This window comes from Burkholderia sp. BKH01, assembly GCF_025685725.1.
Taxonomy (GTDB): Bacteria; Pseudomonadota; Gammaproteobacteria; order Burkholderiales; family Burkholderiaceae; genus Burkholderia; species Burkholderia pyrrocinia_C.
Genome location: NZ_JAOTQT010000022.1, coordinates 1 through 55,976 on the forward strand (window position 1 = coordinate 1; position 55,976 = coordinate 55,976).

Genomic DNA, 55,976 nt, shown 5'->3' on the forward strand with positions numbered 1-55,976 from the left:
GCCGCAAACAGCTCGACGTGCGCGCGCGGCCGGGCGGCGCGCTCGGCCTCGCGCGCGAGCGCGGCTTCGCGCTCGGTGACGCCCGGCACCTGCAGCCGCAGCTTCTTCACCATCGCGCGCCCCGTGTGCGGCATGAACGCGACCTTGCGCGGGTGCACGCCCTGCAGGTCTTCCGCCGTGATGCGGATGCGTTCGAGCGCGAGGTAGCGGCGCACGAAATCCGCGTTGCGATCGCCGATGTTGATGGTCGTCATCCCGGCCAGCACGGCCGCGCCGCCGAACACCTTCGCCTCGATGCGCTCGCGGCGCCCGCCGGCCTTGATCAACTCGTTGATCAGCACTTCCATCGCGTACGCGCCGTAGCGCATCGATTCGGACGCGGCCGCGCCCGGATCGGTGCCGTCGTCGGGCAGCATGAAGTGGTTCATCCCGCCGATGCCCGCGTACGGGTCGTGCAGGCACGCGGCGACGCACGAGCCGAGCACGGTCATCAGCACCATGTCCTCGGACGTCGTGTAGAACTCGTTCGGCAACAGCTTCACGCCGGGACGGCCGAAGTGGTTGTCGAAATAGCGATTGGTCGCGATCGGCAGTGCGCTCATCCGCGATCTCCATAGGCGTCCGCGGCACGCGCGGGCACGCGCGGCGGCATGGCAGCCGCCGCGGGCACCTGCGCGCCACGCGGCCGCGCACCCTGCGCGGCGTCGCGAGTCAGTTCGTACACCGTCTGCCCGCGCAGCCGGAACGCCTGCGTGACGTACGTGAAGTTTTCCGAATGGCCGGCAAACAGCAGCCCGCCCGGCTTCACGAGCGGCTCGAAGCGCGACAGCACCTGCCCCTGCGTCGGCTTGTCGAAATAGATCATCACGTTGCGGCAGAAGATCGCATCGAACGGCTTCGCGATCCCGTAGTCCGCATCGGTCAAATTCAACTGCTCGAAGCGGATCATCGCGCGCAACTCGGGGCGCACCTTCACGCGGCCGGCCTGCGCGCCCGTACCCTTCAGGAAAAAGCGCTTCAGCCGCTCGGGCGACAGGTGCTTGACCTGGTCGTACGTATAGATGCCGGCTTCCGCCTTCGCGAGCACCTGCGTGTCGAGATCGGTCGCGAGGATCGACGCGCCGCGCGCTGCCGATTCGCCGAGCGCCTCGATCAGCGTGATCGCGATCGAGTACGGCTCCTCGCCGGTCGATGCCGCCGAGCACCACACCGACACGGGCGCCGGCCGCCCCTTCACGAACGTCGACAGGATCGGGAAGTGGTGCGACTCGCGGAAGAACGCGGTCAGGTTCGTGGTCAGCGAATTGGTGAACGCTTCCCACTCGAGCGGATCGTCCTCCTGCTCGAGCAGGTCGAGGTAGTCGCGGAACGTGTCGAGGCCGCGCGCGCGCAGCCGCCGCGCGAGACGGCTGTACGCCATGTCGCGCTTGTGCTCGGACAGCGAGATCCCCGCGCGTTGGTGGATCAGCGCGCGGATGCGTGCGAAATCCGCGCCCGTGAACGCGAAGTCGCGCCCCGGCTCGCCCGCGCGAGGCGAGGCATCCGGTGCATCGGGTCGAAACGGCGCGCGCGCGTTCGGCATGGCTTAGAAGGTCTCCCAGTCGTCGTCGGACGTGCCGGCCGCGGCCAGCGCCGGCTTCTCGCCGTTCAGCGCGGGGCGCACGAGCGCGGGCTTCGCGGCCGGCTTGTCCGCCGGGGCGGCCGCCGACTTCGCGAGACGCGGCCCGTAGCCGCCTGCAGCGGCGCCGCGGGACGCGGGTGCTTCCTTCTGCGCGCGCGCACCGGCGTCGGCCGCGCGCTTCGATTGGCTCGCGCCCGCCGCGGCCGGCGTGGCCGCATGCGACGCCGGCGCGGCGCGCCGTGCCGGTTGTGCGGCAGCCTGCGGTGCCGGCAGCGCGGCGACCGGCGCGGCGTCGTGACGCGGCTCCGACGGCAGTGCCGCCGGCTCGTGCGCGACCGGCCGCGCGACGCCGCGCGCCGGCGCGAGCACGATGCCGCCCGCCACGCGCCAGGCCGACACGATCGTCTTCATCTGACGCGTCTGCTCCTCGAGCGACGCGGCCGCGGCGGCGGCCTGCTCGACGAGCGCCGCGTTCTGCTGCGTGACCGAATCCATCTGGCCGACCGCACGGTTGACCTGCTCGATGCCGGTCGACTGCTCTTCCGACGCGGCGCTGATCTCGCCCATGATGTCGGTCACGCGGCGCACGGCCTGCACGATCTCGTCCATCGTCGTGCCCGCACGCGCGACGAGCGCCGACCCGCTGTCGACCTTCCCGACCGAATCGCCGATCAGCTGCTTGATTTCCTTCGCGGCGCTCGCGCTGCGCTGCGCGAGCGAGCGCACCTCGCCCGCGACCACCGCGAAGCCGCGGCCCTGTTCGCCGGCCCGCGCGGCCTCGACCGCCGCGTTCAGCGCGAGGATGTTGGTCTGGAACGCGATGCCCTCGATCGTGCCGATGATGTCGACGACCTTGCCCGAGCTTGCCGCGATGTCCTGCATCGTCGACACGACCTGGCCGACCACCTCGCCGCCCTGCGTCGCGATGTCCGACGCGTTCACCGCGAGCTGGCTCGCCTGCCGCGCGTTCTCCGCGTTCTGCCGCACGGTGCCCGTCAGCTGCTCCATGCTCGATGCGGTTTCCTGCAGCGACGCGGCCTGCTCCTCGGTGCGCTGCGACAGGTCGATGTTGCCGGTCGCGATCTCGCGCGCGCCGACGTCGATCGATTCGGTGCCCCGATGCACGGACTGCACCATCGTCGTGACGGCGTCCTGCATCCGCTTGATGCCGCCGAACAGGCGCCCCATCTCGTTCGTGCTGGACACGTTCACCGGCTGCGTGAGGTCGCCGCCGGCGATCCGCTCGAAGTGCGCGATCGCGTCCTCGAGCGGCTTCACGATCAGCCCGCGCATCGCGAAGCGGATCGCGATCACGACGACGAACGCGATCGCGATGCCGGCCGCGATCAGCGCGACCATCAGCGAGATCTGCGTCTGCGTCGTGGCCTGGCGCTCTTCCGCGCGCTTCTGCAGCGACGCGACCACGGCCGACGCAGCCTGGTCGTATGCGACGAACATCGGGCTGATCTTGGTGTCGGCGACCGCGTGGTACGCGGCCATGTCGCCCGCGCGCGCGGCCGCGAATTCGGGCTCGACGCCTTCCTTCACGATCGTCGTATAGCGTGCGGTGAGCTCGTCGACGAGCGCCTGCTCGACACCGAGCTTCGGCGTCGACTGGAACGCCTGCCAGTTCTGGTTCGACTTCGCGTACAGCTCCTGTGCGCGATCGAGCACCTTGCCCGCCTCGGCCGTGTTGCCGGCCTCGGTCAGCGAACGGAAGCGGTCGAGCGATACGCGCGTGCGCAGCAGGTACGACGACGTGTCGTCGAGCGCATGGATCGCCGGCAGGTCGACGTGCGCGATCTCGTCGAGCGAGCGGCTCGCGTGATCGAGCGCGTAGAGGCCGAGCCCGCCGACCGCGGCGGCCAGGCACACGAGGATGAGTCCGACCGCCGTGAGCGTCGTGCGGATCGACCAGTTATGCAACATTGCAGATTCTCCCGAAATTCCTGCGCGCGCGGCGCATTTAACCGCCGAGCGCCTCGATCAGCGCCATTTCACGGCTCGACATCAGCTTCTCGATGTCCATCAGGATCAGCATCCGGCCGTCGACCGTGCCGAGGCCCGTCAGGTACTCGGTCGTCAGCGTCGCGCCGAACTCCGGCGCCGGCATGATCTGGTCGGTCTGCAGCGTCAGCACGTCCGACACGCCGTCGACCACCATCCCGACCACGCGATGCGCGACGTTCAGGATGATCACGACGGTCTGGTGGTCGTACTCGACGCGGCCGAGATGGAACTTGATCCGCATGTCGACGATCGGCACGATGATCCCGCGCAGGTTGATCACGCCCTTGATGAAATCCGGCGCGTTCGCGATGCGCGTGACGCTGTCGTAGCCGCGGATTTCCTGCACTTTCAGGATATCGATCCCGTATTCCTCGTCGCCGAGCGTGAACACGAGGAATTCCTGGCCCGTCGCGTCGCCGTGTTCCGCGTCGCGGCGGCTGGTTGCCGCGTTCGCCGCGGCCGGATTGATCATTTGGACTTCAGCAGACACTTTTGCCCCCAATCGGTTGTATGGCGAGAGTTAGACCATCGCGAGCTCGGCGCCGGCACGGGCGCCGTGCATCGCACGGGTTTCGCGGTTCAGCGCCGCGACGTCGACGATCAGCGCGACGCTGCCGTCGCCGAGGATGGTCGCCGCCGAGATGCCGTGCACCTTGCGGTAGTTGGTTTCGAGGTTCTTCACGACCACCTGCTGCTGGCCGACCAACTCGTCGATCAGCATCGCGAAGCGGCGCCCCTCGGTTTCCATGATCGTGACGATCCCCTGCGTCGGGTCGGTGCGCGCGTCCTCGACCGAGAACACCTCGTGCAGCGCGACCAGCGGCAGGTATTCGCCGCGCACGCGCACCACGCGCTCGCCGTTGCCGACCGTGTAGATGTCGTCGTTCGACGGCTGCAGCGACTCCATCACGAAGTTCAGCGGCAGGATGAAGATCTCGCTGCCGACCTTCACGGACATCCCGTCGAGGATCGCGAGCGTCAGCGGCAGCACGATCCGCGTGGTCGTGCCGCGGCCGGCCTGCGACGTGATCTCGACGTGGCCGCCCATCGACTGGATGTTGCGCTTCACGACGTCCATCCCGACGCCGCGGCCCGACACGTCGGTCACTGTCTCGGCGGTCGAGAAGCCGGGCGCGAAGATCAGGTTCCACACCTCTTCGTCGCTGATGTTGTCGGACACCTGCATGCCCTGCTTCGCGGCCTTCGCGAGGATCCGTTCGCGGTTCAGGCCCGCGCCGTCGTCGCTGACCTCGATCACGATGTTGCCGCCGTGATGCGCGGCCGACAGCACGAGCTGGCCGACCGCGTCCTTGCCGGCGGCGACGCGCTTGTCGACCGTTTCGATCCCGTGGTCGAGGCTGTTGCGCACGAGGTGCGTGAGCGGGTCGATGATCCGTTCGATCAGGCTCTTGTCGAGTTCGGTCGCCTGGCCGAACGTGACGAGCTCGACCTGCTTGCCGAGCTTGCCGGCGAGGTCGCGCACGAGCCGCGGGAAGCGGCTGAACACGTAGTCCATCGGCATCATGCGGATCGACATCACGGCTTCCTGCAGGTCGCGCGCGTTGCGCTCGAGCTGCGCCATCCCGTTGAACAGGCGGTCATGCAGCGCCGGATCGAACGCGCTCGCCGTCTCCGCGAGCATCGCCTGCGTGATCACGAGTTCGCCGACGAGGTTGATCAGCTGGTCGACCTTCTCGACGCCGACGCGGATCGAGCTGCCTTCGGCGCCCGATGCGGCCGCGGCGGCCGGACGCGGGCGCTTGTCGTCGTGATGCGCGGCGGCCGGCGCCGCGTGTTCGGCCTGCGGCTGCTGGGGTTGCTGCTGCGGTTGTGCCGTTGCGGCAGCCGCGGCCGGCTCGACCGTTGCGGGAGCCTGCGCCGGTGCGGCCGGTTGCGGCGCGGCGGCCTGCGGCACGAATACCTCGACCCGCGCGGGCTGCGCGGCGGCGGCCGGTGCCGCGGCGTCCTGCGCGGCAGCCGGTGCCGCCGGCGCGGCCGGCGCCGTGCCACGCGCGATGCGGATCTGGCTTTCGTCGATCACGAAGCAGCACACGGCGACGATGTCGTCGGACGGCACGTCCGATTCGAGCCACAGCGTCAGGTCGGCGCCCGCTTCCTCGCGGCTGACGATCCGGCCGAGGTTGCCGAGCTCTTCGCTGAGCAGCTCCCGGTCCTTCGCGTCGACACCCACCAATGTGATCTTCAGGTGCGGGCCGTCTTCGCCCGCGTCGGCCGCCGGATGCGCAGCCGCGACGGCCTGCTCGACCACATGATCGGGCGCACGATCGCCGCCGGCGGCGGGCTCCGCGGCCGGGGCAACCGGTGCAGCCGGTGCGGCCGCAGCAGCGACCGGCGCGGCAGGCGCCGCCGCAGCGGCCGCCGGCGCGCCCGCGCCGCTCTCGGCCTTCAGCCGTTCGAGCTTCGCGCAGATCGTCGCGGCGGCTGCCGCGTCCGGTTCGGCGCTCGCGCGGTAGTCCACGAGCTGGTCGGACAGCACGTCCTTGGTCTCGAGGAACGCGTCGATCATCTCCTTGGTCAGCGTCAGCTCATGGTTGCGCGCGCGGTCGAGCAGCGATTCGAGGATGTGCGTCGTATCGGTCAGCGCGGAAAAGCCGAACGTCGCCGCGCCGCCCTTGATCGAATGCGCGGCGCGGAAGATCGCGGCCAGGTCCTCGGGGTCGGGCGAGTCGACGTCGAGGTTCAGCAGAAGCTGCTCCATCTGCGCGAGCAGCTCGTCCGCTTCGTCGAAAAAGGTCTGGTAGAACTGCGTGATATCGAGAGTCATGCCCGGTCACCGGTTGGATTCGTCGCGTTCATTTCAGGAAGCAGCCGGCTCGGACAGCGTCGCGACCAGGTCGACCAGCACGACCGGATCGATCGGCTTCTCGATCCAGCCGGTCGCGCCCGCGTCGCGCGCGGCGTCCTTGAAGGCATCGCTGCCCTCGGTCGTCAGCACGAGGATCGGCGTGTTCGCATACGCGGTCAGCTTGCGCAGCGCGGCGATCACCTCGAGCCCGTTCTTGCGCGGCATGTTCTGGTCGGTCAGCACCAGGTCGTACGGCGCGGTCGCGGCCATGTCGAAGCCGGCTTCGCCGTCCGGCGCCACCGTCACGTCGTAGCCGGCCTGCGCAAGCGTTGCCTGCAGCAGCGCACGCATGGTCGCGGAGTCGTCGATGGCGAGAATGGTTCGGATCATGTCTGTCTCGGAATCGTGGAAACGTCAGGGTTTCGGCGCCACGGCGGCGGCGCTCGCAACGACCGGACGCGCGGCCGGCGACGGGCCGGCGAGCTGCTGCGCGAGCAGCTTCGAGCCCGCCGCATCGGCCGACAGCGTCGTGGTCGTCGCGTCGTCGCGCATCAGCGCTTCTTCGGATTTGCGGTTCAGCACGATCACGCTGATCCGGCGGTTTTCCGGATCGAGCGGGTCGGCCTTGTTCAGGTTCTGCGTCGACGCGAGGCCGAGCACGCGCAGCACTTTCGCCTCGTCCATGCCGCCGGAAATCAACTCGCGGCGCGACGCGTTCGCGCGGTCGGCCGACAGCTCCCAGTTGCTGTAGCCGCCCTCGCCGCCCGCGTACGGCACGGCGTCGGTGTGGCCCTGGACGATGATCCGGTTCGGCACGTCGTTCAGCGTCTTGCCGATTTCGCGCAGGATGTCGCGCATGTACGGCTCGACGTGATCGCTCGACATCGCGAACATCGGCCGCTTCTGCGTATCGACGATCTCGATGCGCAGCCCCATCAGCGTCGAGTCGATGCGGATCTGCTGCTTGAACTGGCGCAGCGTCGGGTTGGCTTCGATCGCTGCCATCAGCTTGATCTGCAGGTCGTGCAGGCGCGCCTGCTCGAGCCGCTCGATCGAACCCTGCGCCTGCGCTTGCGCATGCTCGTCGACCGGCTTCGCGACGCGCTCGGCGAGCGACGTCGTGCCGTCGGTGCGGCGCAGCGTGCCGGCGTCGGTGCTCGACAGGTCGCGGCCGCCGCCGTTGATGATGCTGGAGTCCTGCGAGTTGCGATCGCCGCTGCCGAACAGCGCGGCCTTCAGCGGCGTGTTGAAGTATTCGGCGATCCCCTTCAACTGCACCGGCGTGACCGAGCTCAGCAGCCACATCAGCAGGAAGAACGCCATCATCGCGGTCATGAAATCCGCGTACGCGAGCTTCCATGCGCCGCCGTGGTGGCCCTTCTTCGCCGGGGCCACCCGCTTGACGACGATCGCGCGATCCTTGCTTTTGCTCATCGGTCGCTCCGCGTCACTTCGCCTTCACGCGGCGCACGTGCTCTTCGAGCTCGGAAAACGACGGCCGCTCGGTCGAGAACAGCACCTTGCGGCCGAACTCGACCGCGATCGCCGGCGCATAACCGTTCAGCGTCGCGAGGATCGTCACCTTGATGCACTGGAACATCTTGGTCGACTCGGCGACGCGCTGCTCCGCGAGGCTCGCGAGCGGCCCGATCAGCCCGTACGACAGCAGGATCCCGAGGAACGTGCCGACCAGCGCCTGCGCGATCATCGCGCCGAGCACCGCGGGCGGCTTGTCCGCGGACGCCATCGTGTGCACGACGCCCATCACGGCCGCGACGATGCCGAACGCCGGCATCGCGTCGCCGACGCGCATCAGCGCGTGCGCCGGGCCTTCGCCTTCCGCGTGGTGCGTCTCGATCTCCTCGTCCATCAGGCTCTCGATCTCGAATGCGTTCATGTTGCCGCCCACCATCAGGCGCAGGTAGTCGGTCAGGAATTCGACGATGTGGTGATCGGCGAGGATCTTCGGGTATTGCGTGAAGATCGGGCTCTTTTCCGGATCGTCGATATCGGCCTCGAGCGTCAGCGTGCCTTCCTTGCGCGCCTTCGCGAGCAGCACGTACAGGAGCGCCATCAGCTCCATATAGACGTCCTTCGTGTATTTCGAGCCCTTGAAGAGCGTCGGCAGCACGCGCAGCGTGGCCTTGATGGTCTTGCCACCGTTGCCGAGGATGAATGCGCCGACGCCGGCGCCCACGATCATCAGGATCTCGACGGGCTGGATCAAGGCGCCCAGATGCCCGCCTGCCAGCGCATAACCGCCGAAGACGGACAACAGCGTCACGAGTGTTCCCACGATAATCAGCACTGCCTGTCCCTCATGAAAGACCGGCGGGAAGATCGCCGTTAAACAGGTTTACGGCAGTCGGCAGGAAAACTTTCGCGGCCGCCCGGCAGCCGCCCGACGGTGTTTACCAGCAATTGGCAGACGGTTCGCGCGGCCCGCGGCAGCCGCCCGCGCCCCGCCCGGCGGCGCTCAGGCCGCGGCGGCGGCCAGTTCGGCACGCGCGGCGGCGGCCTTGCGGGTCTTGCCCGCGCGCGACGGCGGCTGGCACAGGCCGCAGACGAAACCTTGATGCGGATCATGCGCATGGGCGACGAAGTGGCCGCCGCAGCGCGTGCACGGGGTCATCTGCAGCATCCCCGAATCGAAGAAGCGCACGAGCGTCCACGCGCGCGTGAGGCTCAGCGCGGCCTCGTCGCCGGACAGGTTCACGTGCTCCTGATAGAGCCGGTACGCCTTCACGATCGACTGGATCGGCTCGCAGCGGCCGTGGTCCTGCATGAACCGGTAGATGTTGTAGAACAGCGACGAGTGGATGTTCGGCTGCCACGTCATGAACCAGTCGGTCGAGAACGGCAGCATCCCCTTCGGCGGCGACGCGCCCTTCAGTTCCTTGTACAGCTTGATCAGACGGTCCCGCGACAGGCTCGTCTCCGCCTCCAGCAACTGCAGCCGGGCGCCCAGTTCGATCAGTTCGATGGCGAGGGTGATTTCCTTCACCTCGATCACGACGCTTTTGCTTGCCATGGTGAAAACCGTCCGCTTGACGTTGTTCGGATGAATGGCCAATACGCTGCCGGCCGGCGCGGCACGCCGGGACAAACGCAAGGCGGGATGGATCAGCGGACGCCTTCGACCTGCTGCCCGGCCATCAGGATGGCCGAGTGGGCGTGCGCGACGACGTCGCTGCGGCCTTTGTCGGCGAGCGACGACAGCAGCGCGTGATCGTCGAAGCGGAAGCGGCACAGCATCTGGTTCGACGCGGCGAGTTTCACGGTCTGTGCGAGCGTGAGGTTCGCGAGCACGTCGGCCAGTTCCTGCGAAACTCCCATGCGGAACATGCCCATCGCCTTGTCTTCCCGCAACAGGCGTTGCGCGAGGAGGAGGTACGACAGGTTGACCTCTTTGATCTCACTGAGCATTTCGCTGGTAGCGCTCATGATTCCCCCGTTAAAAAGCTTTGCTTTGGCCATTCATGTTATGGAAACGTTTGCTCGATCACGGCCCTCTCGGCGCTCGGTCGGCACGTTTATAGTCTTACAGGGCGAATTCTGGCCAAACGGGATTTATGTCGGTATCAGCGAAGTGGCGTATGCCATGCAGGATTTGTCTGTAAACCGTGTAGGAATTTTTCCGACAAGGCGAATTGAAAGGGGGCAATCAGGAAAGCGGGGCGGTAGCGCGGATTCGGCTGCGAGGGGTCCGACTGCCGCCGCGCGGTGGCGGAAGGCTTGCCGGCAAGGCTGCCGGCATTCGGATCGGTAAAAATTATAGTGGTTTTTCACGATAGCGCAACAATAGTTGAGTCTATCTCGATTCATGTTTCCGGGCCCTTTTTCTCGGGGTTTTCGCGTATTTCATCGTGTAACAAGCCTTAAGTGTTTGAAAAAACACTCGAACCCCTCAGGGCGATATCGATAATGGACTCCAATGGGCGGCGGCGCGAGCCGTGCCGGCCCGCCCCGCAGCTTGCCGTCCGGCGCCCCGCGCACCCCGCCCAGGGCCCGGCCACGTACCGCCAACAGCGTGCGTCGGCGAGTTCCGCAACCTTGTACGGGATCCACATCGGCGCCGCGGCGCACACGGATCGACATCGGAGAACACCCATGCGAATTGCCCAGATCGCGCCGCTTTACGAAGCCGTTCCGCCGAAACTCTACGGCGGCACCGAGCGTGTCGTGTCCTACCTCACCGAGGCGCTCGTCGAACTCGGGCACGATGTGACGCTGTTCGCCAGCGGCGACTCCGTCACGTCGGCTCGCCTCGAGGCGGCCTGGCCGCGCGCACTGCGGCTCGACCCGTCGATCCGCGATTCGATGGCGCCCCACATGCGGCTCCTCGAACAGGTCGCCCGCGTCGCGCACGAATTCGACGTGCTGCACTTCCACCTCGACTACCTGCCGTTCCCGCTGATGTCGCGCCTCGACACGCCGTACGTGACGACGCTGCACGGCCGCCTCGACCTGCCGGAGCTGCAGCCCGTGTTCGACGCATTCCCGGACGCGCCGGTCGTGTCGATCTCGAACAACCAGCGCAAGCCGCTGCCGCAGGCCGCGTGGGCCGGCACCGTGTATCACGGGCTGCCCGACACGCTGCTCACGCCGCAGCCGGGCGTGAAACCCGAATACCTCGCGTTCCTCGGCCGGATCTGCCCCGAAAAGCGCGTCGACACGGCGATCCGGATCGCCGCGCAAAGCGGGCTGCCGCTGAAGATCGCCGCGAAGGTCGACAAGGCCGACGCCGACTATTTCAAGGAAGTGATCGAGCCGTTGCTCGGCCAGGCGCACGTCGAATTCATCGGCGAGATCAACGAAGCGCAGAAGCCCGCGTTCCTGTCCGGCGCGAAGGCGCTGCTGTTCCCGATCGACTGGCCGGAGCCGTTCGGCCTCGTGATGATCGAGGCGATGGCGTGTGGCACGCCGGTCGTCGCGTTCAACCGCGGCTCGGTGCCGGAAGTGATCGAGGACGGTGTGACCGGCTTCATCGTCGAGGACGTGCAGGGCGCGGTCGGCGCGCTGCACCGGATCGACAGCCTGTCGCGCACCGCGATCCGCGAACGTTTCGATACCCGTTTCAGCTCGAAGGCAATGGCGCGGCGTTATGTCGAGACTTACGAATCGCTTTGCACGGCGACCGGACAACCGGCATTGCGCCGGGTCGCGGGCGCCTGACGCGGAAATCCGCGTCGAAATATTCGGTAAAATCCGCGCCGAAATCGGCGCGCAAAACCGCAAAACAAAAGAGCCGCATCGACGATGCGGCTCTTTCTATTTGAGCTTGCAGTCATTCGATCAGGAATCGATCGCGGTTTTTCCCGACGATCCAATTCGGCGGTTTGCCGCGCCCGCTCCAGGTCGCGCCGGACTTCGGATCACGGTATTTCGGGGGCAGCGGCGCCTTCTTCGGCGGGCGGCCGCGCCGCGCTCGCTCCGCGAAGCCCAGGTCCTGGGCCGTCAGGCCGTATTCGGCAATCATTCGCTGGACGTCGGCAATCACCGCCGCCACTTCCTGGCGACGCACATCGTCCGCCTGGGCCTGCAGATCGGCGATCTGCGCCTTGAGTTTCGCGTATTGAGACATTTTTCGACTCCCCTTTTCGATGATGCGGCCCCGGCGAATCCGGCCGGGACACAAACATCCGTTACGTCATCCGCACTGCCGCCCTACCCTTCGAAATAAATGCTGTCATCTTTAACCAATTCGGCTATATCGAGAATGCGGACTTATTCTAATAAAAGGTCTTCGTCAACCATTCAAATTTAACAATCGTTGACCCTCCCGGACCCGATTCATTTCCTATAATCCAGACCAATTCCGGGCGACGAAATAAATCCGTCGCGTCGTCCGGTTGTCTTCAACCCACTTGGACGAGGTCCTTACATGAATCTTTCTCAGCGTCTCGCTGCAGAGGTATTCGGCACGTTCTGGCTGGTGCTCGGCGGGTGCGGAAGCGCCGTGCTGGCCGCCGCCTTTCCGGGCCTCGGCATCGGCTTTGCCGGCGTCGCACTTGCCTTTGGCTTGACCGTGCTGACGATGGCATTCGCGATCGGCCACATTTCGGGTTGCCACCTGAATCCGGCGGTGAGCGTCGGCCTGACGGTCGCCGGCCGCTTCCCCGCACGCGATCTCGCGCCGTACATCGTCGCGCAGGTTGTCGGCGCGACGCTCGGCGCGTTCGTGCTGTACCTGATCGCGACCGGCAAGCCCGGCTTCGACGTCGTCGGCAGCGGCTTTGCGACGAACGGCTTCGGCGAGCGCTCGCCCGGCCACTACTCGCTGGCTGCGGCGTTCATCTGCGAAGTCGTGATGACGGGCTTCTTCCTGTTCGTGATCCTCGGCGCAACCGACAAGCGCGCGCCGGCCGGCTTCGCGCCGATCGCGATCGGCCTGTGCCTGACGCTGATTCACCTGATCTCGATTCCGGTCACCAACACGTCGGTGAACCCGGCGCGCTCAACCGGCCCGGCACTGTTCGTCGGCGGCGACGCGATCGGCCAGCTCTGGCTGTTCTGGGCGGCACCGCTGATCGGCGCGGTACTCGCCGGGATCATCTACCCGCTGGTCGCGGGGCGTAACGACGCCGTCGACCTGCTGCCGGCATCGGCTCGCACAATCGAATAAGACACTACGGGGTCACGCGAGCAGAACAGCGAGCCTCACGCTGTCGAAGAACATCGAGGCAGGCAATTTCAACGGGCGCCCTTGGCGCCCGTTTTTCATTGCAGTTCGGGAAGCGCGCCCGGGTCGTTCGCTCAGGAAGCGGCGACGTTGTCCTCGAGCGAGAACAGCGTGCGCAGGTGGCGGGCGACGCCCGCATCGAAGTTGTTGCCGATCCGCGGGATGTGCGGCAGCCGCGCGACCAGGCCGGGATTCGCGTTGTTCATCATGAACGCGTGACCGGCGGTTTCGAGCAGGTCGATGTCGTTCATGTTGTCGCCGAACGCGATGCAGTGGCCGGTGTCGACGCCGAGCCGCGCGAGCACGGTACGCAACGCGCGGCCCTTCGACACGTTCGCGGTCATCACTTCGAGACAGTCGGGCAGCGAGTACGTGACGTACAGCGCATCGCCGAACCGCACGCGCATCTGCTCGGCGACGATCGCCAGATCGGCCGGCTCGCCGATATACAACACCTTCGCGATATCCGCGCCGTCGTGCGCGGGCATGTCGATCACGTCGTACCGGAAACCCGAATCCTGGTGGAATTCGAGCAGGTGCGGCGCATCGCGGTCGATCAGCCAGCCCTGGTCGGTGAACAGGTTGACGATCACGCGACCGTGCGCGCCGACGACGTCCGGCCGCACGAGGCCGCGGACGATCGCGGGATCGATGTCCTGCGCGTGGATCGTCGTGTCGTCCGGCGCATGCACGCGCGCGCCGTTCGACGTGATCAGGTACGGCCGGATGCCGAGCACGTCGCGAATGCCCGCGACGTCCGCGTAATGGCGCCCCGTGGCAATCACGAACTGCAGGCCGTCGCGCTCGAGCCGGCGGACGGTGTCGATCGTGTACGGATCGAGCTGGTGATCGCTGTTCAGCAGGGTACCGTCGAGATCGGTGGCGATGACTTTGTACATGGGACGGGAGAATGGCGCTCAGGGCTCTGCGGAACGGCCATTCTAACGTCGTGCCCGGCTGCGCGCCGGACGGTTCCCGGTCAGGCGCCGCCTTCGGCGCTGCTTCGGCGCGCCGTCAACCCGCCGTCAACCTGCCTTCAACCGCCTTCCGCAGCCCGCAGCGCCTGCAGCGCGAGCTGCAGCGCGCCATGCGCCGAATCGTCGAGCGGCGCGCGCAGCCGCGCGGCGTGGCGCGCCGGCACGGCCGGCGCGAGCGCGTCCGCGAGCCCGCCGCACAGCGCGACCGGCAGCGCCTGCTGCGGATCGAGCGCATCGATCATCTTGCCGATCTCTTCGCCGGCCTGCGCGATCAGCGCGCCCGCGACCGGGTGCGAGCGGTGCGCGAACACGATCGGCGCGAGCCGCGCATAGATCGTCTGGTTCGCATCGCACGACCACTGGACGAGCGCGTCGCGATCCTGCGCGCCCGTTTCCGCGAGCAGCGCGTCGGCGAACGCATCGCGCGGCACGCGGCCGTCGAGCGCCTGTTGCGCGTAAGCGAGCGCACGCACGCCGAGCCACGCGCCGCTCGCCTCGTCGCCGGACGGAAAGCCGAAGCCGCCCGCGATCCGGCACGCGCCGCCCGCATCGAGCGCCGCCGCGATGCTGCCGGTGCCGAGTGCGACGATGAGCCCCGGCGCGCCGCCGTGCGCGCCGACGACGGTCGTATACGCGTCGCTCTCGATTGCGAGCGCGCCGAGTGGCGCCTGCGCGCGGAACGCGGCGAGCCACGCCGCATTGTTGACACCCGCGAGCCCGCAGCCGAGCGCGCACTGCGACAGGTCGAACGCGAGGCCGGCGCGCGTGAACGCGTCCGCACAGGCCGCGCCGATCGACGCCCACGCGCGCTCGATGCCGAGTCCGAGCCCCGACGGGCCGCCGCGCCCCTGCGCAAGTTCGCGCCCGTGCCGGTCGGCCAGCACCGCGCGCGTGCCCGTGCCGCCGCCGTCGATGCCGATCGCAAAAAGTAATGTCGCCATGCCTTCATCCCGCTGATTCGAACAGGCGCCAAGCTTAACCGGATCGGTACGGCGCGCCCATCTGCCGTTCGGCCGGCTATCCCGCGAAAGGGGCTTCCGCTATGCTGGCGCGATCGAATCGACACTGAATACGAGGCAGACGATGTCGCAGCGATGCAACTGGGTGAAGACGGAAGCGGACGCTCACTATCACGATACCGAGTGGGGCGTGCCGTCGCACGACGATCGCCACCTGTTCGAAATGCTGATCCTGGAAGGCGCGCAGGCCGGGCTGTCGTGGTCGACGATCCTGAACAAGCGCGCGGGCTATCGCGAAGCGTTCGCCGATTTCGATGTCGACGCCGTCGCGCGCTTCACGCCGAAGCGCGTCGAGAAACTGCTGGAGAACCCCGGCATCGTGCGCAACCGCGCGAAAGTGGAATCGGCGGTGACCAACGCACGCGCCGTGCAGCGCATCCGCGACGAGCACGGGTCGCTCGCCGCGTTCCTGTGGTCGTTCGTCGGCAACACGCCGGTCCAGAACGCATGGGAGTCGTATCGCGACGCGCCTGCGTCGACCGAACAGTCCGACGCGCTCAGCAAGGCGCTGAAGGCATACGGCTGCAAGTTCGTCGGCTCGACGATCTGTTATGCGCTGATGCAGGCGACCGGCATGGTCAACGATCACGAGGCCGGCTGTCCGTGCCACGCTCAATGCGCGGCGCTCGGCGGCAAGCAGCCGGCACGCCGGCGCAAGGCGGGCTGACCAGCGCCAACCATCACCCGGAGCCTGCAACGGCTCTGCCCCCTCCAATCACCGCGCGGCGCGTGACGACGCCAGCACGACCGACCGCGAGCGACAGATAGATCACCAGCACGCGAGGGTCGGCGGCCTCGACGTCACGGCATCGGGACTTTCCCGGCCTCCAAAAGCAAAACGGCGGAGCGGCCTCTTTCGAGGCACACTCCGCCGTTTCGCGGCGAACCGTAAGACGCTCTTAGTGGAGCTTCTTCGGCAGCATCTGGCTGCGCAGACGCTTGTGCAGGCGCTTGACGGCTGCTGCCTTCTTGCGCTTGCGGACTGCGGTCGGCTTTTCGTAAGACTGGCGCTCGCGCAGTTCAGCGATCAGGCCATTTTTTTCGATAGCGCGACGAAAGCGGCGAATCGCCACTTCGAACGGCTCGTTTTCTTTCAGAAGAATCGTCGTCATGTCGTTCCTAAATTGCTTAAACGGTCAAAAACGTAGCGGCCAAGCGCCACGCACCGGCCATCCGAGCGTCCCCACAACAGGCGAAACGAGCGGAAATACGGCCTCGGAGGCCGGAAAAGAGAGGCGGAAAGCACCGCGAGTACGCTTCACAACCGCGTGCAGCGCCGCGTTTGACTGCCAGCAGACATGCCGAAACCGGCAAAGGCGTGACAGAAATCTCAATTCAGCCCGCCATCATATCAGGGAATCACAGACAAAACCATCCTTTTGTCGATTCCGTGTGCACAGCCTTGCAACTCCGTCGCCGGGCCGGTCTCTGCCCCCCGTTAACCGGGCATCTGACCCACCCCGTCCGAAATGACAAAGAACGATAAAAAATCGGGACGAATCTCAACGCACCCCTCAAGTTTTGTTTTGGCACGCCGAAATCCTGCTCTGAGGCGGCCAGCAATGAACGAGTGCTTCCGCCGACGCCAAAACGGCTTTCCAGGGCTTTCGGCTTAAACAGGAGATTTTTCCATGCTCGGAATCAATAGCAACATCAACTCGCTGGTTGCTCAGCAGAACCTCAACGGCTCGCAAGGCGCACTGTCGCAAGCCATCACGCGTCTGTCGTCGGGCAAGCGTATCAACAGCGCAGCCGACGACGCAGCCGGCCTCGCGATTTCGACGCGGATGCAAACGCAGATCAACGGCCTGAACCAGGGCGTGTCGAACGCGAACGACGGCGTGTCGATGATTCAAACGGCATCGAGCGCACTGTCGTCGCTGACGAACAGCCTGCAGCGTATCCGCCAGCTGGCCGTCCAAGCGTCGACGGGCACGATGTCCACGACCGACCAGGCAGCACTGCAACAGGAAGTCTCGCAGCAGATCCAGGAAGTGAACCGTATCGCGTCGCAAACGACGTACAACGGCACGAACATCCTGAACGGCAACGCAGGCATCGTGTCGTTCCAGGTTGGCGCAAACGTCGGCCAGACGATCTCGCTGGACCTGAGCCAAAGCATGTCGGCTGCGAAGATCGGCGGCGGCCTGGTGCAGAAGGGCCAGACGGTCGGCACGGTGACGGGCCTGAGCCTCGACACCGCAGGCGTGTACACGTCGTCGGGCGCAGCGATTACCGCGATCAACGTGATGTCGGACGGTCAAGGTGGCTACACGTTCACCGACCAGAACGGCGGGGCCATCGCGCAAACCGTTGCCCAGTCTGTGTTCGGCGCAAGCGCAACGACCGGCACGGGCACGGCAGTCGGCGCTCTGTCGATCCAAACGAGCGCAACCAGCTCGAGCATGTCGGCAGCGTCGCTCACCGCGATCACGAACGCCGTTGCGCAGATCAACGCCGTCAACAAGCCGGCAACCGTGTCGGGCCTCGACATCAGCACGGTCAGCGGTGCAAACGTCGCGATGGTGTCGATCGACAACGCGCTGCAAACGGTGAACAACGTTCAGGCACAACTGGGCGCGGCACAAAACCGTTTCACGGCAATCGCAACGGCGCAGCAGGCAGAATCGACCGACCTGTCGTCGGCACAGTCGCAGATCACCGACGCGAACTTCGCGCAGGAAACCGCGAACATGTCGAAGAACCAGGTGCTGCAGCAGGCAGGCATCTCGGTGCTCGCACAGGCGAACTCGCTGCCGCAGCAGGTCCTGAAGCTCCTGCAGTAATCGCGTAGCAACCGACGGCCGGGCCCCGCGTAACGCGCGGCCCGGCCGCAAGCGCTTGGCGCGCGGGGCCTCGCCCCGCGGCCAGGTCTTCACCCAGCATTTCACGGATCATCCGCCGCACGGAGCAATACGATGTCGACGATCAATTCCGCCACCAACGCGGCCAACAGCCAGCTGCAGCAAGCCGCGCAATCGATCATCAGCGGTTCGACCGGCAACTCGTCGATGGACGTCAACTCGCTCGTGACGGCGCTCGTCAATGCGAAGATCGCCGGTCAAAGCGCCGCGCTCACCGCAAAGCAGGCCAGCGACAACACCCAGATTTCCGCGTACGGCGCCCTTTCGGCGGCGCTGAGCGCGCTGCAGGCCAGCCTCACGACGCTGTCGAACGGCTCGCTGCAGAACACCTTCACCGCGACCGCGAGCGGCACCGGCCTCACCGCGACCGCCGGCGCCGGCTCCGTCGCCGGCAGCTATTCGGTCGGCGTCACGCAGATCGCGACGTCGCAGTCGCTGTCGTCGGCCGCGTTCGGTTCGTCGACGGCGCTCGGCACCGGCACGATGACGCTGTCGCTCGGCAGCCAGTCGTTCACGGTCAACGTAAGCAGCACGAACAACACGCTGTCCGGCATCGCCGCCGCGATCAACACTGCAACCGGCAACCCGGGCATCGTCGCATCGGTCGTCAACGGCAGCGACGGCGCGCACCTCGTACTCAGCTCGACGCCGACCGGCGCTGCAAACACGATCAGCGTCGCGCTCAGCAACGTGTCCGGCGACAACGGCCTGTCCAGCCTCGGCGTCACGTCGACGGCCAGCACGACGGGCGGCCAGTCGACGTTCACGTCCGCGAACGGCAGCGCCGCGTGGAAGCAGAGCACGGCCGCGCAGGACGCCGCGTTCACGATCAACGGCATCGCCGGCACGAGCGCGAGCAACACCGTGACGAGCGCGATCACCGGCGTCACGCTGAACCTGACCACGGCCGCCGTCAACGCGAGCCAGACCCAGACGCTGACGGTCGCCTCCGACACGAAAACCCAAGCCGCCGCGGTCAACAACTTCGTGACGCTGTACAACACGCTCGTCACGACGATGAGCTCGCTGTCGAGCTTCACGTCCGGCGCGTCGTCGCAAGGCCCGCTGCTCGGCGATTCGACGCTGAACACGATCAAGAACTCGCTCGCGTCGATCGTCGCGAGCGGCGTGAACAACAACGGCTCGACGATCAACCTTGCGTCGATCGGCGTCACGCTGCAGGCCGACGGCACGCTGAAGACCGACAGCAATACGCTCAACACCGCGCTGCAGACCAACCCGTCGGGTGTTGCGTCGCTGTTCAACTCGACGAACGGAATCGGCGAGCAGCTGACGACGAACATCACGAACTACACGAAGACGAACGGGCTGATCGCCGCGCGCACGACGGCGCTCAGCAACGACCTGAAGAGCGTGACGACGCAGCAGACGAGCCTGTCGAACTACGCGACGCAGTTGACCAACCAGTACCAGGCGCAGTTCACCGCGCTCAACAAGCTGATGGCGACGATGAACAGCAACTCGCAGTACCTGACGCAGCTGTTCGGCGGCGCGAACAGCGCCGGCGCGATGTCGAACAACAAGGGCTGACCGCCGGCCGGACAGGAGAGCCACGATGGAACAGACCGAACTGATCGCGCAGCTCGACGCGCTCACCGATGCGATCGAACATGCGGCCACGATGGCCGACTGGATCGAGGCGACACGCCTCGTCGACGCGCGCGAGCCGCTCGTCGCGTCGCTCGCGGCCGACCAGCCGCCGGCCGGTATCGCCGCGATCCGCCGCATGCAGGCCAGCAACGAGCGCATCTTCGCCAACGCGCAACGCGCGCAGCAGGAGCTGACCGACGAATACCAGGCGGCGATGGGCCGCGTGCAGGCCGTCGGCCAGTACCAGAACGTCGCGAGCCGCTGACGCACCGCAAACGCCGCGCCAACCCGCGCGCGCCAACCAGACAACAAGAACTACACGCTGATGTGAGGGCGTGCTCGTTCGCCTCCGCCCGCCTCGTGCGGGCGTTTTTTTTGGCACGCCGACGGCCGCGTCGCCGTGCCGCGGCAGCCCGTTCAATCGGCCAAACTGACCGGGCTTTTACCGTCACCTCGCGGCATCGGCGCGGAGGCACGCTACCGATAATGGTATCGACCGACTTTCCGTAGATCCCATCATGCTCTCGTTCGAACTGTCCTCCTCCGCCACGCTTACGCCAGAACAGCAGCTTGCGCAGGACATCGCGCTCGTCCTGGACAACGCGCTCGAGCGCCAGCGCGCCGGTGCTTTCGACGACGCCCGGGCGCTGTACGAGGCCATCCTCGACGCAGTGCCCACGCATGGGGACGCGCACTACAACCTCGCGGTCCTGCTGGTCGATACGGGCCGCCCGGCCGATGCGATACCGCATTTCGAAGCCGCCATCGGCTCGAATCCGGCCAACGGCTACTACTGGGTCAGCTACATCCACGCGCTGCATCGCAGCGGACAAACGGCCGCTGCATGGATCGCCGTCGAGATCGCGCAACAGCGCGGCGTGCACGGCCCAGCACTGGACGGCCTGATCGCGCAGTTGGCATCGCCCGACACCGTGCTCGCGACTGCAGCGGTCGCCGTCGCCCCAAGCGGCATCGACGCGGCGATCGTCCTTGAAACCGCGGCCGGCCCGGCCGAGCGGAACGACGCCGGCAAGCCTGTCCGCCGCCCCAGCCAGACGCTACTGCAAAAGCACGCGGCGCTGTTCGACAAGAACAAGCACGCGGAAGCCACCGCGCTTGCGCGGAAACTGGTCGCCGACTACCCGGAAGACGGCGCATGCTGGCGCGCGCTGTCCGCATCGCATCACCGGGAAGGCCGCTTCGCGGAGTTGATCGAGGCCGGCCTGCGCACGGTCGCCTTGCTGCCGAACGAAGTGCTCGTGCGCATCCTGCTCGCCGATACATTCCGGGTGATGAACCGTCTCGCGGAAGCCGACGAACAGTGTCAGCGCCTGCTCGAGCTCCAGCCGGATCACCCGGAAGCGATGCGGGTCCGCGGTCTCGTGCTGTTCGCGATGCGCCGCACGGACGAAGCGATCGCGGCCTGCCGGCGCGCAGTCGAACTCGCACCCAGCGCGGCCGCCCCGATGAGCACGCTCGGCTTCGTGCTGCTCGAACTGGGCGCCACGCAGGAGGCGGTAGGCTGGCTGAAGCGCTCGATCGAAATCAACCCGACCGACAGCGTCACCCACAGCAGCATGCTGTTCTGTATCGCGCACAGCAGCGAATTCGATCCGCAGGCGCTCGTTACGGAACACCGCAAGTTCGGCGAGCGCTACGACAACCACAAACGCAAGCGCGCGGCCGTGTTCTCGAACCCGCGCGACCCGGCGCGCAAGCTGCAGGTCGGCTTCGTGTCGGGCGACCTGTTCAGCCACGCGGTTTCCTCCTACGCGGTGCCCGTGATCGAGCAGCTCGCGACCGATCCCGGCATTGCGATGCACTTCTATCACAATCACTTCGAGGAAGATCACACGTCCGAGCGCTTCAAGGCTCACGCCACGACCTGGCGCAACGTCGCCGGCATGAGCGACCAGGCCTTCCTCGAACGCGTGCGCAACGACCGCATCGACATCGTGATCGACCTGTCTGGCCATACCGGCCGCAACCGGCTCGTCGCGCTGGCGCAGCGCGCGGCGCCGGTGCAGGCGTCCTGGATCGGCTATCCGGCCACGACCGGCCTCAGCGAGATGGACTACTACCTGACGGACCGCTTCGTCGCGCCGCATGGCGCCTTCGACGACCAGTTCGTCGAGCAGATCGTGCGGCTGCCCGCGATCGCGCCGTTCATGCCACCGCCGAACTGCCCGCCCGTCAACGTACTGCCAGCGCTGCACACTGGCTATACGACCTACGCCAGCTTCAACCGCCTGAACAAGCTGAGCCAGCACGTGATCGCGGTCTGGGCGCGCGTGCTGCATGCGGACCCGACTGCGCGCATGGCACTCGGCGCGGTCGGCAACGACCGCGACCAGGACGCGCTGACCGAATGGTTCGCCGCCACGGGCATCGATGTCGGCCGCCTGACGTTCCACCGCCGTTCGAACATTCCGGTCTACATGCAGCAGCACCACGGCGTCGATCTCTGCCTCGACACGTTCCCGTACACCGGCTCGACGACCACGCTGAACGCGCTGTGGATGGGCGTACCGACCGTGACGCTCCCCGGCGCGACAATGGCCGGGCGCGGCAGCGCGGGCTGGCTGCAGCACGTCGGGCTCGACGAATACATCGCGACGAACGAAGACGATTTCGTCGCGAAGGCGCTGGCGCTCGGCCGCGACACCGCCGCGCTGCAGACGCTGCGCGCAGGCCTGCGCGCGCGCTGCTTGCAATCCGCCGCGTTCCGGCCGGCCATCGTCGCGGCCGGGCTGTCGTCGGCGCTGCGCACGATGTGGACCCGCTGGTGCGCGGGCGAACCCGTCACCGCATTCGACACGCCGCTGTTCGACGACACGGCGACCGCACAGGCCGCGGCCGAGGCCTGAACGCCACGCGCTATCGAGAAAGAGAGACCGCCATGACCGCCAGCCTTCCCGCATCGTCTGTCGCGCAACTGCCGCACGAACGCATCTACGTCACGCAACCGCACCTGCCGCCGCTCGAAGATTTCCTGCCGTACCTCGAGAAGATCTGGGAAAGCCGCACGCTGACCAACGGCGGCCCGTTTCACCAGCAGTTCGAGCGCGCGCTGTGCGAGTATCTCGGCGTGCCGTACCTGTCGCTGTTCGCGAACGGCACGCTCGCGCTCCTCACCGCGCTGCAGGCGCTGCGCATCAACGGCGAGGTGATCACGACGCCGTACTCGTTCGTCGCCACCGCGCATTCGCTGCTGTGGAACGGCATCAAACCGGTATTCGTCGACGTCACGCCCGGCACGCTCAATCTGGACCCCGCACGCATCGAGGCGGCGATCACGCCGCAGACCACCGCGATCATGCCCGTGCACTGCTACGGCAACCCGTGCGACGTCGACGCGATCCAGAAGATCGCCGACAACTACAACCTGCGCGTGATCTACGACGCGGCGCATGCGTTCGGTGTGCAAACGGATACGGGTAGCGTGCTCACCCACGGCGATCTGTCGGTGCTGAGCTTCCACGCGACGAAGGTCTTCAACACGTTCGAAGGCGGCGCGATCATCTGCCCCGATGCGAAGACCAAGCAGCGGATCGACCACCTGAAGAACTTCGGTTTCGTCGACGAAGTCACGGTCGTCGCGCCCGGCATCAACGGCAAGATGAGCGAGATCAACGCCGCATTCGGGATGCTCCAACTGCAGCACATCGACGGCGCGCTCGCACGCCGCCGCGAGATCGACGCGCTGTACCGCGCGCTGCTGGGCGACGTGCGCGGCATCCGCTGCGTGCCGCTCGGCGGCCAGACCGTCGCGAACCACGCGTACTTCGCGATCCTCGTCGACGAAGACTATCCGCTCGACCGCGATGCGCTGTACCGGAAGCTGCGCGACTACGACGTGTACGCGCGCCGCTACTTCCATCCGCTGATTTCGGAATTCCCGATGTACCGCGGGCTGCCGTCCGCGAACCGCGACAACCTGCCCGTCGCGTCGGAAGCCGCACGCAAGGTGCTGTGCCTGCCGATCTACCCGGCGCTCACCGACGCGATGGTCCGCCGTATCGTCGATCTGATCGCCTACTGACGCACGGCGCTTACAGGTAGCGCTCGCCGGCCGCGCGGCCGCGGATCCGGCGAGCCGGATTGCCGTACACGACCGTGTACGGCTCGACGTCGCGCAGCACGACCGCGCCCGCACCGACTACGCTGTGCTCGCCGACCGCGATCCGGTGCCGCAGCGTCGCGCCGAGGCCGATCGCGGCGCCCTGGCCGATCCGGCAGTTGCCGCCCGTGACGACGCCTGGCGCGAGGCTCGAGAAATTCTCCATCACGCCGTCGTGATCGAGCGACGCATTCGTGTTGACGATGCATCCGTCGCCGATCGTGCAGCACGGATTGATCACCACGCCAGCCATCACGACCGTGCCCGCGCCGATCGTCGATGCCTTGCCGATGCGCGCGGCCGGATGCACCGCCGACACGCACGGCAGGCCGGGCACGAGGGCCGCGAGATCGGCCGTCACTTTCTCGCGCGCGTGGTTGTCGCCGATGGCAACCAGCAGCCCGGCGATCCCGTGCGCGTCGAGCAGATGCGGCAGGTCGCGCTCGGCGCCCAGCACCGGGTAGCCGAGTGTCTCCTCGCCGCGCGGCCGGAACGAATCGATCAGCCCGGCGATCCGGTACCGGCCGGCCTGTTCGACGATATCGATCACGACCTTTGCGTGACCGGACGAGCCGACGATGACGATGTTTTCCACGAGGGCCTCAAATGATCTGAAAAGCAGGTGCGGCTTGGCTGCATTCCACGCAGTATGCCGCGTAGTCGCGTCGATTCGGTACGCGCCATCACGTCAGGACGGTTGGTGCCGTTTCGTCCGCCGTTGCGCGACGGGCCGCAAAATACGCCGCAAACGCCCCGCGCACACGCTCGGCCACCTGAATCCAGTTCTCGTCGCGCCTTCTCCGAAACAGCCGCACCGTGCCGGGATACCACGGCGAATCGTCGCGGCCGTGCATCCAGCGCCAATCGACGTCCTGATTCGGCAGCAGCACCCAGCAAGGCTTGCCGAGCGACGCGGCCAGATGCGCGGTGGACGTATCGACGCACACCACGAGATCGAGCTGCGCGACGATCGCAGCGGTATCCGCGAAATCGTCGATCTCCGAGCCGAGATGCAGCAACGGCAGGCTGCCCGGCGGATCGCGCGCCTCGTCCTCGCCCTGCCCCTTCTGCAGGCTTACGAAATTCACGCCTGAAACACTCCACAGCGGCGTCAGCAACGCCAGCGACGGCAGCGAGCGGTGCGCATCGTTGTGATGCTTCGGGTTGCCCTTCCACACGAGCCCGACGCGCGGGCCGGCCGGCAGCGCATCGAGGCGCGTGCGCCAGCGCGCGACGCAGGCGGGATCGGGCACGAGCCGCACCGGCGGCGGGATCGTGTCGAGCGTCGTGCCGACGTGCATCGGCGCGCTCAGCAGGCTCGTCCAGCAGTCGAATTCCTGCGCACACGCCGCGGCCGCATCGTGATCGAGCACTTCGTCGACGCCGTCGACCGTCTCCATCAGCCGATGCAGCGCGGGCTGGCACGCGAAGACCACGCGCGCCGCATTCCGCGCTTGAAATTCCGCGAAATAGCGGCTGAACTGCAGCATGTCGCCGAGGCCGTCTTCCTGCCAGACGAGCAGCGTCTTGCCGGCGAGCGGCTCGCCCTGCCACTGCGCGCACCGCAGCACCTCGCGCGTCCGGCGATGCACAAACGCCGACAGCTCGTAGCGCGCTTCGTATCGGCGCCAGCCTTCCTCGAACCGGCCGAGGCCGAGCAGCAGCGTCGCCAGCCCGAAACGGGCATCGCCATAGTCGGCGCGCAGCTCGAGCGCGCGGCGGTACGCGCGTTCGGCGTCGTCGTGGCGGCCTGCATGCTCGAACGTCGTGCCCAGGTTGTAATGCGCTTCGGCCATCTGCGGCGCGAGCGCGAGTGCGTCGCCGAACGCGGCCGTCGCTTCGTCGTGGCGGCCCTGCGCGCGCAGGACGCAGCCGAGATTGTTGTGCGGCTGCGGCAGGCCGGGGCGGCAGCGGATCGCGTCGCGATACGCCGCTTCCGCTTCGGGCAGGCGATCGAGATTCTGCAGCGCGATGCCGAGGTTGTAATGCGCTTCCGGATGGTCCGGGCATAGCGCGATTGTCTGCCGGCTGGCCGCTTCCGCTTCGGGCAGCCGCTGCATGTCAACGAGGATCGCGCCGAGATTCGCATGCGCTAGCGCGTGGTCGGCGCGAACCGCAATCGCGAGCCGGTACGCGAGTTCCGCCTCGGCCGGCCTGCCGAGAACGCGGAGCACATTGCCGAGATCGGTCAGCACGTCAGCGGACTGCGGCTCGATCAGCAGCGCCTGCCCGAACGCCTGCTCGGCTTCATCGAGCCGGCCGAGCGCTTCGAGCACCTTGCCGAGCCGGTGATGGTGAGATGCACGCAACGGCGTGACGGAAGCGAGCTGCCGGCGGAGGATCGCCTCCGCTTCAGGCAGGCGGTCCTGCGACACGAGCAGCGCGTCGAGGCCGTCGTATGGCGGATCGAACGCCGGCATCGCGTCGATCGCGCGCCGCCACCAGGCTTCAGCGTCGGCCAGCCGGTTCAGGCCGAGCGCACAAATGGCCGCGACGTGCAGCGCCGCAACGGCCGGCGCGGGCGCGTCGAGCAGCGGCGCGACACGCGACAGCGCGTCGGCGAACCGTCCGTCCTGGCACAGGGTCGCGGCTTGTTGAACGGGCGCGGAATAGTCGGAAGCAGGCGTCATGTCATGCGGCAATGCGCGGCCCGCATCGCGAACGAACGGTTAGATGGGGGTCGGTGCAGCGGCCGGGGGCCCGGACGTGCTTACAGCACGGTCCTTGGCCTCCTTGAGCGCCGCGAGGGTGTCGAGCGCACACCCTTCGTCGGCAGTGAGATCGACGAGAAATGCGTCGTTGTTCTGCTTGATCCAGTCGAGCGGCATATCCCACCACGCGAGCTGTAGCAGTTGTTCGCGCACTTTTTCCGTGAAGCGGAAGCGAACCAGACGTGCCGGCGAACCCGCATAGATCCCATAAGCCTCGGTGCGGAAATTGGGCGGAACGACGGTCCGCGCGCCGATCACGCATCCGCTCTCAATCTGGCTACCGCCAAGGAACAGCGCTTCATCTCCGATCCAGACGTCGTTGTGGATCACGGTATCCGCGTATTGCGGCATCGGCGCACTTACGAGGCCGTTACCGTAAATGCTGAACATGCTCGTGGAAATGGTGCGCATCTCGTGCTGACCGTTCAGCAGGAAACGCAGGCGCATTCCGCCGGCCACGTTCTTGCCGATCACGAGTTTCTGATGGCCCTGGTCGTACTTCACGATCGAGCCCACACCAAGCCCTGAGCAACGGCCGATATGAAAGGTGCCAACCTGCGCCTCCTCGTCGAGCCAGTCGCGGAAAAAATTGTTTGGAATAGACGAAACGGCACCATCCCGGTAGCCCAGCACAATGAAATGCTTCGCCCACGGATGGTCGGGCAACACGCCAATACAGTCGTCGGAGGTCGTAACGTTCATTCGCGATCGCAAGTGTGCCGGCGCCGCGGCTCGATGCCGGGGCCGCCTGGCAGGAACGGAGAAACGACGCGGCACATCGGCCGCGATCATGGACGATGCAGTATAGGAAGCACGCGACAACAACCGACAACGAATAAGAACGGCGTTCTGACTTCTGTTCCGTCGATGAGGCTGGTCTGATCCCGAGTCAGCGGCCAGGATAGGGCCGGCATCGAAATGGACTTGCCTTCGGCGCCCGACGGCCGGCGCCCGCTTTTCCATCACGGCGTTCCGGCGTCGACTTCCGCAGCGGCGTCGCCTCGATCCGGCCAACCCGCCCTCACCCACACGCGCCGCACCAGTCACGCTCAATTGCTCGACGAGCACCCGCCGCAACTGCTCGAACCGCATGAGCTGGAACTGCACGAACTCGACGAACCGCAGCTCGACGACGAGCCGCTACTGCCGGACGAATCCGAACCGCCCGTGCGCGCCGCCATCGGCGCCCGCATCAACGGCGGCGGCTCCATCAGCGCACTCGAATGCGCGGCCCACGCGGTGCCGGCCAGCGCTCCCGCACCAAACAGCGCGGCAGCCCAGAGCGACTCGTCCGGCGAATCGGACTCGCCGCGGCGTGCGCTCCGGTACGCGTCAAGCGACACCTGCCCACCCACCGTCAGGCCGCCGCGCCCGAATCCGGTCAGGCGCCGCGCGACGAAGTGGTATGCGATCGCGAACGCCGCCATGCAGATGACGAGCAACAGGACCGGACGTCCTCGACTCAGCCCGACCGCCAGTTTCGCCGCGCCCGTGCCGAGCACCAGCAGCGCAATCGTGCGCGCGGCCATGCGCGCCGTCCGCATCTCGCCGGGCGCCCAAAACCAGCCGCAGTCGCGCAACGAATCCGCATATTCGGAGAACCGACGCGCCAGCAGCTGCCGGAACGCGCCGAAGCTGGCCTCTCCGCCCGGTTGCCCATCCAGCCAGTAGCATTCGTCCGCATAGGCGCCGGCGCGCCTCACATCGATGCTCTGCACGCGCGCGCCCAGTCGCCCCGCCATCCTCAGGTCGATCGCGCCCGCCTGGATGAGCGACAGCGTCGCGACTTGCACGACCCTCGATTCGTCTCCGACGAGATACGCGACTTCCTCGACCGTCAGGTTCGGCGGCGCTTCGCGAGCGCGCGCGCCCCAGCGCCGGCAGCGATATTCGATCTGTTGCAGGCCCACGATCAGCAACAACGCGACCACGCACGCCAGCACGTAGAACGCGAGAAACTGCGGCCCTGTGTAGTTCAGCACGTTGAAGTCCTGCGCCGACGCGCAGGTCGCAGCGACACTCGCGGCGGCCGCCGGCCACACGAGCTTCGGCAGCCGGTTGCGCCAGGTCCTGCCGGCCAGCGGGGCGGCCGGCGAATCCGGTTCGACCGGCTCGTCCGCGGCCGGCAGGTCCGGCTGTGGCGATCCGGGCACGGCATGCAGGTCCGCAGGTGGCCAGATCGACTCCGGCGGCTCGCAGCCGAACAGCCGGCGATAGCTGTCGAGCGTGTCGCGATAGCGCTGCGCGTACACCTCGGCTTCGTCCGGCGCCCCCGTACCGGGCATGTGATGCAGCCGCGCGCGCAGCACGCCGGCGCAGAAGACGTCCCAGTATTCGAGCGTGTATTGCAGATGGAAATGCCAGGCGGCATCGACCGCGACCGACGGCGTGACCGGGTGCCCGGCCACCTGCGCGAGAAACGCGAAGCGCTTGTATTCGTCGATCACGGCCAGCGCGTGCGCGTGCGACCAGCCTTCGGCGTCAGCGAGGCGCCGGCTGTACGGCAGCGGCGCGTTCGGATCGTCGGGGGAATACGCATGCAGGCGTGCGAGCAAGGCATGCTGCGCATCGGTCAGCGTGCGGGCATCGACTGCGGTCGAGCGGGACGGGATGGCAGCCATCGGGAGTCGGCGCGATGCGCGGACGGCCGCCGCGATCGACGCTTGGAGTTGTCGTTGCGGGCGATTCTCGCATAACGGTGCAGCGGTGAGACGCCTGTCCGCCGGTACTGCCCGGAGTCGGGCGATGCGACGGGCTCGGAAGATGTGTGCCCGGCAAGCGCAGTCGCAGCTGCAGCCGCAGCCGATCGAGGATCACGACACCAAAAAGCGCTGATGGCCGCCAACTGGCTGCGATTTCACTGCGGGAAGGGAAACGGTAGTACGGAGAAACCGACGAGTGCCTGAACAGGCATGTTTTGGCGCGCCCGGCTGGGATCGAACCAGCAACCCCTGCCTTCGGAGTTTTATCAGCGCACAACAGTCCCTTATAAATCAATGCCTTGCGCGACTCGCAATCTGCAAAACCAAGGCTAATCAAGGTCAATCAGGGCCAACCAAGCTCATCCAAACTGTAATTTCACTGTAGTGCTGCAACGCTAGGCGCTCCAGGTTGTTACACCTCGCGCCGTCGCTTCTGACGTGACAGCCAGCCCCTCCATATGTGCGCACGTTTGCGCCGCACCGTCCCCTATCTGTAACGTCGCGCTCTACCCGCGATGAGCTCCACGGTATGTATAGCGCGACACCAAGCCGGGCAACTGAATGCACAAGGCTATGGCGCTCTACGTTGTGGCTGCGGGCAAGTCGAGCGCAATCCGTCGATGTGTTCGTTCAAGTTCGGAGGAATCCCTTTCCACATGGGATCGAGGATGAAATCGATACCCTCGCGTCGGGCCTGTTTAGCTGCCGGTACGAAATCGGCATCTCCGGCTATCAGAACGATCTGATCCACCTGCTTTTTGAACGCCAACGAGGAGACGTCGACCCCGATGCGCATATCGACGCCCTTTTGCCGCACATCTACCATGACGTCATCCGCTGTAACGTCCGCCATCTGGATCCGCCCCGCCAGCAGGTCGGCGATCTTCTCCGGCTTGATTATCCACGGGGTAAGTGTCGACAGATGGCCCAAGCGAAGTGCAACCTTTCGCATTCCGCGTAGATGCTCATGGAGTTCTAAGCGAAACACAGCCTCAGGCGACTTGCTGAAATCAACCGCCCTTTTGCTGACCGGGTTGTGCATTTTCTTTTCCAGCGGCGGGCAATCGTAGAAGAAAATTCGATAAAGCTCGCGGCGCTGGCCCCGCACCTGTTGTCGTGCGGCCTGTTCCTCGTTTCCTGCCCCATTCCGACGCGGCCTTGGCGTCAGATGAGCACACGCCCATCGGTGCGCGCATTCCGCAGCACGCCGCGCGTCGTGCGCATTGTGCGGTTCGATCGCCCGAAAGCGCTTGATGAAGAAAGCCCCGTCAATCAGGATCGCCGTCGGCATACCCGTCCCCGTTTTTTCTGATTTCAGAACGCAAAAAAGCCCAAGGGTTCGGCGCGGCGCTGGATGGTGTGCGTCGGCGTACTGCCAAGGGCTCGATACGGCAAACGATAGCAAAAGATATTACTTAGTGCAAGGCTAAGTATGTCGTTGCAATCGCAGAATCAGTGCATTGTAGTGCAACGATCTGCATGAAAACGCACGATTTCCGGGCACCCCGGAACGCCCGGAGACCCGCTCCACATGGGCCGTTGAGCCGGGTAGCCCGGTGCACTAAAACCGCCCTGTCAAGCGGAGCCCGCAGGCGGGGAGGGGACCGCGCAGCGGCCGCCGCAGGCCCGATACATTCCCCTCCCCCATCCCTACTAGAAATGCCAACAGCGCCCCGCCACGAGCCCTTGGTTCCCCTCCTGTTCGTCGCCAGCCCATATTTGTCGTCGCAGTCGACCGGCCGCACCAGACGCCCGTGGTGCAGCCGGCGGCGGCTCGCGATCTGACCCGAAGATTGGATTCGTAAGATAATGTTGTGTTATTGAAAGGCGAGCCAAGGCCAGGCTCGGCGAATCCCTAAAAAGAACCGGAACACAAGTTTGAACAGGCGAAACTTTTTGATGGCGGCAGCGTTGGTGCCGCTTCTCGGGGCATGCGGTCGCAACAAAACGTCCGTGAAGTTCGAACCACGGCAAATCCTCACCGGCCCTACGCCGAAAAACGGGGGCAGTCACACCCTGACGTTCGGCGCCGACGGCATCACTTTCCTGCTCGATGGTGCGCCATTCCAGATTCGTAGCGGCGAAATGCATCCGGCGCGCATCCCGCGCGAGTACTGGCGCCAGCGAATCCAGATGGCGAAGGCGATGGGGATGAACACCATCGCCGTCTACGTCATGTGGAATTTCCACGAGACGGCCGCGGGTAAATTCGATTTCGAGTCAGACGAGCGCGACGTCGAGACATTCATGCAGCTCTGCCAGGACGAAGGCATGTGGGTGCTGCTACGGCCCGGCCCGTATATCTGCGGCGAGTGGGATCTGGGTGGCATCCCTTCGCGCCTGCTCGCACACGATGACATTCAATTGCGTGTGGGCTCGCACCGTGACCCGCGCTTCATGGATGCAGCGCGTCAGTACATTGCTGAACTGGTGCCGCGAGTGCGCCCGTTGATGTCGGCAAACGGCGGGCCGATCTTACTGATCCAGATCGAAAACGAGTATGCGACCTATGGCGACGACATCGCCTATCTGGAGGAAATACGGCGGGCATGGGTGGACGGCGGAATCGCCGGGCCGTTCTTTACCGACGACGGTGTCAAGCAATTGCGGGAAAACCGAACTGCGCTTGACGGCTGCGCGATCGGCCTCAGTGGACCGAAAGCACACGACATCGATCGGATACGCGAAGAGTTCCCCGGTTCTACCGTTATGGGCGGCGAAGTCTATCCGGGCTTCTTCACCCATTGGGGCGACCAGAAATTCCAGGGGGATGACTCCGATATCTCGCGCGAGCTATCGGATTTCATGCGCTACGGTCTGTCGTTCAGCATTTACGTGATCCACGGCGGCACGAGCTTCGGCTTTACGGCCGGCGCGAACCGGGATCACAAGACAGGTGACTATCAACCTGACATCACGAGCTACGACTACTTCGCGCCAATCGACGAGCAGGGACGTGCGGCGGCAAGTTTCATGCGCTACCGCAACCTGATCCAGGCGCACCTGTCCGAACCGCTTCCGCCCGTACCGGCAGCACCGCCCACGATCGAGCTCGCCGGCGATCATTCTCTGCGGCCGTTTCTTTTCGCATCGCTATGGGACAACCTGCCGGCGCCGATCGCGACAAGCGACGCCCCGCGGCCGATGGAAATGCACGGCCAACAGGCCGGCTTCGTTCTTTACCGCCACGCGGACATCGGCGGAGCCGGCGGCCCGCTATCGGCGGGTGACGTTCATGACTATGCGACCGTGTTCGTTGACGCCGAATATGCTGGCGGCATCACGCGAGCAAAAATGCCGCGCTATCTCGCCGAAGGGCTGCGCGTCGTACCAAACAGCGAGCACGTCACACTTCCGACCGGTGGCAAGGTGCTCGACGTGCTCGTCGAAGGCATGGGCCGCGTCAACTACGGTGACGATCTGATTGACCGAAAGGGCATTGACGGGGACGTGACAGTCGGTGCGAAGCCGCTACGCGAATGGACAACGTATGCGCTCCCGATGGACGCCGAGTACATCACGACACTGCGGGAGCGATGCACGAATCCGACACGACCGGGCCTCTTCTTCAAAGCGGCACTCGTGCTCGAACAGGTGGGCGATACGTTCCTGGACATGCGCGACTGGATCAAAGGCATCGTCTGGGTCAATGGACGCAACCTCGGCCGCTACTGGAACGTCGGTCCTCAATTTCGACTGTTCTGCCCTGCCCCTTGGCTGCGAACTGGGTACAACGAAGTGGTGATCTTCGACATGCATCAAATCACGCCGGCACCAATCGACCTTCGTTCAACGCTCACAGGTTGAGCCACCGCCGCGCCGCAGCTGCGATGGCACTACGCTCAACCTACACAACCGCCGGCGCCGGCGGAATCTCGTAGTCGTCGAACGAAACGACCTCTTCGCCGACCCAGTCATTCAGCTCGGCGAAGCGCGCCTGCAGCGGTTTGATTTCGTTCCGGCCGAACACGCGCGCCGCGGTGTCCGGCGTGCCGAACCCGCCCGAGTTGCTCGGCACAATGCCGAGCAGTTGCGGTGGCACGCGATGCGCGGCAAGCAGGTCGTCGCGCGTCACGTTCTTGATGTTGAAGAACTCGTCCTTCGCCGCGACCTCCGACACGGGAATGAGCTGGATGCCGTCCTTCTTCCCGCCCGGCGCGTACATGAACACGTTGCGGAAATTGCCCGGCCCCTTCGCGTTCTTCAACGCCGTGCGCATGTTGTCGACATCCTCCTGTTTCTGCGCCGCGTCGGTCATGTAGAGGATGAAGCCGGCGTGGCTGCCGTTTTCGTAATACTTCCGCCGGAACAGCGTCGACGACTCGTTCAGCCAGGCCGAGTGAAGCGAGCTGAGATATTCCGGCAGGCCGTACACCTCCTGGTTGATGTCCGGTCGCATGAGCTGGAACACGCTGCCCGGCTCGAACTCGTGCTTGTCCTGCCAGCCGTTCACGTACACGAAGCCGCTGAAATCTGCCTTGCGCCGCGTGTATTTCGCCAGGGCGGGTTCGAGCCGCAGCGTGTCGCCGAGCTGATTGCGCCGGCGTTCCAGATAGCCGTTGCCGAACGTCAGGAAGTCGAGCGCCCATCGCTCGAACGCATGCCGCGACAGCCACCTATGCGGCCGGAATGTCGACGCCAGCACGTTCGCCTTGAAGTACAGCGCGGAGCTATGGTGCGTGCTCGCGCGGAACGACTTCGCCAGGCCAGCAAAGCTGACGGGCGGCTCGAACCAATCGCCGTTCGACCAGCATTCGACGTAATCGAGAATCTCGGCCCGGTTCATGACCGGCGTGGGATCGTCGAAGGTGAAGACCTCGGCGCGCGCCGGCGCGGCGCCGGCGGCTCCCGACTCCGGCACGGCCGCGAACGTGCGCGGCGCGCGCGATCGGCGCTTGCTCATGAATAGAACTCCGTGAAAGATGAAGAATTGATGTCGCCGCCGGCGAGCGGCTCGCGGTCGATCGCGTGCAGGCAGGCCCACGCAAGGTCGGCGTGGCCCGTCTCTTCGTTGCGGTCGGCGGTGTAGGTTGCATGTCGCCCGCTTGCCGTCATGGTCTGTTTGATTCCCATGAACGCCGCGGCCAGGTCGGTCCATCCCGCGTCGAATTGCAGGCGGCCGTTGCGGATGACGGATTGCCCCTTCAGCACAAGGCGGGTTTTGACCTCGGGCGAGTAGTTCAATGCAACGGCCGCCGGGTAGAACTTCCGCACGAGCTGATAGACGCCCTGCCCCATGCCCGTCGTGTCGATCGCGATATAGCCGACGTTGTAGCGCTGCGTGATCTGTTCGATCGCCGCGGCCTGTTCCTCGAAGTCGTTGCCGCGGAACTGGTGACGTTCGAGCACGCGGAACGTCCCACCCTCGACACGCGGCGGCGCCACTACAACGAGACCGGCCGAGTCGCCAGTCAGCGCCGGATCGTAGCCAACCCACACCTCGCGATAGCCGAACGGGCGCAGCAGCAGCGGCGAGAAGTCGTCTGCCCATTCCTCCCACGAGTCGACCATGCACCGCTGCAGCTCGGCCAGCTTGAACACCGACACCGAATCGTCGATGAACTGGCACATCAGCAGGTTCGCGAAAGCCTCTGCGCTGTACCGGCGCCGAAGTCTCTCCAAGTCGAACAAGTCGCAGCCGCCCTCGATCGCGTCGAGTACGGTGACGATCTGACGCCACTGCTCGTCCTCGCCCAGCATGCCTCGCACGAGCGCTTCGTGGCTCGTGTCGATCTGGATACGATCGCCAGGCGCGCGCCCACGATTCGCATCGGCGCCGCTCCAGAACGCGTAGGCTTCATGGGTCGTACTCGACGGCGTGCTGAAGTAGGTCAGCCGCCAGCGTTTGTGCATCGCCATGCCCGACGCAACGGTATTCAGCTCGCGGAACTTCGGCACCCAGAAATATTCGTCGAAGTACAGATTGCCGTGATACGACTGCGCGGTGCGCGAGTTCGTCCCCAGGAAGTACAGCGTCGCACCGTTCGGCAGAATGATCGGATCGCCCGTCAGCTCAACGTCAGCCACGTCACGCGCGAACTGCACGATGTACTGTTTGAAGACGTGCGCCTGTGCCTTGCTGGCCGACAGAAAAATCTGGTTGCGGCCGGTATCGAGCGCGTCGACGAATGCCTCGCGTGCGAAATACCACGTCGCGCCGATCTGCCGTGACTTCAGGATATTGCGCGTCTGCTGATCGCCGTTTCGATACCAAACCTTCTGGTAGTCGAACAGTGATTCGCGGAACGCCTTCACGATCCGCTCTTCCTGTTCCTCGCTGATTTCGTTTTTCGGCGGCTTGCGCTTCGGCCCGGCATTGCGTGCGGCAATGTTCGGGTTCAGGTCGCCTTCCTTCCCCGTCTCCCCGTATTTCTGCACGCGCGCGAGCCGCTCGATCTGTCGGCCGAGCAGGTCGATTTCCTTGTAGTCCGCGCCGTCTTTCTTGTCCTTCGCAATCAGGACCATCAGGCGCGTTTCGGCCGCCGCCTCGATACGCTCGATCGGCGTCGCGTCTTTCCACTTGTCGCGACGGCACCACGACGCCACGGTCGCGGGCTTCAGTTCGAGATGCCGCGCGATCGACGAGATGCGCCAGCCTTGCCAGTAGAGTGAACGCGCGATCTGTCGCACGTTCGCTTCGCGTTGAATTGGATCTGTCGTTTCGAGCATGCGGCAAGCGTAGGGCGACGCGCGCGCGCGATCACGCGGAGCACTACGTACCCATGCGAGCAACACACGCCGCTCGTTGAGCCGTGGCGCGTGAAGGTCGAACATGGGAACCACATTCACTGACCCACGGTTCGACCTCTCTCTATGGCAACCAACAAAACGAAGTTTTTCCGCGTCGCAGTCGAAGGTGCGACTGTCGATGGTCGCGAGATCAAGCGCGAATGGCTCACGCAGATGGCGAAGAACTACAACCGCGAACTGTACGGCGCGCGTCTCAATATCGAGCACCTGAAGGGATGGGCGCCGCTCTCGGCAACCAACCCGTTCGGCGCGTATGGCGATGTGATCGCGCTGAAGGCATCCGAGATCGAAGACGGCCCGCTGAAAGGCAAGATGGGGCTGTACGCGCAGCTCGATCCGACCGACGAGCTGGTCGCACTGTCGAAGAAGCGCCAGAAGGTTTTCACGTCGATCGAAGTCAATCCCGACTTCGCAGACATCGGCGAAGCGTATCTGGTCGGCCTGGCCGCGACCGACGACCCGGCGAGCCTCGGCACCGAAGCACTGCAATTCGCGGCGCGCCGTTCGAACAATCTGTTCTCGGCCGCGTGCGAAACGTCGATCGAGTTCGAAGGCGAACCCGAATCGACGAGCCTGCTGTCCATCGTCAAAGGCATGTTCGCGCGCAATCGCTCGACGGACGATCAACGTGACGCCGACGTGCGCCACGCAGTCGAAGAAATCGCCGGCTTCGCCAGTCAGCAGGGCCGCGACGTCGCCGCGCTGCGCGTCGACCTCACCACCGCGCAGGACGATGCGGCCGCCGCGAAGAAGCGCGCCGACGAGGCGATGGCCGCTGTCGAAGCACTGACTGCGAAGCTGTCGGCCACCGATAACGGCGCACCGCGGCGCCAGCCGTCGACCGGTTCGACCGGCGAGCTCGTGACCGACTGCTGATCCCTTCCACGCTCACACCCCGGAGAACCCAACTCATGAAGAAGGAAACGCGCCAGGCGTATCGAAAGTACGCCGCGCAAATCGCCAAGCTGAACGACACCGACGACGTATCGCAGAAATTCGCCGTCGAGCCGTCCGTCCAGCAAACGCTCGAAACCAAAATGCAGGAATCGAGCGCATTCCTGAAGAGCATCAATATCCTGCCCGTGACCGAGCTGGAAGGCGAAAAGCTCGGCCTGTCGGTATCCGGTCCGATCGCGAGCCGCACCGACACGACGAAGGCCGAACGCCAGCCGATCGACCCGACGGCGCTGGACAGCAACCGCTACCGCTGCGAGAAAACCGACTACGACACGGCCATTACGTACCGCAAGCTCGACGCCTGGGCGAAATTCCCCGACTTCCAGCAGCGCATCCGCAATGTGATCCTCAACCAGTCTGCGCTCGACCGGATCATGATCGGCTGGAACGGCGTCAAGGCGGCACTGTCGACGGACAAGGCAGCGAACCCGCTGTTGCAGGACGTGAACATCGGTTGGCTGCAACAGTATCGCGACCGCGCGTCGCACCGCGTGCTGCACGAAGGCGCGAAGGAAGCCGGCAAGGTGCTCGTCGGTAAAGGCGGCGACTACGTGAATCTCGACGCACTCGTGATGGACGTTGTGTCGTCGATGATCGACCCGTGGTTCCAGGAAGATACGGGGCTCGTCGTGATCTGCGGCCGCGAGCTGCTGCACGACAAGTACTTCCCGATCGTCAACACGACGCAGGCTCCGACCGAGCAGCTCGCGGCCGACCTGATCGTCAGCCAGAAGCGCATCGGCAACCTGCCGGCCGTGCGCGTGCCGTTCTTCCCGAAGCGCGCGATGATGGTGACGAAGCTCGAAAACCTGTCCATCTACTTCCAGGAAGGTGCGCGCCGGCGCTCGCTGATCGACAACCCGAAGCGCGACCAAATCGAGAACTACGAATCGTCGAACGACGCGTATGTCGTCGAAGATTTCGGTTGCGGCTGCGTCGCGGAAAACATCGAACTGGTGCCGGCATGACGATCAACACGCCCGCTCGCGCGCACTTCGCGCGTGTGTCGGCCGCCCGCGCGGCGGCCGCGACGGCGCCCGGTCAGACGATGGCCGGTGCGACGCCGTACGAGCTGATGCTCGCGAAGCTCGCTGCCGACCGCCGCGCCCTGAAGGGCGTGCAGTCGGTCGCCCGCAAGGTCGAACTGAAGCGGAAGTTGCTGCCGGAGTACGCCGACTACGTGGCGGGCGTGTTGAACGGCGGCCGCGGCGCCCAGGACGACGTACTCGTGACGGTCATGGTCTGGCGCATCGATGCCGGCGACTATGACGGCGCGCTCGCGATTGCCGCCTACGCGCTCACGCACGGTCTCGCCCTGCCCGACCAGTTCGAACGGTCGCTCGCATCCGTCGTCGCCGAGCAGTTCGCCGATGCCGCGCTGGCCGCGTTCCTGGAGCGCAGCACGTTCGACGCCGCCAGCCTGGAGCTGGTCGACGAGCTGACGGCAGACGCGGACATGCACGACCAGGTGCGCGCGAAGCTCTGCAAGGCGCTCGGCTATGCCGTACAGGAAGCCGATCCGCAGCGCGCCCTCGACTATCTGCGCCGCGCGCTGTCGTTGAACGACCGCGTCGGCGTGAAAAAAGACATCGATCGGCTTTCGAAGTTGATCGAAGCCACGGGCCGTCCGGGCGACGGCGCCGAAGGCACGTAAAGAGCCCACCCCGGCATGGCGGCACCGAAGGCACGGCCCAACGCCTGACGGACACCGGCCTTGACCTTCGGTCCACCGCCATCACACCCCGAATCAACCATGAACAGTTTCGTTGCCACTGCTGCGCCTTCCGTCGCCGCGTCGCCGATCGACGGCACGCTGACGAACGACGGTTTCTTCCCGGACATCGACCTGTCGGCGCTGCGCGACGCGATGCGCCTGGACGGCACCGTGACACGCGAGCGCCTGCACCATGCCGCGCGCGACGCCATGCTGACCGTCAACGACGAGCTGGCCGCATGGCGCACCCGGCAGCGGGCAGCGGGCGCCGCGTCACTCGCCGACGTGCCAGCCGAGCGCGTCGAGGGGGAATCCGTGCTCGTGTTCCGCTACCGGCGCGCCGTCTACCACTTGGCGCACGCGGACGTGACAGAGAAATACCGCGGCTTCGACTCGACGAAGAGCGGCGGCCAGGTGGCGGCCGAGCTGGCCGTGACCGCCGACGAGTCGCGCCGCAACGCACGGTGGGCCATCAGCGACATCCTGGGCGTCGCGCGCTCGACGGTTGAGCTGATCTGATGAAGGTCGCCACGCTTCAGGGCGAAACGCTCGACGCTCTTTGCTGGCGCTACTACGCCAGCACGGCCGGCACCGTCGAAGCGGTCCTGGAAGCAAATCCCGGCCTCGCAGAGCTGGGCGTCGTGCTGCCGATGGGAACCGTCGTCGACATGCCCGAGCTGAACACGATCGAGCAGACGAAGCCCCTCCTGCAACTGTTTGATTGACCTGGAATTGTCCGAATGGCTGAACCGAACACCACTACCGCCGCAGCGCTGGCCGCCGCGATCGGCCTGGCCGGCATCGCGCCGGGCATCGACGGCGACGCGCTGATCGGCGCGTTCGCCGGCGCGGCGCTTGTCGTCGTCACGTCGAAAGACCTCGGCATCGGCCGGCGCGCCGCATACATGCTCATCTCGCTCGTGATGGGCTATCTGGCCGCACCCGAAATCACCCACATCGTGCCAGTTCGCTCGTCGGGCGTCGCCGCGTTCTTCGCCGCCGCGCTCGTCATCACGGTCACGCTGACGCTGATGGAGCGCGTGAAGGACATCGACTTCGGCGCGCTGATCCGCAGGGGGAAATGACATGCACCTGTCGTTTGCCCTGGTCGCGCTCGCCGCGCACCTCGCCGTCATCCTGCGCGTGCTGACCTACCGGAAGAACGGTGCGCGGCACCGCTCGCACGTCGCCTGGACGGCCTGGCTGATCGTCGCGATTTCCGGCGGCTCGGCAATCGAGCTGCTCATCCATCCGCAGCCGGTCGGCTTCTTCCAGGCCGTGCAGGCCGTGTTGCTGGCCCTGTTTGTCCACCTCGCGCGCGGCAACGTCGCGCACCTTCTCCGGAGCACCGAATCATGAATATCCTCCGTTTCAACGACCGCGGCGCGGAAGTCGGTCTGCTGCAGCAACGTCTCGCCCGCGCCGGCTACGCGCTCGACGTGTCCCACCTGTACGACGAAGCGACCGAGCAAGCGGTGAAGGCGCTCCAGGCCGCGGCCGGGATCGTCGTCGACGGGATCGCCGGCCCGAACACGTACGCTGTGCTGTCGGCTGGCCAGCGCGACCGCAAACACCTGACCGAAGCGGACATCACGCGTGCCGCGGACAAACTCGGCGTTTCGCCCGCATGCGTGCGCGCCGTCAACGAAGTGGAATCGCGCGGCTCGGGGTTTCTGGCGGACGGCCGGCCCGTGATCCTGTTCGAGCGGCATGTCATGTACCGGCAGCTCGTCGACAGCATCGGCGCGAATGACGCCGTCCACTACTCGCTGCTGTTCCCGAACGTCGTCAACCAGAAGCCGGGCGGCTACCAGGGCGGCGCCGCCGAATACGTGCGGCTCGACACCGCCGCGCGCGTCCACGCGGCATCGGCTTACGAATCGGCGAGCTGGGGCGCGTTCCAGGTGATGGGCTACCACTGGAAGCGCCTCGGCTACGCGAGCATCGACGAGTTCGTCGCGCGGATGGAGACGAGCGAGGGCGACCAGCTCGACGGGTTCGTGCGCTTCGTCGCGGCTGACTCGTCGCTGCTGTCCGCGCTGAAAAACCGGAAGTGGGCTGCCTTCGCGAAGGGCTACAACGGCCCGGACTATGCCCGCAACCTCTACGACGCGAAGCTCGCCCAGGCGTACGAACGCTACGCCGGCGCGAAGGCGGCCGCGTGACCGGGCCAGGCCTTCGCTTCTGGCTGGCGCTCGCGGTGCTCGTCGCGGCGGTCGCAGGCGCGCAATATGTGCGCGCGCTGCAGGGACGCCTCGCCACGGCACAGGATGCCGCCCGCCAGGCGAAACAGGATGTGGACACGCGCGACGCGATCATTGGCCGGCTGCTCACGAATGCCCGTGAGAAAGACGAGCAGCGCGCGCAGCTCGACCGCACACGCGACACCGTCGACGCGACGCTCGCCGCGTATCAATCGCAACTCCGGAAACTCATCGATGAGAACGAAGCCGTTCGCACGTGGGCTGCTGCTCGCCTGCCTGACGACGTTGTGCGCCTGCACAGCAGCCCTGCCCTCGCCGGCGCCAACGATTACGCTCAACGCGTGCGCGACGGTGACACGGTGCACGCTGCCGGCCGCTCACCCGCAGACGAACGGTGATCTGAGCGACGCGCTGACCGTCGCGCGGGCGGCATGGGCGCGCTGTGCGGCCGAAGTCGACATGATTGCTGCGTGCCAGGCGCGCAGTCAGACGAACCCGCAGGCGGCCGCCCATGATTAAACCGAACAGCCTGCGCGCCGCGCTCGTCGCGGCGATTCCGCAGCTCGCCGCTGCGCCCGACCTGCTCGTCGTCTTCATCAACGACGGCCACATTGTCGCGACCGGCACACGCACGCCGTCGTTCGAATACCGGTACGAGTGCGAGATTCTCATCCGCGACTTCATCGGCAACGCCGACGACGTGATGATTGCGGTTGTCGAATGGGCGCGCGCGAACCAACCCGACCTCGTGACCAACGCCGACCAGCGCCGCGACGGCATGACGTTCATCGCCGACATTCTCGCGAACGATGCCGTCGACCTCGCGGTTAAGCTGAAGCTCACGGAAAGCGTTGTGGTCGGTATGGACGAAGGCGGCCGCCGCACGGTCGAACACGTCGACGACGCGGCCGAACACTGGGTGGTGTAATGGATGATGATCTGCGTGCGCTTGAAAAGTGGGCCGGCGGGCTGCTCGCGAAGCTGGCGCCGGCAGCTCGCCGGCGTCTGTTTCGCGAGCTGGGACGCGATATGCGTCGTGCGCAACAGTCGCGCGTCGCCGCGCAGCAAAACCCGGACGGCAGCGCGTACGTGCCGCGCAAGATCAAGAAGGGCGGCAAGGGCTTGCGCACTAAGGTCGGCCGCATCAAGCGGCAGGCGATGTTTCGCAAGCTGCGCACCGCCCGCTATCTGCGGATCGATGTCGACGACACGGGGCTCGCGATCGGGTTCGACGACCGCCTGTCGCGCATCGTGCGCGTTCACCAGGAGGGCCAGAAGGCCCCCGTCGAACCGGGCGGTCCGCTCGCACAGTATCCGGTTCGCGTCGTGCTCGGCTTCGCCGCGGCCGATCGCGAGCTTGTGCGCGATCGATTACTACGTTACTTGAATCGCTGAAAATTCCTTGTGTATGATTAATTGCCGGCTGTAGAGCGGCAATATCACTGGGGATTAGTAATGAAGCTAGGTCAAGCCAGAATACGTGTCACTCGCATGCGAATCATTTCGGCCATGCTTGGAATTGTTTCCGGTCTAATTGTAGTCATAGGGTTTATCAAAGGATTCTATTATTACGCCGAGTCGCTTAATGCCGCTGCGCTACCTCCCCTAGCGCGACTGACTGCATTCGCCAAGCATGGCATCGAGCTACTGTACGCTGGCACTCCTTTTTTGGGACTATTCTGGTCTAACGCCCCACTCGCGGCTCCGTACGATCTCAAGTGGCCTGGAAACTATTGGCTGATTTTTTGGGCCGCCGTTTTCATGATTAGTCAATCGATTTGGAGCGCTGCATCGCGCCTGAATCAACGCATCAGGGCCTGCATCAAGCGTGTTGAAGAGCTCGGCTGGGATCAAGAATTGTTGAGGCAAATGGGTGTCGTCCAAGGCGCAAAACCCGATGTCATGCAAATAAACATCGAGCTTGACCAAAAAGACCAGTGGTACAAGCGGCCGGTCGGGTTGATCGCAATCGCAGTCGCCGCAACCGTCTTGGGCCAACTCGCCAATCTGAAATTTGGCCTCGTTCACTGAGGCCAATCGTGCTCGTACTTGACTGGCCGCTACGCTACGTCGGCCGCTGAATCATTCACAGCAGCCAGGCGCGTCGACGCGATCGCGTGATACGCCTGGCTCGTCTCACATCCGACCCACTGCAGGCCGGCTTCGCGCGCGGCGACTAGAAACGTCCCGGAACCGGCGAACAGGTCGCACACGACGCCGCCATCGGGCACCAGGCGCACCACGTCGCGCGCCAGCTCGATCGGCTTTTCAGTGACGTGTTGCTTCGGGAGCGCCAGGCGCGTCGGAAACACGCCGGGCAGGTACACGTCGCTATCGTTCATCGGCCCGCGGCTCGCCCATACGATGAACTCGGCCTGTTGCGCGAATCCACCTCGGCGCGGCCGCGTACGGCCCGGCGTCTTGTCCCATACGGCGATGCCGCGCAGCGTCAGGCCGGCTGCCTGCACTACATCCGTCAACGTCGCGAGCTGGCGCCAGTCGATAAAGCAAACGAGCAGCGCGCCGGGCTTCATCGCGCGGCGGGATTCGGTCAGCCAGGCGTGGCACCAGAACGCCCAGGCGCGTTGGTCCATGTTGTCGCCTTCGAAGTCTGTATAGACCGCCTTCGTGTCGCTGTTGATGTACTTCTGGCTCGGCGCACGCGATCGCGCGGACAGGTGCAGACCGCCCGACGCGTACGGCGGATCGGTGAATACCAGGTCGACGGACTGATCCGGCAGTGTGCGCGCCAATGCGAGCGCGTCGACACGATGAAGCTGGTTGAGCATCGGGGCAATGTCGGCCGCGGGCGCGGCGTCGGAAATGTGAATCGTCATGGGTCAGAGGCAGCGTGAAAGGGACACCCGCGACGTGTGCATAACACGTCGTTGAGCGTGTAACACCGATTGTCGACGCACGTTTGCTCGCGCGCGCGACGAGCATGATGTACCCACAAGCACGACATTTGCATTCGCTCGCGTCACGCGAGGGCGGCCGGCAACATGGTCGGCATGGATGCGAACGAAATTCAACGGCAGGCACGCAACGCCGTGCGCAAGGGCTCGATTCTCGATGTCGACTACGGCGCTGGCCTCTGTCGCGTCGCGGTCGGCGAATCCGCCGACGACGGCCTGCAAACCAACTGGATTCCCTGGCTCACACCGGCGGCCGGCAGCACGCGCGAATGGCTTCCGCCGACGAAAGGCGAGCAGGTCGTCCTGCTCGGCCCGATGGGCGATTTCGCGCAAGCCGTCGCGCTGCGCGGCATTTACTCGGACGCCGCGCCGGCGCCGGACAACTCTCCGAACACCCATACCCGCGTCTACGCGGACGGCGCGCGAGTCAGCTACGACCATGCGGCGCACTCGCTGACGGCCGAGCTTCCGGCCGGCGCGACCGTGCGCGTCATCGCACCAGGCGCGGTCATCGTGCAGACGAAGGACGCGACCGTTCAAGCCGAAAACATCCTGCTCGACGGTGACGCGACCGTGACGAAATCGCTGACCGTGAAAGGTCCGTTCGCGTTCGAGTCGGGCATGACCGGTAAGGGCGGCGAAGGCGGTTCTGTCATGAAGATCGACGGTCGCGCCGAGTTCACTGACGACGTTGTCGCGCGCAACGTCAGCCTGGTCGAACACCCGCACGACGCGAAGGGCGAATTCGCCCGCACGTCGAAGCCGATCCCGGGGGCAGCATGAAGGGTATGAACGCTGTCACGGGTCGCGCGATTTCGGGCGTCGACCACCTGTCGCAGTCGGTCGGTCGGATTCTGACGACCCCGCTCGGATCGTGCATCCAGCGCCGTTCGTTCGGCTCGGAATTGCCCGACCTGATCGACGCGCCGACCAATGGCTCGACGCGCATTCGCCTGTATGCGGCCGCCGCGACTGCGCTGATGCGCTGGGAACCGCGTCTGACCGTCACCCGCGTGCAACTCGTGGCGGATACCAATGATGCGTTCGCCGGTCAGCAGCTCGTCGACATCGAAGGATGGACCGACGAGCGCGACGAACCCGTATCGCTGCGCGTGCTTGTGCCGAACGGAGTCGGCGCATGAGAACGACCCCGATCGACCTGTCGCAACTGCCGGCACCCGATATCGTCGACCCGATCGATTTCGAAACGCTGTTCGCCGAACGTAAAGCGCGACTCATTTCCCTGTACCCAGCCGATCAACGGGCCGAGATCGCCGCGACGCTCGCGCTCGAATCCGAACCGTTGACGCGATCGTTGCAGGAGAACGCCTATCGCGAAGTGCTGCTGCGCCAGCTCATCAACGACAAGGCGCGCGGCATTCTGCTCGCGTACGCGCGCGGCACGACGCTCGAACACATTGCCGCCCTCTTCGATGTAGAGCGCCTGGTCATCTCGGCCGGCGATCCCGAAAACGGAGTCGATCCGGTCTACGAAGACGACGACAGCCTGCGCGAGCGCGTGCAGCTCGCGCCGCGCGGTTTCTCCGTCGCCGGTCCCGAAGAGGCGTACGTGTTCCATGCGCGTTCGGCCGATGGCCGAGTGCTGTCTGCCGCCGCGTTCAGCCCGGAACCGTGCGTGATGGTCGTCACGATCCTGTCGCGCGAAGGCGACGGCACCGCGAGCGACGAGTTGATCGAGATCGTGAAGAGGAATCTGGAAGGTAAGCGACCGCAGACCGACGAAGTGATCGTGCAGAGCGCGAAGATCGTGCGCTATGCGATCCGCTCAACGCTGCGCTTCTTCTCCGGCCCGGATCGCGCCGTCGCGCTCGCGGAAGCGAACAAGCGCACGGCGAAGTTCGCCGCCGACATGCACCGCATCGGCATGGAAGTGACGGTCGACGGCCTGCACGCGGCGATGCGCGTGGCGGGCGTGCAGAAGGTATTGCTCGACTCGCCGGCCGGCGGCGTCGCCGTGACGGGCGAGCAGGCGCCGTACTGCACGGGCATCGAGCTGATCGACGGCGGGGTCGCGGATGAATAAGCCGATGCCCTCGTTGCTGCCGCCGAACGCGACCGCGCTCGAGCGGCGCCTGGCCGAGACCAATGCGCGAATCAGCGGCATCCCGGTCGACATCGGCACGCTGATGGATCCGGACGCGATCCCGCTGGCGTTCCTGCCGTGGCTCGCCTGGCACGTCGGCGTCGAGACCTGGAAGGACTACTGGCCCGAGCAGGTCAAGCGCGCGCGCGTGAAAACAGCGATCCGCATTGCGCGCATCAAGGGCACGGCCGAAGCCGTGCGCCAGGTATGTGCGTCGTTCGGCGCGAACGTGGCGATGCGCGAATGGTTCGAGATGACGCCGCGTGGCCGGCCGGGAACGTTCGACATCGTGCTGACGGTCGGCAGCCGCGACGGCGTGCCGGCGACTGCCGAATACGTCGCCGACATCCGCGCGGAAGTCGATCGAGCGAAGCGCGGTACCGCGCACTACACCTTCAAGCAGGGCTTTGACGCGACCGCCACGCAGCGCGTCGGCGCCGGCGCGCGCGCCGCGGTCTATTGCCGTCTGTCCCTCTCGGATACCTGAAACATGGCTGGAAACCTGATCCAAATTACCGACGCCGGTCGTGCAGCGCTTGTCGCGCCCGACAACACCGGCACTGTCGCGCGCCGTGTCGTAGAAATCGGGTTGGGCACCGCGGCGTTCGCATTCGACAAGGGCATGAAGACCCTGCCGAACGAGCGCAAGCGCGTGACCACGTTCGGCGGCGACAACGTCGCGCCCGACACCGTACACGTCGTCATCCAGGACGACTCAGACGACCAGTATTCGCTGTACGCATACGGCCTGTACCTCGACAACGGCGTGCTGTTCGGCGTCTATGTGCAGAGCACGCCTATCCTCGAAAAATCGCCCGCGGCCATGCTGCTGCTGGCGAGCGATACCGTGTTCGCGTCGATCGACGCGGCCCTTCTCCAGTTCGGCCCGACGACGTTTCTGAACCCGCCGGCCACGACCGAGCGCAAGGGCGTCGCTGAACTCGCAACGCAGGCCGAAGTCGACGCCGGTGCGGATGACACGCGCATCGTCACGCCGAAGAAGGTAGCGGCCCGGTATGCGGCGCTCACGGGCGCGGCATTCTCCGGACCAGTCTCCGTCGCCGGCACCGACGCTGGCGGCGCCCACGTCCGGGCGATCGGCGGAGAATACGGCGCGTTCCTGCGCGTGGACGGGAAAACCGCCGCGCTGCTGTCGACCAAACAAGGCGACGCAATCGGGACGAGCAACGGCATGTTGCCGTTCTGCTGGTCGCTCCTGACCGGCAAGGTCACGATCGACGGCACCGGCCGCGGCGCAGAATTCGGCGGTGCCGTCGAAGTGGCTGGCGACCTGTCGGTCGGTCAAAGCGCGGCCGAAGCGCATATTCGGCTGGGTCCCACCGATGGCTACCTGTACAGCAGCGCGCAAAGCGTCGGCTTCTGGTCGCCCACGAAAGGGGCGTTTCAGTACCTCTTCGCCGATCGAACTTTTCGCATCGACGGCAAGCTCACCTGGCACGAAGGCAATCTCAACCCACTCGACAAGACGAAGGGCGGCACCTTGGGCGGCGACCTCACGTTCGCAGCCGGAAAGCGCCTGATCCTCGCGGAAGGCAGTCTGGCCAGCCCGTCCCTCACGTTCGCGAACGACGGCGCGCCGGATACCGGCCTGTACCACAGCGCCGACGGGCAGTTCGGTGTGACCTGCAACGGCGCATCCGTTGTCCGCTTCACACCGACCCTCGCCGCATTCGACCAAGCCGTAACCGGCCCAACGCCGCCGACAGGCGACCGCTCGACGCGCTTCGCCACGACGGAATGGGTTGTTCAGCGCATGGCGACCCAAGAGATCGGCACGATCCTCCTCGAAGTACGCACGAGCGTGCGAGCGGGCTGCCTGAAGCTGAACGGCGCGCTGCTCAATCGAGCCGACTACCCCGAGCTGTGGGCCTACGCGCAAGCGAGCGGCGCGATTGTTGCGGATGCTGATTGGGGTGCGAAGGGGTTCTTCGGCTGCTTCTCGCACGGTGACGGCGCAACGACGTTCCGCATCCCGGAGTTTCGCGGGGAATTTCCGCGCTTTTGGGATGACGGACGCGGCATCGATACCGGCCGCGGCATTGGCACGTTCCAGATATTTCTCAACGCGTCGCATGCGCACGGCGCGTCGGCCGCTGCTGTCGGCGACCACGCGCACTCGGCCTGGACCGATGTACAGGGACATCACAACCACCCACTTCACGATCCCGGCCACGCCCACGGTGTGCGGATGGGCCGTGTTGGTGTCGTCGCGACCTCCTACGGCCAAGGCTGGGGGCCGTACAACTGGGACCGCCAGGACATGCACGGCACCGAAGGTTCCGGCACCGGTATCTGGATCGACGCCACGGGCGAGCACGGCCACAACGTCGGCATCGGCGGGGCCGGCAGCCACTCGCACGCAATCACGATCGGCGCGGACGGCGGCAACGAAGCGCGGCCGCGCAACATCGCGCTGCTCGCCATGATCCGCGCCTACTAATCCACGGACCTCGAACCATGCTGATTCACCACTACAACCCGACGACCGGCGAATATCTGAGCAGCAGCCAGCCCGACGCCGATCCGCGCAACGACAACCGCTGGCTCGTTCCCTCGTTCGCCACGTTCGACGCACCGCCACCGCGCACGCCGACGACCTGGCCGTTCTATCGCGACGGCGCGTGGTTCCTGTTGCCGGACTTCCGTGGGCGCGTTTGCTACCGCACCGACACCGGCGAGCCGGTCGAGATCGCCGTGGCCGGCAAGACGCCCGACGACCTGGAGCTGACGACCGAGCCGCAACCGTCACCGCGCCATGCGTGGATCGACGGCGCGTGGACGGTTCCCCCCGAGCTGATCGCACGCGAAAAGCGCGACGCCGCGATGGTCGAGTTCGAACGGCTGATGGAGATCGCACGCCGCGCGAACGCGGGGAAAGCCGACGCGTATGCCGCCGGCCTGCTCGACGACGAAGGCACCTACTACTTCAAAGCTTGGTCCGCGTACCAGATGGCGCTCGTCTCCGCGATCAACGCCGACACGTTTCCAGACGCTGTGGCGTGGCCCGCGACGCCCGCGCCATACGTTGCGCCGGCCGAGCCGATCGAACCGCCAATCCCGGCCTCCGTCACGACGACCTGACAGCGGGCTCTCCCGTTTCCTCTCACCCGCATACCTATAGGAGCTGCACACCATGCCGCAGGATTACCACCACGGCGTACGCGTCATCGAAATTAACGAAGGCGGCCGGCCGATTCGCACGGTCTCCACGGCCGTGCTCGGCATCGTCTGCACCGGCGCCGACGCCGACCCGGCAGCGTTCCCGCTCGACACGCCGGTGCTGCTGACGAACGTTGTCGCCGCAGTTGGCAAGGCCGGCACGAAGGGCACGCTGCGCCGCACGCTCGACGCGATCGGCAAGCAGACGAAGCCCGTCACCGTCGTCGTGCGCGTCGCGGAAGGAAAGGACGAAGCCGAGACGACCACGAACGTTATCGGCACCGTCACGCCGGACGGCAAATACACCGGCATGAAGGCGCTGCTGGCCGCGCAGGGGAAGCTCGCCGTGAAGCCACGCATCCTGGTCGCGCCCGGTCTCGACACGCAGCCCGTCGCCGCGGCATTCGCGACGATCGCGCAATCGCTGCGCGCGATGGTGTACGTCGCCGCGCACGGCTGCAAGACGAAGGAAGAGGCGGTCGCGTACCGCAAGCAGTTCGGCCAGCGCGAAATCATGGTGATCTGGCCGGATTGGCTCGGCTGGGACGACGTAACGAACTCGACCGTCGCTATCCCGGCACCGGCGATCGCGGCGGGCCTGCGCGCGAAGATCGACAACGACATCGGCTGGCACAAGACGCTGTCGAACGTCGTCGTCAACGGCGTGACCGGCATCAGCGCGGACGTGTCGTGGGATTTGCAAGACCCGGCGACGGACGCTGGCTATCTGAACGAGAACCAGGTCACCACGCTTATCAACCGGAACGGCTTCCGTTTCTGGGGCTCGCGCACGTGCGACGCGGACGGCAAGTTCTTCTTCGAGAACTACACGCGCTCGGCACAGGTGATCGCCGACACGATCGCCGAAGAACAGATGGGCGTCGTCGACGGGCCGCTCAACCCGTCGCGCGCGCGCGACATCATCGAGAACATCAACGCGTGGTTCCGCCGCGAAATCTCGGTCGGCAATCTGATCGGCGGCGGTGCCTGGTACGACCCGGAGCCGAACACGACCGACGAGCTGGCATCGGGTGGCACGTGGATCGACTACGACTACACACCGGTCCCGCCGCTCGAAAACCTGAAGCTGCGCCAGCGCATCACCGATCGCTATCTCGCCGATTTCGCCTCGCGCGTGTCGGCCTAACCTGGAGTCACACACATGGGTATGCCCCGCAAGCTGAAAGGCTTCAACCTGTTTCACAACGGCACCAACTTCGTCGGCGAGACGAAAGAAATCCAGCTCCCGAAGCTGTCGCGAAAGATGGAGGACTACCAGGGCGGCGGCATGAGCGGCCCGATCCCGATCGACTTCGGGCAGGAAGCAATCCAGCTCGAATGGACGTGCGGCGGCTTCATGGAGGATGTCGTTCGCATGTACGGCATCACCACGCACGACGGCGTGCAGCTCCGCTTCTCGGGCGGCTATCAGCGCGAGGATTCGAAGACCTACGATTCGGTCGAAATCGTCGTGCGCGGCCGCCACAAGGAAATCGACATGGGTTCAGGCAAGCCGAAGGAAGACACCGATTTCAAGGTCACGACGGCGGCCAGCTACTACAAGCTGTCCATCAACGGTCAGGAGCTGATCGAGATGGATTTCATCAACATGATCGAGAAGATCAACGGTAACGACCTGCTCGCCGGTCTGCGCCAGGCAATCGGCCTGTAACCGCTTGCTCCCATCGCGCCCGCGCACGCCGCGGGCATCCCTTTAGATCATCATCAGGACACGCAACATGACGACCCTCGACACCAACAACACCCCCACCGGCGGCGCCGTACTCGACGCGATCGCGGCCAACACGCACGCCTTCGACACGCCGATCGTGCGCGGCGAACAGACCATCACGCACGTCACCCTCGCCAAGCCCTCGGCCGGCGCGCTGCGCGGCACGTCGCTCGCGGCACTCGTGAACCTCGACGTGGACGCGCTGCGCAAGGTGCTGCCGCGCATCAGCACGCCGACGCTGACCGAGATGGATGTCACGTTGATGGATCCGGCCGACCTCGTGGCATTGGGGGGTATCTTCGCCGGTTTTTTGATGCCGAAGGCGCTGAAAGCGAGCATGGAATCCCAGAACGCGTAGAGGACGCGATGGCCGACGTCGCGACGGTGTTCGGATGGACACCGCGCGACATGGACGACCTTTCCCTTTCTGAGCTGATGGATTGGCGCGAGCGCGCCCGGATACGAAGCGGACACGAGTAACGATGGACAACGCCCTGAAACTGCGCGTCATGTTCGACATGGTCGACAACTGGACGAAGCCCTTGCGGAACATGCTGAACAGCAACAAGGGGCTCGCGCAGTCGTTGAAGGCGACGCGCGGCGAGCTTGCCGAACTCGGCAAGCAACAGAAAGCCGTCGCCTCGTTCCGCGAAATGCGCGCCGGGCTCGCCGACACCACGAAGAAGCTCGGCGCGGCGCAATCCAACGTGAAGGCGCTCGCTGGCTCACTGCATGCATTCGGTCCGCCCACGAAGCAGATGGTCGCCGACATGGCGCGCGCGCGCCAGGCAGCGTCGCGCCTGCGCGCCGAGCAGAAAAAGCAGGCGGCCGCCGTCGACGAGATGCGCGGCCGACTCGCGCAGGCCGGCATCGAGACGCGCAACCTCGCGCAGCACGAACGCGCGCTGCGCTCGAACATCGCGTCGACGACGGCCACGGTGCAGGCGCAGACGCGCCAGCTCGAAGCGCTGTCGGAACGCGATAGAAAGCTCGCGGCGGCACGCGGCAAGATGCAGGCAATGCAGGGTGTCGCGGGCGGGATGGCGATCGGCGGTTACGCCGCCCGCTCGACCGGCATGCGCATGCTCGGCGGCCTCGGCGGCACGCTCGACGAAGCCAAGAAGATGACGAACGAGCGCGCGCGCATCACGGCGCTCGGCCTCGGCGACCAGGCGACGCAGGACGCCGAGAAGTACGTGCGCGCGATGAAGATGATGGGTGTCAGCACGTCCGACAACATGACGCTGATGCGTGATGCGCTGTCGATTTTCGCGGACGAGCATCACGCGCAGATGGTCATGCCGACGCTCGCGAAAATGAAGTTCGCCAACGAAGCACTGTTCGGCGCGGAAGACGCACACGCGAACGAAGAGAAGTTCATGAACATGCTGAAGGTGATCGAGCTGCGCGGCGGCACGAAAGACGAAGCGACGTTCAAGAACGAAGCGAACATGGTGCAGAAGGTGCTGTCGGCGACCGGCGGCCGCGTCGGTGGCGACGAGTGGCGCAACTTCATCCAGACGGGCGGCGTCGCGGCGAAACAGATGCGCCAGGACGCCTTCTATTACCAGATGGAGCCGCTTATTCAGGAAATGGGCGGCCACGGCGTCGGCACCGGCCTCATGTCTGCGTATAGCAACGTCTACCAGGGTAAGACGACCGTGCGCGCGGCGAAGGAGATGATGAATCTCGGCCTGGTCGACAAGAAGAACGTCGAATACAACAAGATTGGGATGATCAAACGGATCAAACCGGGCGCGCTGCTCGGCGGCGATCTGTTCAAGGCGTCGCCGCTTGAATGGCTGGAAAAGGTATTGCTCCCGCAAATGGCGAAGAAGGGCATCACGGACCCGGACAAGGTGAAGGACATGATTTCCACGATCTTCACCAACCGGACCGCCGCGAACCTGTTCTCGACCATGTACATGCAGCGGAACCAGATTCACAAGAATGAAAAGCTCAACCGCGGCGCATATGGTATCGATGACGCGGCGAAGCTCGCTGCGCTGCAAACCCAGGGCAAGGAAAACGACCTGCTCGCGAAGGGTCGCGACTTGCGGCGCGAGATCGGCGAGCGCATCGCGCCGCTGTACAACGCGGCGCTCGACAAGACGCGCGAGATTGTCGGCAACCTCATCGGCCTGATTCAGCGCCACGGCCCGGCGGCGAAGGTCATTCTGTCCGTGCTCGCCGCGTTCGCCGCACTGCTCGTCGTCATGGGGACGTTCACGATCGCGCTCGCCGGCGTGCTCGGACCGCTCGCGATCGTGCGCTTTTCCATGACGACGCTCGGCATCCAGGGCGGCATCCTGTCACGCGCGCTCGGCATCGGCGCCGCTGCCTGGCGCATGTTCGCCAGCGCCGCCCTGTTCGCCGGCCGCGCAATGCTGATGACGCCGATCGGCCTGGCAATCACGGCAGCCGTCGTCGTCATCGCGGGTGCGGCCTATCTGATCTACCGGTACTGGAAGCCGATCAGCCGCTTCTTCGCCGGGCTCTGGAAGGGAGTACTGCAGGTCGTCAACAGCGTGACCGGCGCGATTACGCAATACCTGATGAACTGGACGCCGCTGGGTTTCATCGTCGACCACTGGAACGACCTGAAGGCCATCACCGCGGCAATCTGGACGCTCATCAAGGCCGGCATCGTGTCAGCCGCGCAATCGATCGCCGACTTCTTTATGAACTGGACCCTCGTAGGCGTCATCGTCCGTCACTGGGACGAAATCAAGGCGGCTGCCGGCGCGGCGTGGAGCTGGATTGCGGACACGGCAATGTCGGCCGGCCGGGGCATTGCCGACTTCTTCATGAACTGGACACTGCTCGGCGTCGTCATCCGACATTGGGACGACATCGTCGGATTCATGTCCGGCCTAGTCGGCCGTTTCACAACGATCGGCGGACAAATTATCGACGGCATGGTGGCTGGTTTCCTCGGCGGCATGGGTGCTGTCCGGCAGGCCATTCACAACGTCGGCGAAAACGCGATTGCATGGTTCAAGGAAAAGCTCGGCATTCACAGCCCGAGCCGCGTGTTCGCCGAGCTGGGCGGATTCGTCGGCGAGGGGGCGGCGCTTGGCATGGCAGGCGAACAACGCGGCGTCGCGCGCGCGGCGCTCGGGCTCGCGACGGCCGCCGTGACCGGATTCGGTACACCCGCGCTGTCGACGGCAGCTCCCATTGTGCCAATCGACCGGCGGCCGCCAATCGCGGCGTCGGGTCCGGCTGCAGCGTCGTCTGCATCGGCCGCCGCGCCGGCGTCGATCATCATCAACATCTACCCGCAGGCCGGCGACGATCCGCGCGCGATCGCGCGCGCCGTGGCCGCCGAGCTGGATCGTCGCGAACGCGCGCAGCGTGCGCGCGCCGGCTCGCGCCTGTCCGACTGACATTCACGGAGGATCTGTCCCATGTTGCTGTCGTTGGATCAATTCGTGTTCAGCCTGACTACCGCGCCCTTCCACGAGCTGAAGCGGCGCCGGAACTGGAAGCATCCGAAGAAGTCGCGTATCGGCGCGCGCGATGCTCGCCAGTACACCGGCCAGGGCGACGATGTCATCACGCTCGACGGTCTCATCGCGCCGGATCAAATCGGCACGAGCGCGTCGATCGAGCAGCTCGTCCAGATGGCGAACGTCGGCGAAGCGTACGTGTTGGTCGACGGTCTCGGGACCGTCTACGGCGCATACCTCATCGTGGGCCTCGACGAAACGAGGCGTTACTTCACCCGCGAAGGCACTGCGCGCAGGATCGAATTCACGTTGACGCTCGAATGCGTCGACGACGACGCGTTGCGTATCGAGCAAGACGCGTCGCTGGCCGATGATTCGGAAACCGACGATGCAACGGACGCGGAGCCGAAGGCATGACGACGCGTGCTATGGAACACTCGAACGCAGCCGTGTATCGGCTCGAACGTGTTGAGCCGATGGCCGACTACCGCATCACGCTCGGCGGCCGCGACATCTCGCGGCGGTTCCTGCCGCGGCTCGAATCGCTGACCCTCACGGAATCACGCTCTGACGATGCGGATACCATCGACCTCGTGCTCGACGACTCGCGCGGCGATCTGGCGCTGCCGAAGCGTGGCGACGAAATCAAGGTGTCGATCGGCTGGGCTGGCGAGCAGCTCGTCGACAAGGGCACGTTCGTCGTGACCGAGTTCGAGCACAGCGGCGCGCCCGACACGCTGACCGTGCGGGCACGCTCGGCATCGATGTCGAACGGCATGCAGGAGCGCCGCGAGAAGAGCTGGCACAAGCAGACGATCGGCTCGATCGTGCGCGCGATCGCGGCACGCTACAAGCTGACGCCCGCCGTCTCTGACGCCCTGGCGAAGATAGTGATCGCGCACATCGACCAGACGCACGAAAGCGATATGTCGTTTCTGACGCGCCTGGCGAAGCGCTACGACGCCGTGATGAACGTCAAGGATTTGCGGTTGCTGTTCACGCCGATCGGCACCGGCAAGACCGTCAGCGGGAAGTCGTTCCCGGTGTTGAACCTGACGCGCGCGAGCGGCGATCAGCATGCGTACCACGTGTCCGAACGCGAGAATTTTTCGGCCGTGCGTGCGCATTACCACTCGAACGGCAAGGCGAAACGGAAGTCAGTGATTGTGGGCGGGGAGAACAACAAGAACGTGAAGGTGCTGCCGGAGGACTACGCGACGGAAGCCGAAGCGCGAGCCGCGGCGCAGGCCGAGTTCAAGCGCATGCAGCGCAGCCAGGCGACGATGCGGTATTCGCTCGCGCGCGGCCGTGCCGATCTGTTCCCCGAAATGCCGGTCACGCTGTCGGGCTTCAAACCGGAAATCGACGAGACCGCGTGGCTCGTGAAGAAGGCAACGCACACGATCGACGGCGACGGCGGATTCGCGACCGCGCTCGACCTCGAAATGCGCGACGATCCGACGACCGAGCGGCACCGGTCGCATTTCAGGAAGGCGAAGTAAGCGTGCGCGCTAAGATATGATCAAACGGAATCGGTGAGGATGGAATGAGCGAACTACTGGAGTGGGTCGAGAAGTCTGCGATCGAGAATTTGAAAGCACATCACGCGTGTGCGGACGTGATCGCGAAGGATGCGGCTACAACGTTGACGGTGTTTCTCGCCGCACTGGGCGGTGGCCTCGCCTATGCGGCGAAAGCACTCGAACAACACAACCTGAACTGGCTTTCAGTCGGAGCGATGGCATTTACTGGCTGGTTTCTCGTTTTGAGCCTGCTGCTCGTCTGGAAATGCCTGATGTTCCGGGAATTGCCATCAATCTACAACGAGCCGCGACACCTCTATCA

At 65.6% G+C, this 55,976-nt stretch carries 58 protein-coding genes (1 of these 58 running past the window's edge); 36 read left to right on the top strand and 22 right to left on the bottom strand.

Features of this window, described 5'->3' with window-relative positions; genetic code table 11:
• From cheD to flhD, 10 genes are all read right to left on the bottom strand, one after another.
• The coding region (gene cheD / locus OEJ37_RS25950) for a chemoreceptor glutamine deamidase CheD (RefSeq protein ID WP_263346901.1) at positions 1-602 on the bottom strand (602 nt) is incomplete at its 3' end.
• Positions 599-1,582, bottom strand: coding sequence for a CheR family methyltransferase (locus OEJ37_RS25955; RefSeq protein ID WP_263346903.1), 984 nt, complete (start codon positions 1,580-1,582; stop codon positions 599-601). The genes OEJ37_RS25955 and cheD, both read right to left, overlap by 4 nt.
• Positions 1,583-1,585: 3 nt before the next feature.
• Positions 1,586-3,550: a methyl-accepting chemotaxis protein gene (locus tag OEJ37_RS25960; RefSeq protein ID WP_263346905.1), complete on the bottom strand. Its 1,965-nt coding sequence runs from the start codon at positions 3,548-3,550 to the stop codon at positions 1,586-1,588.
• A 37-nt stretch (positions 3,551-3,587) separates the two neighbouring features.
• Positions 3,588-4,103, bottom strand: a complete 516-nt coding sequence (cheW, locus tag OEJ37_RS25965) for a chemotaxis protein CheW (RefSeq protein WP_174422326.1) — start codon at positions 4,101-4,103, stop codon at positions 3,588-3,590.
• Between the two features lie 48 nt (positions 4,104-4,151).
• Positions 4,152-6,416, bottom strand: coding sequence for a chemotaxis protein CheA (cheA, locus tag OEJ37_RS25970; protein ID WP_263346906.1), 2,265 nt, complete (start codon positions 6,414-6,416; stop codon positions 4,152-4,154).
• Between the two features lie 33 nt (positions 6,417-6,449).
• Positions 6,450-6,827 carry a response regulator gene (locus tag OEJ37_RS25975; RefSeq protein ID WP_034183898.1) on the bottom strand — a complete coding sequence of 126 codons (378 nt, stop codon included), beginning with the start codon at positions 6,825-6,827 and terminating at the stop codon, positions 6,450-6,452.
• Between the two features lie 24 nt (positions 6,828-6,851).
• Positions 6,852-7,871 carry a flagellar motor protein MotB gene (gene motB / locus OEJ37_RS25980; RefSeq protein WP_174418257.1) on the bottom strand — a complete coding sequence of 340 codons (1,020 nt, stop codon included), beginning with the start codon at positions 7,869-7,871 and terminating at the stop codon, positions 6,852-6,854.
• 13 nt (positions 7,872-7,884) lie between these two features.
• The gene (gene motA / locus OEJ37_RS25985; RefSeq protein WP_011350592.1) at positions 7,885-8,745 is read right to left on the bottom strand and encodes a flagellar motor stator protein MotA; all 861 of its coding nucleotides are present in this window, start codon (positions 8,743-8,745) and stop codon (positions 7,885-7,887) included.
• A 168-nt stretch (positions 8,746-8,913) separates the two neighbouring features.
• The gene (flhC, locus tag OEJ37_RS25990; protein ID WP_152862394.1) at positions 8,914-9,468 is read right to left on the bottom strand and encodes a flagellar transcriptional regulator FlhC; all 555 of its coding nucleotides are present in this window, start codon (positions 9,466-9,468) and stop codon (positions 8,914-8,916) included.
• 92 nt (positions 9,469-9,560) lie between these two features.
• Positions 9,561-9,881, bottom strand: coding sequence for a flagellar transcriptional regulator FlhD (flhD, locus tag OEJ37_RS25995; protein ID WP_244130884.1), 321 nt, complete (start codon positions 9,879-9,881; stop codon positions 9,561-9,563).
• Positions 9,882-10,547: 666 nt separating this feature from the next.
• Between flhD and OEJ37_RS26000 the strand changes: the two genes are divergently transcribed.
• Positions 10,548-11,612 (top strand): glycosyltransferase family 4 protein, encoded by a 1,065-nt coding sequence (locus OEJ37_RS26000; RefSeq protein WP_174418259.1) that lies wholly within the window; start codon positions 10,548-10,550, stop codon positions 11,610-11,612.
• Positions 11,613-11,724: 112 nt separating this feature from the next.
• Here the strand turns inward: OEJ37_RS26000 and OEJ37_RS26005 are convergent, their stop codons facing one another.
• Entirely contained in the window at positions 11,725-12,021 is a 297-nt protein-coding gene (locus OEJ37_RS26005) for an H-NS histone family protein (protein ID WP_006489320.1), read from the bottom strand.
• Positions 12,022-12,321: 300 nt separating this feature from the next.
• Here OEJ37_RS26005 and aqpZ point away from each other — a divergent pair, with 300 nt between their 5' ends.
• Complete coding sequence (gene aqpZ, locus OEJ37_RS26010) at positions 12,322-13,062, top strand: aquaporin Z (RefSeq protein ID WP_175920779.1); 741 nt, start codon at positions 12,322-12,324, stop codon at positions 13,060-13,062.
• Between the two features lie 131 nt (positions 13,063-13,193).
• On the opposite strand, the gene OEJ37_RS26015 is transcribed toward aqpZ, so the two are convergent.
• Positions 13,194-14,018, bottom strand: coding sequence for a Cof-type HAD-IIB family hydrolase (locus OEJ37_RS26015; protein WP_174418261.1), 825 nt, complete (start codon positions 14,016-14,018; stop codon positions 13,194-13,196).
• A gap of 137 nt (positions 14,019-14,155) precedes the next feature.
• Positions 14,156-15,037 carry a BadF/BadG/BcrA/BcrD ATPase family protein gene (locus tag OEJ37_RS26020; protein ID WP_175920777.1) on the bottom strand — a complete coding sequence of 294 codons (882 nt, stop codon included), beginning with the start codon at positions 15,035-15,037 and terminating at the stop codon, positions 14,156-14,158.
• Positions 15,038-15,179: 142 nt separating this feature from the next.
• On the opposite strand from OEJ37_RS26020, the gene OEJ37_RS26025 reads away from it, so the two are divergent.
• Positions 15,180-15,782, top strand: coding sequence for a DNA-3-methyladenine glycosylase I (locus tag OEJ37_RS26025; protein WP_152862404.1), 603 nt, complete (start codon positions 15,180-15,182; stop codon positions 15,780-15,782).
• Between the two features lie 232 nt (positions 15,783-16,014).
• Here OEJ37_RS26025 and rpsU read toward each other — a convergent pair whose 3' ends face one another.
• Entirely contained in the window at positions 16,015-16,227 is a 213-nt protein-coding gene (rpsU, locus tag OEJ37_RS26030; RefSeq protein WP_006401410.1) for a 30S ribosomal protein S21, read from the bottom strand.
• A 519-nt stretch (positions 16,228-16,746) separates the two neighbouring features.
• Between rpsU and OEJ37_RS26035 the strand changes: the two genes are divergently transcribed.
• The 5 genes from OEJ37_RS26035 (at position 16,747) to vioA (ending at position 23,632) form a co-directional block, all read left to right on the top strand.
• Complete coding sequence (locus OEJ37_RS26035; RefSeq protein WP_263346924.1) at positions 16,747-17,901, top strand: flagellin; 1,155 nt, start codon at positions 16,747-16,749, stop codon at positions 17,899-17,901.
• A gap of 132 nt (positions 17,902-18,033) precedes the next feature.
• A complete protein-coding gene (fliD, locus tag OEJ37_RS26040) occupies positions 18,034-19,530 on the top strand; it encodes a flagellar filament capping protein FliD (protein WP_174418264.1) in 1,497 nt (498 codons plus the stop codon).
• A gap of 25 nt (positions 19,531-19,555) precedes the next feature.
• Positions 19,556-19,855, top strand: coding sequence for a flagellar protein FliT (locus tag OEJ37_RS26045; RefSeq protein WP_174418265.1), 300 nt, complete (start codon positions 19,556-19,558; stop codon positions 19,853-19,855).
• A gap of 253 nt (positions 19,856-20,108) precedes the next feature.
• Positions 20,109-22,457, top strand: coding sequence for a tetratricopeptide repeat protein (locus tag OEJ37_RS26050; RefSeq protein WP_263346931.1), 2,349 nt, complete (start codon positions 20,109-20,111; stop codon positions 22,455-22,457).
• 32 nt (positions 22,458-22,489) lie between these two features.
• Positions 22,490-23,632, top strand: a complete 1,143-nt coding sequence (vioA, locus tag OEJ37_RS26055) for a dTDP-4-amino-4,6-dideoxy-D-glucose aminotransferase VioA (RefSeq protein WP_263346934.1) — start codon at positions 22,490-22,492, stop codon at positions 23,630-23,632.
• Positions 23,633-23,642: 10 nt separating this feature from the next.
• Here vioA and OEJ37_RS26060 read toward each other — a convergent pair whose 3' ends face one another.
• From OEJ37_RS26060 to OEJ37_RS26080, 5 genes are all read right to left on the bottom strand, one after another.
• Positions 23,643-24,305 carry an acetyltransferase gene (locus tag OEJ37_RS26060; protein ID WP_263346937.1) on the bottom strand — a complete coding sequence of 221 codons (663 nt, stop codon included), beginning with the start codon at positions 24,303-24,305 and terminating at the stop codon, positions 23,643-23,645.
• A gap of 88 nt (positions 24,306-24,393) precedes the next feature.
• Positions 24,394-26,340, bottom strand: a complete 1,947-nt coding sequence (locus tag OEJ37_RS26065) for a tetratricopeptide repeat-containing glycosyltransferase family protein (protein WP_263346941.1) — start codon at positions 26,338-26,340, stop codon at positions 24,394-24,396.
• A gap of 39 nt (positions 26,341-26,379) precedes the next feature.
• On the bottom strand, positions 26,380-27,123 hold the full coding sequence (locus OEJ37_RS26070) for an acetyltransferase (protein ID WP_263346944.1): 744 nt from the start codon (positions 27,121-27,123) through the stop codon (positions 26,380-26,382).
• 347 nt (positions 27,124-27,470) lie between these two features.
• Positions 27,471-29,042 (bottom strand): TIGR04222 domain-containing membrane protein, encoded by a 1,572-nt coding sequence (locus tag OEJ37_RS26075; protein ID WP_263346947.1) that lies wholly within the window; start codon positions 29,040-29,042, stop codon positions 27,471-27,473.
• Positions 29,043-29,694: 652 nt separating this feature from the next.
• On the bottom strand, positions 29,695-30,414 hold the full coding sequence (locus OEJ37_RS26080) for an NYN domain-containing protein (RefSeq protein WP_263346949.1): 720 nt from the start codon (positions 30,412-30,414) through the stop codon (positions 29,695-29,697).
• A gap of 662 nt (positions 30,415-31,076) precedes the next feature.
• Here OEJ37_RS26080 and OEJ37_RS26085 point away from each other — a divergent pair.
• Complete coding sequence (locus tag OEJ37_RS26085) at positions 31,077-32,930, top strand: beta-galactosidase (protein ID WP_263346952.1); 1,854 nt, start codon at positions 31,077-31,079, stop codon at positions 32,928-32,930.
• A gap of 40 nt (positions 32,931-32,970) precedes the next feature.
• Here OEJ37_RS26085 and OEJ37_RS26090 read toward each other — a convergent pair whose 3' ends face one another.
• Together OEJ37_RS26090 and OEJ37_RS26095 are read right to left on the bottom strand one after the other, a co-directional pair.
• Positions 32,971-34,026, bottom strand: a complete 1,056-nt coding sequence (locus tag OEJ37_RS26090; protein ID WP_263346954.1) for a phage portal protein — start codon at positions 34,024-34,026, stop codon at positions 32,971-32,973.
• Positions 34,023-35,792, bottom strand: a complete 1,770-nt coding sequence (locus OEJ37_RS26095) for a terminase ATPase subunit family protein (RefSeq protein ID WP_176049248.1) — start codon at positions 35,790-35,792, stop codon at positions 34,023-34,025. The genes OEJ37_RS26090 and OEJ37_RS26095 overlap by 4 nt, the downstream gene beginning before the upstream one ends.
• Positions 35,793-35,936: 144 nt before the next feature.
• On the opposite strand from OEJ37_RS26095, the gene OEJ37_RS26100 reads away from it, so the two are divergent.
• From OEJ37_RS26100 to OEJ37_RS26160, 13 genes are all read left to right on the top strand, one after another.
• Positions 35,937-36,749, top strand: a complete 813-nt coding sequence (locus tag OEJ37_RS26100) for a GPO family capsid scaffolding protein (RefSeq protein ID WP_016038218.1) — start codon at positions 35,937-35,939, stop codon at positions 36,747-36,749.
• A 35-nt stretch (positions 36,750-36,784) separates the two neighbouring features.
• Positions 36,785-37,798 carry a phage major capsid protein, P2 family gene (locus OEJ37_RS26105; RefSeq protein WP_263346959.1) on the top strand — a complete coding sequence of 338 codons (1,014 nt, stop codon included), beginning with the start codon at positions 36,785-36,787 and terminating at the stop codon, positions 37,796-37,798.
• Positions 37,795-38,484, top strand: coding sequence for a terminase endonuclease subunit (locus OEJ37_RS26110; protein WP_263346961.1), 690 nt, complete (start codon positions 37,795-37,797; stop codon positions 38,482-38,484). The genes OEJ37_RS26105 and OEJ37_RS26110 overlap by 4 nt, the downstream gene beginning before the upstream one ends.
• A 99-nt stretch (positions 38,485-38,583) precedes the next feature.
• Positions 38,584-39,063: a head completion/stabilization protein gene (locus OEJ37_RS26115; protein ID WP_263347101.1), complete on the top strand. Its 480-nt coding sequence runs from the start codon at positions 38,584-38,586 to the stop codon at positions 39,061-39,063.
• The gene (locus OEJ37_RS26120; RefSeq protein ID WP_263346963.1) at positions 39,063-39,269 is read left to right on the top strand and encodes a tail protein X; all 207 of its coding nucleotides are present in this window, start codon (positions 39,063-39,065) and stop codon (positions 39,267-39,269) included. Before OEJ37_RS26115 ends, OEJ37_RS26120 begins: the two co-directional genes overlap by 1 nt.
• Before the next feature lie 15 nt (positions 39,270-39,284).
• Positions 39,285-39,629, top strand: coding sequence for a putative holin (locus OEJ37_RS26125; RefSeq protein ID WP_059543853.1), 345 nt, complete (start codon positions 39,285-39,287; stop codon positions 39,627-39,629).
• A gap of 1 nt (position 39,630) precedes the next feature.
• Complete coding sequence (locus tag OEJ37_RS26130) at positions 39,631-39,903, top strand: phage holin family protein (protein ID WP_263346966.1); 273 nt, start codon at positions 39,631-39,633, stop codon at positions 39,901-39,903.
• A complete protein-coding gene (locus tag OEJ37_RS26135) occupies positions 39,900-40,709 on the top strand; it encodes an N-acetylmuramidase family protein (RefSeq protein ID WP_263346968.1) in 810 nt (269 codons plus the stop codon). Before OEJ37_RS26130 ends, OEJ37_RS26135 begins: the two co-directional genes overlap by 4 nt.
• On the top strand, positions 40,706-41,146 hold the full coding sequence (gene lysB / locus OEJ37_RS26140; protein ID WP_263346970.1) for an Rz-like lysis system protein LysB: 441 nt from the start codon (positions 40,706-40,708) through the stop codon (positions 41,144-41,146). The genes OEJ37_RS26135 and lysB overlap by 4 nt, the downstream gene beginning before the upstream one ends.
• The gene (gene lysC / locus OEJ37_RS26145; RefSeq protein ID WP_263346973.1) at positions 41,034-41,267 is read left to right on the top strand and encodes an Rz1-like lysis system protein LysC; all 234 of its coding nucleotides are present in this window, start codon (positions 41,034-41,036) and stop codon (positions 41,265-41,267) included. The genes lysB and lysC overlap by 113 nt, the downstream gene beginning before the upstream one ends.
• Positions 41,260-41,676, top strand: a complete 417-nt coding sequence (locus tag OEJ37_RS26150) for a phage tail protein (RefSeq protein WP_176025569.1) — start codon at positions 41,260-41,262, stop codon at positions 41,674-41,676. The genes lysC and OEJ37_RS26150 overlap by 8 nt, the downstream gene beginning before the upstream one ends.
• Positions 41,676-42,143 carry a phage virion morphogenesis protein gene (locus tag OEJ37_RS26155; RefSeq protein ID WP_263346977.1) on the top strand — a complete coding sequence of 156 codons (468 nt, stop codon included), beginning with the start codon at positions 41,676-41,678 and terminating at the stop codon, positions 42,141-42,143. Before OEJ37_RS26150 ends, OEJ37_RS26155 begins: the two co-directional genes overlap by 1 nt.
• Before the next feature lie 96 nt (positions 42,144-42,239).
• Complete coding sequence (locus tag OEJ37_RS26160) at positions 42,240-42,779, top strand: YniB family protein (protein ID WP_193759957.1); 540 nt, start codon at positions 42,240-42,242, stop codon at positions 42,777-42,779.
• Positions 42,780-42,808: 29 nt separating this feature from the next.
• Here OEJ37_RS26160 and OEJ37_RS26165 read toward each other — a convergent pair whose 3' ends face one another.
• The gene (locus tag OEJ37_RS26165) at positions 42,809-43,585 is read right to left on the bottom strand and encodes a DNA-methyltransferase (RefSeq protein ID WP_098154701.1); all 777 of its coding nucleotides are present in this window, start codon (positions 43,583-43,585) and stop codon (positions 42,809-42,811) included.
• Between the two features lie 174 nt (positions 43,586-43,759).
• On the opposite strand from OEJ37_RS26165, the gene OEJ37_RS26170 reads away from it, so the two are divergent.
• The 14 genes from OEJ37_RS26170 to OEJ37_RS26235 all read left to right on the top strand — a co-directional run.
• A complete protein-coding gene (locus tag OEJ37_RS26170) occupies positions 43,760-44,446 on the top strand; it encodes a phage baseplate assembly protein V (protein ID WP_098154830.1) in 687 nt (228 codons plus the stop codon).
• Positions 44,443-44,805, top strand: coding sequence for a GPW/gp25 family protein (locus tag OEJ37_RS26175; RefSeq protein WP_263346989.1), 363 nt, complete (start codon positions 44,443-44,445; stop codon positions 44,803-44,805). Before OEJ37_RS26170 ends, OEJ37_RS26175 begins: the two co-directional genes overlap by 4 nt.
• Positions 44,802-45,707: a baseplate J/gp47 family protein gene (locus OEJ37_RS26180; RefSeq protein WP_263346991.1), complete on the top strand. Its 906-nt coding sequence runs from the start codon at positions 44,802-44,804 to the stop codon at positions 45,705-45,707. Before OEJ37_RS26175 ends, OEJ37_RS26180 begins: the two co-directional genes overlap by 4 nt.
• A complete protein-coding gene (locus OEJ37_RS26185) occupies positions 45,700-46,254 on the top strand; it encodes a phage tail protein I (protein ID WP_098154704.1) in 555 nt (184 codons plus the stop codon). The genes OEJ37_RS26180 and OEJ37_RS26185 overlap by 8 nt, the downstream gene beginning before the upstream one ends.
• A gap of 3 nt (positions 46,255-46,257) precedes the next feature.
• Complete coding sequence (locus OEJ37_RS26190; RefSeq protein ID WP_263346994.1) at positions 46,258-48,228, top strand: phage tail protein; 1,971 nt, start codon at positions 46,258-46,260, stop codon at positions 48,226-48,228.
• Between the two features lie 17 nt (positions 48,229-48,245).
• A complete protein-coding gene (locus tag OEJ37_RS26195; RefSeq protein ID WP_263346996.1) occupies positions 48,246-48,869 on the top strand; it encodes a tail fiber assembly protein in 624 nt (207 codons plus the stop codon).
• Positions 48,870-48,921: 52 nt separating this feature from the next.
• A complete protein-coding gene (locus OEJ37_RS26200) occupies positions 48,922-50,094 on the top strand; it encodes a phage tail sheath protein (protein ID WP_263346999.1) in 1,173 nt (390 codons plus the stop codon).
• Between the two features lie 15 nt (positions 50,095-50,109).
• Positions 50,110-50,619, top strand: a complete 510-nt coding sequence (locus tag OEJ37_RS26205; RefSeq protein ID WP_016038198.1) for a phage major tail tube protein — start codon at positions 50,110-50,112, stop codon at positions 50,617-50,619.
• Between the two features lie 67 nt (positions 50,620-50,686).
• Positions 50,687-51,037 (top strand): phage tail assembly protein, encoded by a 351-nt coding sequence (locus OEJ37_RS26210; RefSeq protein ID WP_263347005.1) that lies wholly within the window; start codon positions 50,687-50,689, stop codon positions 51,035-51,037.
• Between the two features lie 8 nt (positions 51,038-51,045).
• Positions 51,046-51,159 carry a GpE family phage tail protein gene (locus OEJ37_RS26215; RefSeq protein ID WP_078040551.1) on the top strand — a complete coding sequence of 38 codons (114 nt, stop codon included), beginning with the start codon at positions 51,046-51,048 and terminating at the stop codon, positions 51,157-51,159.
• Between the two features lie 2 nt (positions 51,160-51,161).
• The gene (locus OEJ37_RS26220; protein ID WP_263347010.1) at positions 51,162-54,068 is read left to right on the top strand and encodes a phage tail tape measure protein; all 2,907 of its coding nucleotides are present in this window, start codon (positions 51,162-51,164) and stop codon (positions 54,066-54,068) included.
• Positions 54,069-54,089: 21 nt separating this feature from the next.
• Positions 54,090-54,548, top strand: a complete 459-nt coding sequence (locus tag OEJ37_RS26225; protein WP_176025579.1) for a phage tail protein — start codon at positions 54,090-54,092, stop codon at positions 54,546-54,548.
• Positions 54,545-55,633 (top strand): phage late control D family protein, encoded by a 1,089-nt coding sequence (locus tag OEJ37_RS26230; protein ID WP_263347013.1) that lies wholly within the window; start codon positions 54,545-54,547, stop codon positions 55,631-55,633. The genes OEJ37_RS26225 and OEJ37_RS26230 overlap by 4 nt, the downstream gene beginning before the upstream one ends.
• A gap of 44 nt (positions 55,634-55,677) precedes the next feature.
• On the top strand, positions 55,678-55,976 hold the 5' portion of the coding sequence (locus OEJ37_RS26235) for a hypothetical protein (protein WP_263347015.1). It continues 184 nt past the right edge of the window; the window shows 299 of its 483 coding nt (coding positions 1-299); its start codon is at positions 55,678-55,680; its stop codon lies beyond the right edge, outside the window.

Bases quoted from the DNA above. Each gene is read 5' to 3' on its own strand.
- OEJ37_RS25955 (WP_263346903.1), bottom strand. From the start codon at position 1,582: ATGCCGAACGCGCGCGCGCCGTTTCGACCCGATGCACCGGATGCCTCG.
- OEJ37_RS25960 (WP_263346905.1), bottom strand. From the start codon at position 3,550: ATGTTGCATAACTGGTCGATCCGCACGACGCTCACGGCGGTCGGACTC.
- cheW (WP_174422326.1), bottom strand. From the start codon at position 4,103: ATGATCAATCCGGCCGCGGCGAACGCGGCAACCAGCCGCCGCGACGCG.
- cheA (WP_263346906.1), bottom strand. From the start codon at position 6,416: ATGACTCTCGATATCACGCAGTTCTACCAGACCTTTTTCGACGAAGCG.
- OEJ37_RS25975 (WP_034183898.1), bottom strand. From the start codon at position 6,827: ATGATCCGAACCATTCTCGCCATCGACGACTCCGCGACCATGCGTGCG.
- motB (WP_174418257.1), bottom strand. From the start codon at position 7,871: ATGAGCAAAAGCAAGGATCGCGCGATCGTCGTCAAGCGGGTGGCCCCG.
- flhC (WP_152862394.1), bottom strand. From the start codon at position 9,468: ATGGCAAGCAAAAGCGTCGTGATCGAGGTGAAGGAAATCACCCTCGCC.
- flhD (WP_244130884.1), bottom strand. From the start codon at position 9,881: ATGAGCGCTACCAGCGAAATGCTCAGTGAGATCAAAGAGGTCAACCTG.
- OEJ37_RS26000 (WP_174418259.1), top strand. From the start codon at position 10,548: ATGCGAATTGCCCAGATCGCGCCGCTTTACGAAGCCGTTCCGCCGAAA.
- OEJ37_RS26005 (WP_006489320.1), bottom strand. From the start codon at position 12,021: ATGTCTCAATACGCGAAACTCAAGGCGCAGATCGCCGATCTGCAGGCC.
- aqpZ (WP_175920779.1), top strand. From the start codon at position 12,322: ATGAATCTTTCTCAGCGTCTCGCTGCAGAGGTATTCGGCACGTTCTGG.
- OEJ37_RS26015 (WP_174418261.1), bottom strand. From the start codon at position 14,018: ATGTACAAAGTCATCGCCACCGATCTCGACGGTACCCTGCTGAACAGC.
- OEJ37_RS26020 (WP_175920777.1), bottom strand. From the start codon at position 15,037: ATGGCGACATTACTTTTTGCGATCGGCATCGACGGCGGCGGCACGGGC.
- OEJ37_RS26025 (WP_152862404.1), top strand. From the start codon at position 15,180: ATGTCGCAGCGATGCAACTGGGTGAAGACGGAAGCGGACGCTCACTAT.
- rpsU (WP_006401410.1), bottom strand. From the start codon at position 16,227: ATGACGACGATTCTTCTGAAAGAAAACGAGCCGTTCGAAGTGGCGATT.
- OEJ37_RS26035 (WP_263346924.1), top strand. From the start codon at position 16,747: ATGCTCGGAATCAATAGCAACATCAACTCGCTGGTTGCTCAGCAGAAC.
- fliD (WP_174418264.1), top strand. From the start codon at position 18,034: ATGTCGACGATCAATTCCGCCACCAACGCGGCCAACAGCCAGCTGCAG.
- OEJ37_RS26045 (WP_174418265.1), top strand. From the start codon at position 19,556: ATGGAACAGACCGAACTGATCGCGCAGCTCGACGCGCTCACCGATGCG.
- OEJ37_RS26050 (WP_263346931.1), top strand. From the start codon at position 20,109: ATGCTCTCGTTCGAACTGTCCTCCTCCGCCACGCTTACGCCAGAACAG.
- vioA (WP_263346934.1), top strand. From the start codon at position 22,490: ATGACCGCCAGCCTTCCCGCATCGTCTGTCGCGCAACTGCCGCACGAA.
- OEJ37_RS26065 (WP_263346941.1), bottom strand. From the start codon at position 26,340: ATGACGCCTGCTTCCGACTATTCCGCGCCCGTTCAACAAGCCGCGACC.
- OEJ37_RS26070 (WP_263346944.1), bottom strand. From the start codon at position 27,123: ATGAACGTTACGACCTCCGACGACTGTATTGGCGTGTTGCCCGACCAT.
- OEJ37_RS26075 (WP_263346947.1), bottom strand. From the start codon at position 29,042: ATGGCTGCCATCCCGTCCCGCTCGACCGCAGTCGATGCCCGCACGCTG.
- OEJ37_RS26080 (WP_263346949.1), bottom strand. From the start codon at position 30,414: ATGCCGACGGCGATCCTGATTGACGGGGCTTTCTTCATCAAGCGCTTT.
- OEJ37_RS26090 (WP_263346954.1), bottom strand. From the start codon at position 34,026: ATGAGCAAGCGCCGATCGCGCGCGCCGCGCACGTTCGCGGCCGTGCCG.
- OEJ37_RS26095 (WP_176049248.1), bottom strand. From the start codon at position 35,792: ATGCTCGAAACGACAGATCCAATTCAACGCGAAGCGAACGTGCGACAG.
- OEJ37_RS26100 (WP_016038218.1), top strand. From the start codon at position 35,937: ATGGCAACCAACAAAACGAAGTTTTTCCGCGTCGCAGTCGAAGGTGCG.
- OEJ37_RS26105 (WP_263346959.1), top strand. From the start codon at position 36,785: ATGAAGAAGGAAACGCGCCAGGCGTATCGAAAGTACGCCGCGCAAATC.
- OEJ37_RS26110 (WP_263346961.1), top strand. From the start codon at position 37,795: ATGACGATCAACACGCCCGCTCGCGCGCACTTCGCGCGTGTGTCGGCC.
- OEJ37_RS26115 (WP_263347101.1), top strand. From the start codon at position 38,584: ATGAACAGTTTCGTTGCCACTGCTGCGCCTTCCGTCGCCGCGTCGCCG.
- OEJ37_RS26120 (WP_263346963.1), top strand. From the start codon at position 39,063: ATGAAGGTCGCCACGCTTCAGGGCGAAACGCTCGACGCTCTTTGCTGG.
- OEJ37_RS26125 (WP_059543853.1), top strand. From the start codon at position 39,285: ATGGCTGAACCGAACACCACTACCGCCGCAGCGCTGGCCGCCGCGATC.
- OEJ37_RS26130 (WP_263346966.1), top strand. From the start codon at position 39,631: ATGCACCTGTCGTTTGCCCTGGTCGCGCTCGCCGCGCACCTCGCCGTC.
- OEJ37_RS26135 (WP_263346968.1), top strand. From the start codon at position 39,900: ATGAATATCCTCCGTTTCAACGACCGCGGCGCGGAAGTCGGTCTGCTG.
- OEJ37_RS26150 (WP_176025569.1), top strand. From the start codon at position 41,260: ATGATTAAACCGAACAGCCTGCGCGCCGCGCTCGTCGCGGCGATTCCG.
- OEJ37_RS26155 (WP_263346977.1), top strand. From the start codon at position 41,676: ATGGATGATGATCTGCGTGCGCTTGAAAAGTGGGCCGGCGGGCTGCTC.
- OEJ37_RS26160 (WP_193759957.1), top strand. From the start codon at position 42,240: ATGCGAATCATTTCGGCCATGCTTGGAATTGTTTCCGGTCTAATTGTA.
- OEJ37_RS26165 (WP_098154701.1), bottom strand. From the start codon at position 43,585: ATGACGATTCACATTTCCGACGCCGCGCCCGCGGCCGACATTGCCCCG.
- OEJ37_RS26170 (WP_098154830.1), top strand. From the start codon at position 43,760: ATGGATGCGAACGAAATTCAACGGCAGGCACGCAACGCCGTGCGCAAG.
- OEJ37_RS26175 (WP_263346989.1), top strand. From the start codon at position 44,443: ATGAAGGGTATGAACGCTGTCACGGGTCGCGCGATTTCGGGCGTCGAC.
- OEJ37_RS26180 (WP_263346991.1), top strand. From the start codon at position 44,802: ATGAGAACGACCCCGATCGACCTGTCGCAACTGCCGGCACCCGATATC.
- OEJ37_RS26185 (WP_098154704.1), top strand. From the start codon at position 45,700: ATGAATAAGCCGATGCCCTCGTTGCTGCCGCCGAACGCGACCGCGCTC.
- OEJ37_RS26190 (WP_263346994.1), top strand. From the start codon at position 46,258: ATGGCTGGAAACCTGATCCAAATTACCGACGCCGGTCGTGCAGCGCTT.
- OEJ37_RS26195 (WP_263346996.1), top strand. From the start codon at position 48,246: ATGCTGATTCACCACTACAACCCGACGACCGGCGAATATCTGAGCAGC.
- OEJ37_RS26200 (WP_263346999.1), top strand. From the start codon at position 48,922: ATGCCGCAGGATTACCACCACGGCGTACGCGTCATCGAAATTAACGAA.
- OEJ37_RS26205 (WP_016038198.1), top strand. From the start codon at position 50,110: ATGGGTATGCCCCGCAAGCTGAAAGGCTTCAACCTGTTTCACAACGGC.
- OEJ37_RS26210 (WP_263347005.1), top strand. From the start codon at position 50,687: ATGACGACCCTCGACACCAACAACACCCCCACCGGCGGCGCCGTACTC.
- OEJ37_RS26215 (WP_078040551.1), top strand. From the start codon at position 51,046: ATGGCCGACGTCGCGACGGTGTTCGGATGGACACCGCGCGACATGGAC.
- OEJ37_RS26220 (WP_263347010.1), top strand. From the start codon at position 51,162: ATGGACAACGCCCTGAAACTGCGCGTCATGTTCGACATGGTCGACAAC.
- OEJ37_RS26225 (WP_176025579.1), top strand. From the start codon at position 54,090: ATGTTGCTGTCGTTGGATCAATTCGTGTTCAGCCTGACTACCGCGCCC.
- OEJ37_RS26230 (WP_263347013.1), top strand. From the start codon at position 54,545: ATGACGACGCGTGCTATGGAACACTCGAACGCAGCCGTGTATCGGCTC.